Consider the following 57,671-nt stretch of genomic DNA (forward strand, 5'->3'; position numbering starts at 1 on the left):
ATCCTGCGCGAGACCATCCTCGGCCGCGAGCTGTTCGACTTCGCCTTCAAGGAATATGCCGAGCGCTGGAAGTTCAAGCGCCCGACCCCGGCCGACTTCTTCCGCACGATGGAAGATGCCTCCGGCACCGACCTGGACTGGTTCTGGCGCGGCTGGTTCTACACCACCGATGCGGTCGACATCAGCGTCGACGGCATCCTTGAATACACCGTCAGCACCAAGGATCCGGAAATCGAGAAGGCCTGGGCGCGCGCGCGCAAGCAGGAAGAGCCGATCTCGATCACCGACCAGCGCAACAAGGGCATGGAGCGCCGCGTCGACCGCTTCCCGGAGCTGAAGGACTTCTACAACGAGAACGACGACTTCACCGTCACCAACAAGGACCGCAACAAGTACAACGAGCTGATTAACGGCCTGGAGGACTGGGAAAAGGCCCTGCTCAAGGAAGGCAAGCACCTGTACCTGGTGGACTTCTCGAACAAGGGCGGCCTGGTGATGCCGCTGATCGTGGAGATCACGACCAAGAGCGGCAAGAAATACATCGAGCGCATTCCGGCCGAGGTATGGCGCTACTCGCCCAAGAAGATCACCAAGCTGTTCGTCACCGACGAGCCGATCGTGGGCCTGGTCCAGGACCCGTACTGGGAGACCGCCGACATTGACGTGAGCAACAACGCGTGGCCGGCGAAAGCGACCCCGTCGCGCCTGGAACTGTTCAAGTCCGAGCGTGAACCGGCGAACAACCTGATGCGTGACTTCAACACCAAGCTCGCGCCTGCGAAGACGTCCGACGCGAAGAAAGCCGAGTAATGATGATGTTTCGCCTGAAGCACTCCTTCAAGGCGCTGTGCGCCGCCGCCCTGCTCGTCGTCAGCGCGGCGGCGGATGCCCACCGCTTCCACATGGGGATCACCGAGGTCGCGTTCAATCCGCGCACCGGCAGCACGGAGATCGTCCACACCTACATGGCGCACGACATCGAGGCGCTCCTGATGAACCTGTACGGGCGCCAGTTCGACCTGGGCGATCCGGAAGACCAGGTCGTGCTGCGCAAGTATGTCGAGAGCCGCTTCGTCCTCAAGGGCCAGGACAAGGCGCGCCTGCCGGTGCGCTGGGTCGGCATGACCGCCGATTCGCAGAGCGTGGTCATCTACCAGGAACTGGAGAACGCACCGCTGTCGAAGACGGCCGCGATCCACCAGGGCGTGCTGATGGACTTCCTGCCCGACCAGGTCAACACCGTCAACCTCAACAACGCGGGCGCCATCCGCTCGCTGACTTTCACCCAGGCCGCCATGGAACAAGCAACACAGCAGCCGACGCAAGAGAAACAACCGTGATGTTTCGTCCCACCCATACCAAGATTGCCTGCGCCGTCGCGGCGCTGTTCCTGCATACCCCGGCCCTCGCCGACGACTTCGTCCTGCAGCGCGTCCTCGTCGAGGGCTCGCGCACCAGCCAGATCGGCATGACCGACTCGGCCAGCTCCGGCACCGTCGGCGCGAAGGACCTCGAGAACCGCACCGTGTACCGCCCCGGCGAACTGCTCGAGGCCACGCCCGGCCTGATCGCCAGCCAGCACAGCGGCGAGGGAAAAGCCAACCAGTTCTACCTGCGCGGCTTTAACCTGGACCACGGCACCGACCTCGCCACCTGGGTGGACGGCATGCCGGTCAACCAGCGCAGCCACGCGCACGGCCAGGGCTGGACCGACCTGAACTTCCTGATCCCGGAAATCGTCACCCGCCTCGACTACCGCAAGGGCCCCTATTCGGCCACGGACGGCGACTTCGCCTCGGCCGGCAAGGCTTCGATCGCCTACGCCAACCGCCTGGTGTCGCCGCTGGCTTCCGTGACGCTCGGCCAGGACGAGTACGCGCGCACGGTGCTGGCCGCATCGCCCGAACTGGCGGGCGGGAACCTGCTGTATGCGCTGGAACTGATGAAGAACGACGGCCCGTGGACGCGCCCGGACGGCTACCGCAAGATCAATGCGGTGCTGCGCTACAGCCGCGGCTACGCCAACAACGGCTGGACCGTCACCGCCATGCACTACCGCGGCCACTGGAACGCCACCGACCAGATCCCGCTGCGCGCCGTAAGGGGTGGCCAAAGCGGCGGCCAGATCGGGCGCTTCGACGCGATCGACCTGAGCGACGGCGGCGAAGCCCAGCGCAGCAGCCTCTCGGGCAGCTGGCGCCGCACCACCCAGGACACGGCCAGCAGCCTGAGCGCCTACGCGATCCGCAACCGGCTCGACCTGTATTCGAACTTCACCTATTTTCTCAACGACCCGGTCAACGGCGACCAGTTCGCCCAGCCGGACCGCCGCGTGACCACGGGCCTGGACGGCAGCCACACCTGGCATGCGTACAAGCAGGGCGAGATCGCGTCGGACATGACCGTGGGCTTCCAGCTCCAGAACGACAACATCTTCAACGGTCTGTACGACACCCGCGCGCGCCGGCGCATCGCGACCACGCGCGAAGACCACATCGTCGAGGGCAGCGCCGCCGTCTACCTGGAAAACGCCACGATGTGGAGCAAGGCCCTGCGCACGGTGGTCGGCGTGCGCGCCAATGCCTACCGCTTCCGCGTCGACGGCGACCGGCCGGAGAACGCCGGCCGCGCCCGCGATTCCCTCGTGACGCCGTCGCTGAGCGTGGCCTACGGTCCGTGGCAGCATACCGAGCTGTACTTCAACTATGGCCACGGCTTCCACAGCAACGATGCGCGCGGCACCGTGGCCACGGTCGATCCGAAGACCCTCGATCCGGTGGACTCTACGGCGGGCCTGGTACGCTCGCGCGGCGTGGAACTGGGCCTGCGCACGGTGGCAATCCCGAAGACGGAGACCACGGTGTCGGTGTACCGCCTCGACTTCGATTCCGAGCTGACCTACATCGGCGACGCCGGCAATACCGAGGCCGGCGACCCGAGCCGGCGCTACGGCGTCGAGCTGTCGAACAGCGTGCGCGCCAACAAGTGGCTGACCTTGAACTTCGACGCGGCCTATGCGCGGGCGCGTTCGCGCGGCGGCAACCCTGCCGAAGGTGTTACACATGCGCGCATCCCGGGCGCCGTCGAAGGCGTGGCCCAGCTCGGCTTGACGGTAGACCGCGCCGGCCCCTGGTCGGGCGCCCTGCGCCTGCGCTACTTCGGGCCGCGTCCGCTGATCGAGGACGACAGCGTGCGCTCGCGCGCCAGCCTGACGCTCAACGGCCGCGTGGCTTATCGGATCGGCAAGGACATGCGCATCGAGCTGGAAGGCTTCAACCTCACCAACCGGCGCGATTCGGCGATCGACTACTACTATGCTTCGCGCTTGCCGAACGAGGCGGAAGCTGTCGACGACATCCACTTCCACCCGATCGAGCCGCGCTCCTTCCGCCTCAGCTTCACGAAGAACTGGTAAGAACCGGGCTCAGGAATTGCCCATGGTCATGTCGGCAGCATGGAAACCTGCTACGCTAACCGGATGACCATACGTGACCTACCCTACACCGATCCGTCGCAGCTGGCGGACGCCGTGCGCAGCGAGGGCTATGCCCTCCTGCGCCCTTCCGACGTCGCGCGCCTGGCCGGCTGCACCCTCGACGAGCTGCAGTCGCTGGTGCCGAGCTGGGACCGGCTCGAGCTCGACAACTACCTCAAGGACGGCGGCCGCTACCGGCGGCGGCGCCACTCCTGCTTCATCGACGACAGCGACGACGCCGGCCACGCGCTGGTGCAGGTGCCGCACCGGCCGCACTGGCAGCCGGTCGAGTACAACGCCCTGCACGGCGGCATGCACCGCCTGTTCGCGCCGGTCGAGCTCGAGACGGTGAAGAATCCGGCCTGGGGCCGCCTGCTGCGCGCGCTGGGCGACGTGTGTTCCAGCGTACGCGGGCGCCAGACCTGGTACGTCGAAGCGCACCAGTTCCGCATCGATACCGCCGACGGCATCGGCCGCCCGACGCCGGAAGGCGCGCACCGCGACGGCGTGGACTTCGTCGCCGTGATCCTGATTCATCGTACCGGCATCAAGGGCGGGGAAACGCGGGTGTTCGAAGCCGACGGGCCGGCGGGCAAGCGTTTCACGATGCTGGAACCGTGGACCCTGCTGCTGCTCGACGATGCGGCCGTCATCCATGAATCGACGCCGATCCAGCCGCTGGGCGAGCATGGACACCGCGATACGCTGGTGCTGACCTGGCGCACAGGGTCTTTCCAGGGGGCTGATGTGGCCCAGACGGACTGAACACGCAAAAAAAGCGCCCGCGAACCTTGCGGCTGGCGGGCGATAATCCAATTTTCGGAGAAAACTGGAGGAGACAGTTCCAATATACCGCCGTTTTTTGTGCAGTGCAATACCGTAGAATTACGTAGTCAAATGCGAACAGGAAGCGTTTCCAAAAAAGGCAGCCCCGGCCGTTTTGTTGCGCCGCGCAATTTTCGCCTTCTAGTAACGCAAGAACTCCTGGTTCTGCAGCTGTTCTCGCAGGCGGACCGGATCTGCTGGCTGGCCGCGTGCCGCCGCCATGGCCACAGCGGAGGGCGTCGGCGCCGTCATCAAGACCGGCCCCGGCTGGGATACGCTCCCTTGTGCCGCCTCGATGGCACGCAGCGGCGGTGCCGATGAAGCGTACTCATGCGGTCGAACGGGTGCAAGCGCCAGTCGGCCACCCGCCAGGCGTTCGACGAACTCGGCGCGCTCCTTATCCGACAGCGGACCGCGCACGAAAGGCATCAGCGGCGCCACGTTCTCCACCACCAGGCCGGAGGCCCGGACTGCCGAGGACACGAAGCGGAGCGCGTCCTTCTCCTTGCCGTTCCACTGCGACCGCGCCAGGAACTCGGGGCTGGTCAACAGTCGGCGCAGCACGGCGCGCTGGTCTCCTCGTGTCGACTCCCACACCCGGGCTACCGACCGCTGCAGGTTTGCCGACGGAGCCGTCACGAAGTGCCGCACCAGCGCCTGCATCGCAGCCCCTTCTCCACCACGCTTGCCCAAGGCCGCGCCCAGACCGGCATAGCTGCCGAGCACATGCGGTCGCACTACCCGGCCTGCGGCATCCCCTTCCCTGAAATGCTGCAGCCAGAACCCCACCAGCACTTCTTCCAGCTGGCGCGGACTCGCAATGGCACGTAGAAGCGCTTCCTCGCCGTGCGCATCAGGTCCGGACAGCGCGCGCAGGCGCTCCTCCAGGCGCGGCGGCATGGGCGGCGGCGCCAGCTGGCTGTCGACGTAAGCCTGCACGCCCATTGCGCGCACCCGCGCCAGCTCGCCTGGCGACGGGCCGTAGCCCAGGCGGTTCAACAGGTGTTGCGCCAGCCCCTCGTCGATGGGGGTGGAGACCTGCGCACGGGCGGCGCCGGCCATCGCCAGGAGGAGCAGCGCGAGTGCCGCGCGACAAAACAATACGGTAAGGACTTGCATTCCAGCTTTATATACCCACACAGGGTCCGTTGCTCCGCCGTTTGGTAAATATTTGTAAGTACGCCAGGCCATGAATCACCCCGCATGGCATTGCAACTTTGCTACACTTGACAGCTTGAACCAAAGTCCATTGACGAAGATGCCTACCCTCCGCCGCCTGCCCCAGAATCTCCCCGTCCCGCTGCTTGCCATCGCTGGCGCAACGCTCTGCTTCGCCACGGCGCTGGCCTTGCCTCAGCGCGCCACTGCCAAGGACGAGAAGCCGGCCGCCCCGACACCGGCCCTGACCGTCACCACCGGCCAGCCCGCCACGACCAAGCTGCCGCTAGGGCTGACCGCCAACGGCAGCGTCGCCGCCTGGCAGGAAGCCATCATCGGGAGCGAGTCGAACGGCCTGCGCCTGAGTGAAGTGCGCGTGAACGTCGGGGACGTCGTCAAGAAGGGCGAAACGCTGGCCGTGTTCGCCAGCGAGACCGTGCGCGCCGACGTCGAGCAGGCGCGCGCCGCGCTGCAGGAAGCCCAGGCCAATGCCAGCGCCGCCAAGGCGGACGCCGACCGCGCACGCGCCCTGCGCAACTCCGGCGCGCTGAGCGAGCAGCAGGTCACCCAGCTCCTGACGGCCGAGCGTACCGCCCAGGCCCGCGTGAGCGCCAGCAGGGCGACGCTGGCCCAGCAGGAACTGCGCCTGCGCCAGGCCACCGTCGTCGCGCCCGACAGCGGCATCATCTCGAGCCGCAGCGCCACCGTCGGCGCCGTCACCGGCCCGGGCACCGAACTGTTCCGCATGATCCGCCAGGGCCGCCTCGAATGGCGCGCCGAAGTCACCTCGAATGACCTGGGCCGCCTCAAGCCGGGCATGCGCGCCGCCGTCCGTGCCGCCAGCGGCAGCGAGATCGTGGGCAAGGTGCGCACCGTGGCGCCGACCGTCGATCCGCAGACCCGCCTGGCCCTGGTCTATGTCGACCTGCCGCCGTCCCTGTCGGCCAATGCGCCGCTGAAGGCCGGCATGTTCGCCAGCGGCCGTTTCGAACTGGGCGCCTCCAGCGCCCTCACCGTGCCGCAGCAAGCGGTTGCCGTGCGCGACGGCTTCAGCTACGTGTTCCGCCTCAACGGGGACAGCCGCGTGAGCCAGCTGAAGGTCACCACCGGCCGCCGCCTCGGCGACCGCGTCGAGATCGTGGGCGGGCTGGCGGCCGGCACGCCGATCGTCGTCAGCGGGGCCGGCTTCCTGAACGACGGCGATCTGGTGCGCAATGTACCAACCCCGGCGCCAAGCCCGGTGCCGAACCCGGCCCCGGCGGCGCCGGCGAAGACGCAGCGCCAGACCGCGGCGCGCTGAGCGGAGCGAATATGAACTTTTCCGCTTTATCGATCCGCAACCCGATCCCGGCGATCATGCTGTTCGCCCTGCTCACGCTGGCAGGGCTGCTGGCCTTCAAGGCCAGCAAGATCCAGGATTTCCCGGACATCGAATTGCCCATCGTGACCGTGGCCGCCACGCTGGAAGGCGCGGCACCGGCCCAGCTCGAGACCGAGGTGGCGCGCAAGATCGAGGATTCGGTCGCCACCCTGCAGGGCGTCAAGAACATCTATACCCGGGTGCTCGACGGCGTCGCCACCATCACCGTCGAATTCATCCTCGAGAAGGACCTGTCCGACGCGGTCAACGACGTGCGCGACGCGGTGGCGCGGGTACGTGCCGACCTGCCGCCCGAGATGCGCGAGCCGAGCGTGACCAAGGCGGCCACCGCCGGCCGCGTGGTCGCCACCTTCACCGCCGAACCGAGCAAGACGGCCGGCAGCGCCATGGACCAGCAGGAACTGAGCTGGTTCGTCGATTACGACGTGGCCAAGCGCCTGCTCAGCGTGCCCGGCCTGGGTGCGGTCAAGCGGGTCGGCGGCGTGACCCGCGAAGTGCGGGTCGAGCTGATTGACGAGCGCATGGCCGCGCTGCGGGTATCGGCGCTGGACGTCTCGCGCCAGCTGCGCAACGTGCAGAGGGAAAGCCCCGGCGGCCGCGGCGACGTCAGCGGCGCCGAGCAATCGGTGCGCACCATCGCCACCGTGAAGTCGGCCCAGGAACTGGCGCAGATGGACATCCCGCTGCCGGACGGCCGCCATGTGAAGCTCGAGCAGGTCGCCACCGTCCTTGATACCGTGGCCGAGCCGCGCGCGCTGGCCGAGCAGGATGGGCGCAGGGTGGTCGGCTTCGAGGTCTTCCGTACCCGCGGGGCGGGCGAGGTGGATGTGGCCGAAGGCGCGCGCGCGGCCATCGCCCAGCTGCAGAAGGAGCACCCGAACGTGGTGCTGCGCGAGGTGATCGACAACTCGGAGCCGGTGCAGGAGAACTTCGACGCCTCGATGGAGATGCTGTACGAAGGCGCGGTGCTGGCGGTGCTGGTGGTGTGGTGGTTCCTGCGCGACTGGCGCGCGACCTTCGTGGCCGCGGCCGCCCTGCCGCTGTCGGTGATTCCCGCCTTCCTCGGCCAGTACCTGTTCGGCTATACGCTCAACATGGTGACGCTGCTCTCGCTGGCGCTCGTCATCGGCGTGCTGGTGGACGATGCGATCGTCGAGATCGAGAACATCTCGCGTCACCTGCGCATGGGCAAGACCCCGATGCAGGCGGCGCTGGAAGCGGCCGACGAGATCGGGATGGCGGTGATCGCCACCACCTTCGCCCTGGTCGCGGTGTTCCTGCCGACCGCCTTCATGGGCGGTATTCCGGGCAAATTCTTCAAGCAGTTCGGCTGGACCGCAGTGATCGCGATCCTGGCCTCGCTGGTCGTGGCCCGCCTGCTTACCCCGATGATGGCCGCCTACATCCTCAAGCCGGCCAAGCACCACGGCGAAGAGAAAGACGGCCCGCTGATGCGGCGCTACATGACCGCCATGCAGTGGTGCCTGCGCCACCGCCTGGCGACCTCGATCGGCGCTGCCGTGTTCTTCCTCTGCTCGATCGCCCTGGTGCCGCTGCTGCCGACCGGCTTCGTGCCGCCGGCGGACCGCTCTCAGACCCTGATCACCGTGGAGTTGCCGCCCGGTTCGACTCTCTCGGAAACGCACGCCGTGGCCGAGCAGGCTCGCGTGGCGGCGATGCAGGTAGCAGGCGTGAAGAGCATCTTCAGCTCGATCGGCGGCGGCTCCAGCGGCGATGCCTTCGCCCCCGGCGCAGCGGCGGAAGCGCGCCGCGCGGTGCTGACCGTGAGCACCGTCCACCGCGACGAGCGCGACGTCGGGCTGTCGGACATCGAGCGCGCGCTGCGCGTCAAGATGTCGCAGATTCCGGGCGCGCGCTTCAATGTCGGCGCCCCCGACACCGGCACCAAGCTACAGCTGGTGCTGCGCAGCGAGAACCCGGAGCTCTTGACCACGACGGCACGCCAGGCCGAGCGCGAATTGCGCACGCTGCAGGGCATCGGCAACGTCAGTTCCAGCGCCTCGCTGGTGCGACCCGAGATCATCGTGCGCCCGGACTTCGCGCGCGCCGCCGACCTGGGCGTGACCGCAGCCGCCATCGGCGAGACGGTGCGCGTGGCCACTGCGGGCGACTACGACATCGCGCTGGCGAAGATGAACCTGGACGAGCGCCAGGTGCCGATCCGCGTCAAGTTGCCGGACGCGGTGCGCGCCGACCTCGATGCGCTGGGCCGCCTGACCGTGCCCGGCTCGCGCGGGCCGGTGCTGCTGGCGAACGTCGCGACCATCACCATGGAAAGCGGCCCGGCCCAGATCGACCGCCTGAACCGCACCCGCAACGTGACCCTGGAAGTCGAGCTGCAGGGGCGCTCGCTGGGCCAGGTCAACAAGGAGGCGCGCGCCCTGCCGGTGTTCCAGAAGCTGCCGCCGGGTGTGCAGATCGCGGAACTGGGCGACGCCCAGGAAATGAACGCGCTATTCGCCAGTTTCGGCGTGGCGATGCTGATCGGCGTGCTGTGCATCTACGGCGTGCTGGTGCTGCTGTTCAACGACTTCATGCAGCCGGTGACCATCCTGGCCGCGCTGCCGCTGTCGATCGGCGGCGCCTTCGTGGCCCTGCTGCTCACGCAGAATGCGCTGTCGATGCCGACCATGATCGGCCTGATCATGCTGATGGGGATCGTGACCAAGAACTCGATCCTGCTGGTCGACTATGCGATCCTGGCGCGCGGAGCGGGCATGAACCGCTTCGATGCCCTGGTCGACGCCTGCCACAAGCGTTCGCGCCCGATCATCATGACCACCATCGCCATGGGCGCCGGCATGCTGCCGCTGGCGCTCGGCCTGTCGGGCGACCCGAGCTTCCGTTCTCCGATGGCGATCGCCGTGATCGGCGGCCTGATCACCTCGACGCTGCTGAGCTTGCTGGTGGTGCCTGCGGTGTTCACCTATGTGGACGACTTCGAGCACTTCATGAAGCGCCAGATGGGACGCATGCGGCGCAAGCCGGTAGCGGCGCCGGTGAAGGAGCCGGCCTCGGATCCGGTGAAGTGATCCTGCCTGAGCGTGGAGTGGAAACGGCGTGCCGCACAAGCACGCCGTTTTCGTTTCACGGGTGAGAACGGGCGGACATGTCGGCCGATCGTTCGTGTATGCTCGGCGGCCATGTTCATTACCTCAGGAATCGCCGAAGGATGTCCCCCATTCGTCCGCTCGCCGCCCTTGCCGCATGCTTCGCAGTGTCGTTCCCGGCCGCGGCCGACGACAGCCAGATCCCCATGCATGCGGAGCGCTTCGTGCGCGCCTTGCAGCAGCAGCGCTTCGATGACGCCGCTGCGATGTTCAAGCCTGGGGAAATGCAGGCCCGCAAGGCAACTTCGGCGCAATTGCAGCGCATCGCGACACGCATCGGCGGTTTCCCGACCATGCGCAACGCGCTGTCGCTGCCGGACGGCGCCACGCTCAAGTTCGCGTTGCCGTCGGATGCGCGCCGTTTTCTGCAGTCGAACAGGTTTCACCAGGTCGCGTACACGACGACCGCTGTCGACGGCCAGCCGGTGTTCTACGTACTGGCCCTTGACGGCGGCGTGGCGCCGCAGCGTGTCCTGTGGGTTGAAGTCCACCTTCCGACTCCGGACGCCGCCTCCAGGCAGCGCGCCGGGCAGGCCCTGGCCGATCTTCTGCGCTGACGCGTCGACGGATTACCCATTCATAAAAAAACCCGGCCAGGCCGAGGCCCGCCGGGTTTTTCATTGATGGCTTATGCCGATCAGTCGCGATAGTAGCGATATTCCTTACGCTCGGTGGTGTTGCTGCTGCCCAGCAGCTTGGCCAGCAGGAAGCCGACGCCGGCCGCGACCAGCAGGGCGGTGCCCGGGTTGGTCTTCACGTACTCGGTGCTCTTGGTCGAGTAGGTCTGGTAGGTTTCACCCAGCTGGCCCTTGCGCTGGCCCAGGCTCTCCGAGGCGCCGCTCAGCATGCCGGTCAGGCGGTCGACGCCTGCGTGTGCGGTGCTGACCAGGCGGTCGACCAGCGGCTGTGCGCTTTGTGCGAGCTGGTCGATCTTCTCGTGCGCCTTGTCAGGCGTGATGTTCGACATGGCGGCCTTGATGCCGCCCTGGCCGCCTTGCGACTGGTCGCCGCCCGACGACATGTCCGACGACTGTGCGCTGGCGCCGCTCATGCTGCCGCTGCTGCCCGAGCTGCTGCCGCTCGAGCCCAGGGCGCTGTTGCCGCCGGTCGAGCCGCTCATGCTGCCGCTGGTGCCGGCTGCGCTCGAACCCAGCGAGCTGCTCTGGCTGCCGGTGCTGCCGGTGCTGCCCAGGTTGCCCGAGCCCTGCGAGCCGCTCTGCATGCTGCCTGCGTTGCTGGTGCCGCCGACGACACCGCTGCTGCTGCCGGTAGCCGGCTTGGCGGTGCTCGGCGAGGCGTTGGCGCTGCCGAGGCTGCTCGACGAACCGCTCTGGCTGCTGCCCGAAGCGCTGCTGCCCTGGTTCAGGCCAGAAGTCTGGCTTTTACCGATGCTCGAACCTGCACCCTCGCGGCTTGCGTCGCTGCCTTTTCCCTCGGTAGGTTTCTGATTATCCATGATGTATCCCTCGTTAAAATGTAGACCAACGCGATTAGACCGATACCCGACTATCACCACATTCTTCCTCGATTCCGCCTCAAACGGCGCGAGGGACGACGATTGACTGCGCTATCTCAACGCAGAACTTTGTTTCTTGCCGTTGCTCCATTCCCATAACTCGGGACCTAAAACCAACGCAAAAGTTCCACCGTTAGCGTAAGCGTCCTCGTCGCTGCGTGAGCGGTCGCCTGTGGCGGTCCGAAAACGCGCGCAGTATCGGACACTGCGTCGCGATACAAAAAATACAACGGCCGTGCTTCCGGGACCGTGCGCTGACTAACAGAGCTGTGCCATCCACCGGAATGACGCCCCGGCGCGGCCCTGCCGCGGCGAATCCGCTTGCCATCCACCTCAGCTGCGCTATCATATGAATGATAATCATTCTCATTTACGAGCTGAAAGGAAACGACGCATGTGCGACAAACACGCTCCGCAGGCCGCCGAGGCATCGCAACAGGGATCGCGCCGCCGGCGCGTCTGGGAACTCGGCCAGGCCAGCCACTGCCCGCTGGTCGGCGTCGCCTTGCCGCTGAACGCCTTGCGCAAGCTGGTGGAACGGGTCACGGGCGGCAGGCTGCTGCACGACGACTACGATATCCACGTCGGCGCCGTCAGCGAATGCGCCCAGCGCAACCCGGTCTCCGAAGCGCTGCAGAAGGAACTGGAGCGGCGCTACGCCGCCGACGTCGCCCGCTTCCGCTGCGCCAGGACCACGGAGGAAGTCGGCGCACTGTGGACGCAGGCGGTCGATGCCGGCAACGTGGCGGGCGCGTTCTGGGCCGCCCTCACCCACCCGCGCTGCACGCCCGGGCTGGAGCAGCAGATGTGCCGCGACATCCACATGGTGCAGCACCAGGCCGGCGCCGGCGCGCGGGCCGACATCGACAAGTACAAGGCCGTAGCAAGCGAGAATGCCCGCCTGGTGCGCGAGCTGGCCCGGGCGCAGGGCCGCTGCCATGCGCTGCAGCAGGAAAAGACCGCGCAGGCCGAACGCTACGAACGACAGCTGATGGCCGGCCGCGCCGCGCTGGTCGCGAAGGACACCGACATCCACCAACTGCGGTCCGAGCTGGCCCGACTGCAGGCAGAGGTGCCCGAGCTCGAGACGCGCAAGCGGCTTGCAAATCGCGTGGCGCAGATGGAAGAACGGGAAGCGGCATTGCGGGCCCAGGTGGCGGCATTGAAGGCCGCACGCAATGCGGCCCCGGATACGCCGGCACCGCCGGCAAGCGCCGAAACACCTGCGGATGTGCCGCACATGTCCGTGGCGGTCCCGGTCCGGCTGGTGAACCGCAGCGTGCTGTGCGTGGGCGGGCGCAGCGGCAGCGTGCCGGTCTACCGCAACGTGATCGAGCAGGTCGGCGCGCAGTTCGCCCACCACGACGGCGGGCTGGAAGACAGCGCCGGCCAGCTGGACGCCAGCCTGGCGGCGGCCGACCTGGTGATCTGCCAGACCGGCTGCATCAGCCATCACGCCTACTGGCGGGTGAAGGATTACTGCAAGCGCACGGGCAAGCGCTGCATTTTCGTGGACAACCCGAGCGTGTCGAGCCTGGTGCGTGGGCTGCAGGAAGCGGCCCTTTGAATGCGTCGCATGCGCTAGGCGCGTTCATTCAATCGTGCGGCTTTCCCAAAAGTAAATTGATAAACTTCTAATCGTTAAGTTTTACAATTGACGTTAAAAGTTTGATGGCACAGCAACTCGTATCCGATCGCATCGCCATGCTCAGGTATCTCATGATCGTCGGCGTGGTCGTCCTGCATACCCCGCCTTATGTGCCCATCATCGAGACCGGCCCGGAGACCTTCGACTTCATCAAGGCTTTCTTCCAGCACGCCGCATTTCGCGCCACCGTGCCGGTGCTGGCGGGCATGTCCGGCTACCTGCTGTTTCGCTCCGGACTGGACCAGGATTGGACACGGTTGTTCAGGAAGAAGATGCGTACGATTGCCCTGCCCTTCCTCGTGTTCAACCTGCTCGTGCTGGCCGGGGCCTTCCTGGCCCAGCACCTGCTGGGTCTTCGCATGAGTTATCAGCTCTTGCCCTTCGATGCGCCGACCTGGCTCGATGCGGCCTTCGGCATGTCTGCATCGCCGATCAACTATCCGCTGAATTTCCTGCGCGACCTGATGGTCCTGATGGCACTCGCGCCCCTGCTGGGCTTCATCCTGCGCAGCCGGCCATGGATGGGATTCGCGGCAGTGCTCCTCATTTTCTTCAACAACCTCGATGGCGCGCTGGTCCTGCGCGACGTCATGCCGGTCATGTTCTACGTCGGCGGGCTGGCGGCGACGCGCAACTGGAACCTGCTGGCCCTGGACCGCTACGCCCTTCCCTGCCTGGGACTACTCGTCGTCCTGTGCATGTGCGTGGTTCACTTCCGGATCGGTAACACCACCTATTTCCGCTTCATCGCCCCCGTCCTCATCTGGTCCGCGGCTGCGCTGCTGCACGATACGCGGCCCGGGCGCTGGATGCAGTCCCAGAGCAAGGCCAGCTTCCTCATCTTCCTGGCCCATGCGCCCCTGCTGCTGGTGTCGTCGGTGGCCTACCAGACGCTCGCTGACGGCCTGCCTTACCCGCTCTACTGGTTCGCGATACCGGTAGCGATCGTCGCCATCCTGAGCCTGCTCCACCGCACGTTCATGCGCCTCTGCCCGCGCGCGTTCGCAGCGCTGATCGGGGCGAAGCCGCCGGATGTGGGCGCCACGGGGGCGTCGCCGGGCGTTCCCGCACGCGTCTCGCCCTGATCGGGGTATACAGACCAGACCCAAATGCAAAAAGGGCCACCCTGTGGGGTGGCCCTTTTCATTATCCTGGTGCCGCTGACCGGAATCGAACTGGTGACCTTCGCATTACGAATGCGCTGCTCTACCGACTGAGCTACAGCGGCTCTACGCGGGCAATCCCGACGAAGAGCCGTATTCTAGCAAACAACTCCGGAAACTTGCTAGTCCGGCTCGGCAATTTCAAGCGAACATTAGCAAAAAATTACTCCGCGTGATAACGGGTGACCAGTTCGACCTCGCTCTTCGACCCGAGGAACACCGGGACGCGCTGGTGCAGCTTGGTCGGCTGGATATCCATGATGCGCTGCGTGCCGTCGGTGGCGGCGCCGCCGGCTTGCTCGACGATCATGGCCATCGGGTTGGCTTCGTACATCAGGCGCAGCTTGCCCGGCGAAGACGGATCGCGCATGTCGGCCGGATACATGAAGATGCCGCCGCGGTTCAGGATGCGGTGCACGTCGGCCACCATCGAGGCGATCCAGCGCATGTTGAAGTCCTTGCCGCGCGGGCCGGTGGCGCCAAGCAGCATCTCGTCCACGTAGCGCTGCACCGGCGCATGCCAGTGGCGCTTGTTCGACATGTTGATCGCAAACTCCTTGGTGGCTTCCGGGATCTGGATGTCGCTCTGGGTCAGCACCCAGGAACCCATTTCACGGTCGAGAGTGAAGCACTGCACGCCGTTGCCGGTGGTGAGTACGAGCATGGTCTGGGGCCCGTAGACGGCGTAGCCGGCCGCCACCTGCTGGGTGCCCGGCTGCAGGAAGTCCTGCTCGGTCGGTTCCGTCATGCCTTCCGGCGCCTTCAGCACCGAGAAGATGGTGCCGATCGAGACGTTGACGTCGATGTTCGAGGAGCCGTCGAGCGGGTCGAACAGCAGCAGGAATTCGCCCTTCGGGTAGCGGCTCGGGATCTTGCGGATGGTTTCCATTTCTTCGGACGCCATCGCCGCCAGGTGGCCGCCCCACTCGTTCGCCTCCAGCAGGATCTCGTTCGAGATCACGTCGAGCTTCTTCTGCACTTCGCCCTGGATGTTCTCGGTCTCGGCGCTGCCCAGCACTTCGCCGAGGGCGCCCTTGCTGACCGAGTAGCTGATGCGCTTGCACGCGCGCGCCACGACCTCGATCAGGAGGCGCAGCTCGGCGTTGATGGTCTGGTGGAGACGTTGTTCCTCGACCAGGTACTGCGTCAGACTTACGCGTTTCATGAACTTCCTTTGGTTTGGTTTGGATTCGGTTCTTGTTTTTGTAGGGTGGGCGGGTCTCCCGCCCACGCGGTCAAGCCACGGTGGTGGGATTGCACGTGCGGCTCTTCATGCATTAACGGTCACCGCGTGGGCATTTGTAATTCCGGGCATTGCCCGAAATTACCCTGCCCACCCTACGAACATCAATTGGCAAGTGCTTTCGTGACGATCTCGCGCACGTCGTTCGAGAGCCGCTGCTGCCCCGCCACCTGCTGCAGCGCGGTCTTCATGTGCTGCTGCAGTTCCGGCGTGTAGCGGCGCCAGCGGTCCATGGCGCGGGCCAGGCGCGCGGCGACCTGCGGATTGAGCGCGTCGAGCAGCACGACGTGCTCGGCCCAGAACAGGTAGCCGCTGCCGTTCGGGGCATGGAATTCGACCGGATTGTTCATGCAGTAGGTCGCGACCAGGCTGCGCGCGCGGTTCGGGTTGCGCAGGTTGAAGGCCGGGTGGCGCATCAGCTCGCGGACTTTGGCGATGTCGGTGGTCGGCGCCGAGGCCTGCATCGCGAACCACTTGTCGACCACCAGCGCCTCGCCCTGGAATTCGTCGTAGAAGCGCGCCAGCTCGGCCTCGGCTTCCGGCGCCCGGGCATGGATCAGGGCATTCAGGGCACCGGCGCGGTCGGTCATGTTGTCGGCCTCGCGGCACTGGCGCAGTGCCAGCGCGACGGTCTCTTCGTCCGGTGCCGCGTTCAGGTAGGACAGCGCCAGGTTCTTGAGGGCGCGCTTGCCGGCGGACGCGGCATCCGGGCTGTAGGGGCCGGAGGTCTGGTTGGCTTCGTACTGGGCCAGCAGCTCGCCGCGCAGGCGCGCCCCGATATTGGCGCGCATGAACTGGCGCGCCATGTGCACGGCCAGCGGATCGACGCTGTCGAGCTGTTCGGCGATCATGGTTTCGGTCGGCAGCAGCAGGGCCTGTTCGCGGAAGGCCGGGTCGAGCGACTCGTCCGTCAGAATCTTGCGCATCGCCTCGATGAAGGTGTCGTCCAGGCTCAGGCGGGTGGAAACCGGCGCTTCGCCGGTGAGCTTGAGCAGGCGCCCCATCGCCAGGCGCTGCCCAGCTTCCCAGCGGTTGACCGGGTCGCTGTCGTAGCGGAACAGGTGCAGCAGCTCGGTGTCGCTGTAGCCGTGCTGCAGGACGACCGGCGCCGAGAAGTCGCGCAGGACCGAGGGCACCGGCTGTTCCTTCACGTTCGAGAAGACGAAGGTCTGCTGGCTTTCCGTCAGCTCGAGCACGGTGGTGGTGCCGCGTTCTTCACCATCGACGCTAAGGGGCATGTCCTTGCCCTCCCGGTCGAGCAGGCCGATCGCCACCGGGATGTGAAAAGGCTTCTTCTGCGGCTGGCCCGGCGTCGGCGGGCAGCTCTGGTGGAAGGTAATGCCATAGGTCTGGGCGCCCTCGTCGTAGCGCGCCTCGAAGCGCAGCACCGGGGTGCCGGCCTGGTCGTACCAGCGCTCGAACTGGGTCAGGTCGCGGCCGTTGGCGTCGGCCATCGCCAGGCGGAAGTCGTCGCAGGTGACGGCCTGGCCGTCATGGCGCTGGAAGTACAGGTCCATGCCCTTGCGGAAGCCGTCGCGGCCCAGCAGGGTCTGGTACATGCGCACCACTTCCGCGCCCTTCTCGTACACCGTGACGGTATAAAAATTGTTGATCTCGACGAAGGAGTCGGGACGCACCGGGTGCGCCATCGGGCCGGCGTCTTCCGGAAACTGGGCCTGGCGCAGGGTGCGCACCTGGTCGATGCGGGTGACGGCGCGGCCGCTCTCGGTGCCGATCATGTCGGCGGTGAATTCCTGGTCGCGGAAGACGGTCAAGCCCTCCTTGAGCGACAGCTGGAACCAATCGCGGCAGGTGACGCGGTTGCCGGTCCAGTTGTGGAAGTACTCGTGCGCCACCACCGCCTCGATGCCCTGGAAGTCGATGTCGGTCGCCACGCGCGGGTTGGCCAGCACGAACTTGGTGTTGAAGATGTTCAGGCCCTTGTTCTCCATCGCACCCATGTTGAAGTCGCTGGTGGCGACGATCATGAAGCGGTCGAGGTCGAGCTCGAGGCCGTAGCGCTCCTCGTCCCAGCGGATGCTGTGCTTGAGGGACTGCATCGCGTAGTCGGTCTTGTCGAGGTTGCCTTCTTCCACCCATACCTGCAGCAGGGCGTCACGGCCATCGGCGAGGCGGAAGGTTTCTTCCTGGCAGACCAGGCGCGCCGCGACCAGCGCGAACAGGTAGGAGGGCTTCTTGAACGGGTCTTCCCACTTGGCGTAGTGGCGGCCGTCGCCGAGTTCGCCCTCTTCCAGCAGGTTGCCGTTGGACAGCAGCACCGGGTAGCGTTCCTTGTCGGCCCGCAGCATGACGGTGTACTTGGCCATCACGTCCGGGCGGTCCGGGAAGTAGGTGATGCGGCGGAAGCCCTCGGCCTCGCACTGGGTGAAGAAGTTGCCGTTCGAGGTGTACAGGCCGCTCAGCGTGGTGTTCTGCTCGGGTATGCAAACGGTCTCGATCTCGAGGATGGCTTCCTCGGGCGCGTTCGGGATGGTGAGCATGGTGCCGTTGATCGCGTAGTCGCGGTCTTCCAGCAGGCGGCCGTTCAGGCGCAGCGCCACCAGTTCGATGTCTTCCCCGTAGAGCTCGATCTCGCGCTGGGCGCTGCCGGGGTTGCGGCGCACCGTCATCCGATTGGCGACAACGGTACGGGCAGGGTCGAGGTCGAAGCCAAGCTCAACAGTTTCCACCAGGTAGCTCGGCGGGGTATAGTCACTCCGGTAAATCGTCTGGGGCGTATCGGTGCGCATAGGAAGTCCGCAAAAGGCAGGTTGTGGGCAATGCTGAAGTGCTTATTTTACCAACAAGATTTCCTCACACCCGCTACGTTTCCCGTGTATCAGAATGTGGATGCAGTAACCGTGTGTAAATAATTTTCGGGAGTTGCTGAACAGAAGGTAATCTAGAGGATCGGAAAAGTCCGTATTCACGAGGGAGAAAGCAATGAAACGCCTGATGATCGCCGCCGGAGCGGCGTTCACGATGCTGCTGACCGGGTGCGCCACCACGATCCGCAGCGATGTCACCACCTTCCACCAGTGGCCGGCGCAGATCGAGGACAAGAGCTATGTGTTCGAAGCGCCGCCGGCAGCAGACGACACGCTGGAATACCGCGCCTACCAGGACCTGGTGCGTGGCCAGCTGGCGCGCCTGGGCTTCCGTGACGCCGTGGGCGGCAAGCCGGCCCTGACGGTATCGATGCGCTTCAGCACCACGGAAGTGCCGGTGCGCGTCATCGAGCCGATTACGCCGTTCTACCACCCGTTCGCCCATCCGTTCTACCGCCCGTACTACCATCCGGCGCGGCGCTTCGGCTACCGCGGCCTGCACCGTCCGTACTGGGGCGGCTTCTACAGCAGCCCGTTCTATGATCCGTTCTGGAGCCCGGCCTACCAGGTCTCGGTCGAGAACCGCTACCGCCGCGAGCTGCAGGTCGGGATCAAGTCGGCTGCCGATGGCAAGCGCTTGTTCGATGTCACCGTGCACAACACCAGCCGCCAGCTGTCGACGCCGGCGCTGATGCCGGCCCTGGTGCAGAGCGCCTTCGAAGGCTTTCCGGGGCCCTCGGGCGTGGCGCGACGGGTCGAGCTGAAGCAGCAGAACGGCTGAGTTTGGGCGCAATGAGGCCGCAATGAAGAACGGGGCCGTCGGCTCAATGCCTGTCAGTTAGGAAGGACTGTAGAGTGGGCGGGGTCATTTCGGGCAATGCCCGGAATGACCCCGCCCACCCTACGAAACCTGCCACATTAACTGAAGTATGCCTCCGAGCCGAACGTGATCGCCACGATCAGCACCAGCGCGAACGCCAGCACGATCAGGAGCCGCCCGAACTTCGGCGCCCCGCCGTCTTCCTTGTCGGTGTCCCTCATGGCAGCAACACCGTCGACCCGGTGGTGCGGCGCCCTTCCAGCGCCCGGTGCGCCTCGGCCGCGTCCGCCAGCTTGAAGCGCTGGTTGACCTCGATCTTCACCTTCCCGCTTTCCACCATCCCGAACAGGTCCGCCGCCATCGCCTCGAGCTCCGGGCGCGTCGCGGCATAGGCGAACAGCGTCGGCCGCGTGATGTACAGCGAGCCGCGCGAGGCCAGCTCGCTCAACGCGAAGGGCGGCACCGCACCCGAGGCATTGCCGAAGCTGACCATCAGGCCGCGCGGCTGCAGGCAGTCGAGCGATCGGAGGAAGGTGTCCTTGCCGACCGAGTCGTACACCACGGGCACTTTGGCGCCGTCGGTAATCTCCAGCACGCGCTGCACCACGTCCTCGGTGTTGTAGTTGATGACGTGGGCCGCGCCGTGGGAGCGCGCCAGTTCCGCCTTTTCCTCGGAGCCCACGGTGCCGATCAGGTTCACGCCGAGCGCCTTCGCCCACTGGCAAGCGATCAGCCCGACGCCGCCCGCCGCCGCGTGGAACAGGATGGTCTGCCCCGGCTGCAGCTGGTAGGTCTGGCGGAACAGGTACTGCACCGTCAGACCCTGCAGCATCATGGCGGCCCCCAGCTCGAACGGGATCGCATCGGGCAGGCGCACCAGGTGACTGGCCGGCATGACGCGCGCCTCGCTGTAGGCGCCTGCCGGGCCGCCGGCATAGGCGACGCGGTCGCCCGGCGCCACGTGCGTGACGCCCTCGCCCACCGCCTCGACCACGCCGGCGCCTTCCTGGCCCAGCCCGGACGGCAGCGCCATCTTGTACAGGCCGGTGCGGTAGTACGTATCGATGTAGTTCAGGCCGATCGCGTGGTGGCGTACGCGCGCCTCGCCCGGTCCCGGTTCGCCGACCTCGACATCCACGTAGTCGAGCACTTCAGGGCCGCCGGTGGCGGCGATACGGATTGCCTTGACCATCATGGCGCCTCCCTTCAGCCCTGCGCGCCTGCCTGCGACAGCTGCGACAGCACCAGCCGCGCGGTCGAGACATTGGTGGCGCAGGCAATGTTATGCACGTCGCAGGCGCGGACCAGTGCGTTGATGTCGGGTTCGTGCGGTTGCGGCGTCATCGGGTCGCGCAGGAAGATCACGCAGTCGATCTCGCCCTGCACCAGCTGGGCGCCGATCTGCAGGTCGCCGCCGACCGGGCCCGAATGCTTGCGCTCGACGGTGAGCCCGAGCTCATTCGCCAGGCGCCCGCCGGTGGTGCCGGTGGCCGAGAGCGTGCAGCCCTTGAGAAAGCCAAGGTATTCGCCCGCCAGGGTGATCATGTCGTCCTTTTTCTTGTCGTGCGCGATCAGAGCAATGCGTGGTTTTTTCAGTGTCGTCATTTTTTCAGCGAGAGCAGGTAGATCCCCACAAGCACGAGACCGGTGCCGGCCAGCTGCACGCTGGTGATCGGCTCGCCGAGGATCAGCGCGCCGAGGAACAGCGTCGACACCGGACCGATCATCCCGGCCTGCGAGGCAGTCGCGGCGCCGATGCGCTGGACCGCGGCCATGGTCATGAACACAGGGAAGATCGTACAGAATACCCCATTCACCAGCGAGAGCCAGTAAACCTCGGCCGGCTGCACCAGCATGCTTGCCGGGCGCAGCAGGAAGAACTGGGCGATGCAGGCCACGCTCGACACGCACATCGCGTAGGCCACCAGGCGCAGCGAGCCGATGCGCTTGACCATCTCGCCGGTGCCGAGCAGGTAAATAGCATAGGAAATGGCCGAGCCCAGCACCAGCAGCGAACCCAGCGTCACGCTCCCCGAGCCGCCCGCCAGGTCATGCACGAACACCAGCACGATGCCGCAATAGGCCAACCCCAGCGCCGCCCATTCCGTGGCGGCGATGCGGCGCTTGAAGATCACCACGTTCGCCAGCAACACGAAGGTCGGGGTCAGGAACAGGATCAGCCGCTCGAGGCCGACCGAGATGTGCTGCAGCCCGAGGAAGTCGAGGTAGCTCGACAGGTAGTAGCCAAGCAGGCCCAGCACGACGATGCGCCAGCGGTCCTGGTTCGACAGCGGCGGCTCGGTCCGCATCTTCCAGAGCGCCACGGCGGCAAACACCGGAAGCGAGAACAGCATTCTGAACGCGATCAACGTCACTGCATCGATGTGGTAGCGATACAGCAGTTTGGCGACGACAGCCTTCGTGGAAAACAGGACGGCGCCGGCGACGGCGATCGACAGGCCGGCGACGAGGGCCGCACGTGGTAAAGGAGCAGCAGGGTTGGCAGTGGCGCTTTTGTTCATCCGACGATTGTACGGGCGTTCTGCCGGGCTCGCTGAAGGCGACCGGAACCGCGGGCCAGAACGCGGCCGGCTCGGCGCTGTCGAACAGCACACATCAACCATACCGAGGAGAGACCAAATGACGAACTCGTCAAACCATGGCACTGGGCGGCACCTGGCGGGCACAAGCTTCGTGCACGCAGCTGCCCTGCAGTCGCACCGCGGGAGCACCCAATGAGCCTGGCCGGCATCGATGAACGCCTCGGCAGCCCGGTCGCGCTGGGCCTGGCCTGGATGGCCCTGCTCGCCTGTGCCTGCCTTGCCTGGCTCGCCTTCCAGAGCGGCGCGGTGCCGCAGCCCGTGCCCGGCACGCCCTCCCTGCCGCCGCCGGCGCCGCTGCGCGCCGCCGAAGTGCTGCTGCTGTTCACGATGTGGACGGGCCTGTGCGTAGCCCTGATGCTGCCGGCCGCCGCAGGTGCGCTGTTCGTCTACCTGCGCGTCGCGCGCTGCCGCGCAGGCGTGCGCTGGCCGCACCTGGCAACCACCCTGTTCGCCACCGGTTGCTTGCTGGCCTGGACCGGCTTTGCTGCGCTGCTCACCCTGCTGCACTGGACCCTGCACGACGCCGGCTGGCTCGACGCCAGCCTGGGGACGCCCCAGCCGGCCCTTGGCCTGGCGCTGGTTGCCGCCGGGGCCTGGCAGTGGACACCGGCCAAGCACGCCTGCCTGCAGCACTGCCGGGTACCGCTGGCCGGCGTGCTGGTCGGCTGGCGTGGCGGCGTGCTGGGCGCGCTGCGGCAGGGAGCGGAACACGGACGCATCTGCCTTGGCTGCTGCTGGCTGCTGGCACTCCTGCTGCTGGGCGGCGGACCGGGCAACCCGGCCATCGTCGCGCTGGCGGGGCTGCTGGTGCTGGCCGAACTGCGGCTGGAGGAAGGGCCGTTGGCCGGCGGCGTGGCCGGGGTGGCGATGGTGGCGGGCGGTACCTGGCTGTTGTTTCCGTGACAGTTTGCTCACGGCCTTGGGCGATTTTGCAAGAGGGGCCTATGCTAGAATGTCGGCCACTCTTGCATACAGGAAGTCCGAAAACTGCCAATGTAATGTGCAGCAGGTCTTCGGATTTCTCATACCGTCTAAGGAACATGGGAAATGGCTGGACACAGCAAATGGGCCAACATCAAGCATAAGAAAGCCGCCACCGACGCCAAGCGCGGCAAGATCTGGACGCGCCTGATCAAGGAAATCACCGTGGCCGCGCGCATGGGCGGGAGCGATATCGCTTCCAACCCGCGCCTGCGCCTCGCGGTCGAGAAGGCGGCCGACGCCAATATGCCGAAGGATAACGTCACCCGTGCGATCCAGCGCGGCGCCGGCGAACTCGAAGGCGCGAACTACGAAGAAATCCGCTACGAAGGCTACGGCATCGGCGGCGCGGCGATCATCGTCGACTGCCTGACCGACAACCGGGTGCGTACCGTGGCCGAAGTGCGCCACGCCTTCAACAAGTACGGCGGCAACATGGGCACCGAAGGCTCGGTAGCCTTCATGTTCAAGCACGTCGGCCAGTTCCAGTTCGCGCCGGGCGTGGACGAGGACAAGCTGATGGAGGCCGCGCTGGAAGCCGGCGCCGACGACGTGGTGGCCGATGAAGAAGGCGGCTTCGAAGTGCTGTGCGACCCCTATGCCTACGCGGGCGTGAAGGAAGCGTTGGAAAAGGCCGGCTTCAAGGCCGAAGTCTCGGAAGTCATCATGAAGCCGGACAACGAGACCGTGCTGGTCGGCGAAGATGCCGTCAAGATGCAGAAGATCCTCGATGCGCTGGAAAACCTGGATGACGTCCAGGATGTCTACACCAACGCTGTCATCGAAGAGTAAGACAGCAGCCTTAAGCTGTCGATGATGTGAAGACCGGCTGGCAGGCCAGCCGGAAATCCACAGCAAAAATCCATAGCAAAAATCCGTAGCAACCAAGTAGGAACGCGCCCGTATGAAAATCCTCGTAGTCGGCTCTGGCGGCCGTGAACACGCCCTGTCCTGGAAACTGGCCCAATCGGAGCGCGTCCAGACCGTCTTCGTCGCCCCGGGCAACGGCGGCACCGCGCTGGACGACCGCCTGGTGAACGTCGAGATCACCGACCCCGCGGCCTTGGCCGATTTCGTGGTGGCCGAAGGCGTCGCCCTGACCCTGGTGGGCCCGGAAGCGCCGCTGGCCGCCGGCATTGTCAACCTGTTCCGCGCCCGTGGCCTCAAGATCTTCGGGCCGACGAAAGAGGCGGCGCAGCTGGAAAGCTCGAAGGACTTCGCCAAGGCCTTCATGCAGCGCCACGGCATCCCGACCGCGAAGTACCAGAGCTTCTCGGATGCGGCCGCAGCGCACGCCTACGTGGATGCGAACGGCGCGCCGATCGTCATCAAGGCCGATGGCCTGGCCGCCGGCAAGGGCGTGGTGGTGGCGATGACGCTGGACGAGGCACATGCCGCGGTCGACCACATGTTGTCCGACAACGCCTTCGGCGACGCCGGCGCGCGCATCGTGATCGAGGAATTCCTGGCCGGCGAAGAAGCCAGCTTCATCGTCATGTGCGACGGCAAGAACGTGCTGGCGCTGGCGACCAGCCAGGACCACAAGCGCTTGAAGGATGCCGACGAAGGCCCGAATACCGGCGGCATGGGCGCCTACTCCCCTGCCCCGATCGTGACTCCGTCGATGCATGCGCGCGTGATGCGCGAGATCATCAACCCGACCATCCAGGGCATGGCGAAGGACGGCATCGTCTTCACCGGCTTCCTGTACGCCGGCCTGATGATCGACGCCGAAGGCAATCCGCGCACCCTGGAATTCAACTGCCGCATGGGCGACCCGGAAACCCAGCCGATCATGGCGCGCCTGAAGAGCGATTTCGCCACCGTGCTGGAGCATGCCTGCAACGGCACGCTGGATACGGTCGAACTGGAATGGGACCGCCGCACCGCGGTGGGCGTCGTCATGGCCGCCGCCGGCTACCCTGACAGCCCACGCAAGGGCGACATCATCGACGGCGTCCCGGCCGAGACGGCGGAATGCATCACCTTCCACGCGGGCACCCAGCTGGTGGGCGGAACGCTGCAGACCAGCGGCGGACGCGTGCTGTGCGTCGTGGGCCTCGGCGACAGCGTCAAGATGGCGCAGAAGCAGGCGTACGAGACCGTGGAGAAGATCCACTTCAACGGCGCGCAATACCGTCGCGACATCGGCTGGCGCGGTTTGAAATAAGATGTCAGGTACGCCTGTCAATCGGGGGAGCAATGCCAGTGGCATTGCTCCCCGAATTCCGTAGTACGCCACGCGCATCACAAGAATAAGTACACCGTCCCATGCAGGTGTACAATCTGCCCATTTTTCCCCGCCAACCCCGACCGCATGACCATCCCCGACCCATCCGCCATCAAAACCTGGCTGCTCGACCTCCAGTCCCGCATCGTCGGCGCCCTGGAAGAAGTCGACGGCAAACCCTTCCTGGTCGATACCTGGGAGCGCCCGGAAGGCGGTGGCGGCATCTCGCGCCTGATCGAGGACGGCAAGGTGTTCGAGCGCGGCGGCTGCAATTTCTCGCACGTGACCGGCGCCAGCCTGCCGCCGTCGGCCATGGCCGCGCGTCCGGAGCTGGCGGGCCGCGCCTGGGAAGCGATGGGCGTGTCGCTGGTGCTGCACCCGCGCAACCCCTACGCCCCGACCGTGCACATGAACGTGCGCTTCTTCGAAGCCACGGCCGAGGGCAAGGACCCGGTCTGGTGGTTCGGCGGCGGCATGGACCTGACGCCCTATTATGGCAACCAGGACGATGCCCGCCACTTCCACCAGGTTTGCCATGATGCACTGGCGCCCTACGGCGAAGACCTGCACCCGCGCTTCAAGAAGTGGTGCGACGAGTACTTCTATCTGAAGCACCGCAAGGAAGCGCGCGGCGTGGGAGGCATCTTCTTCGACGACTTCAACGAAACCGGCTTCGACCGGTCATTCGAGATGGTGCGCCGGGTCGGCGACGGCTTCCTCGATGCCTACCTGCCGATCGTGCAGGCGCGCAAGGACATGCCCTACGGCGAGCGCGAGCGCGACTTCCAGGCCTACCGCCGCGGACGCTATGTCGAGTTCAACCTCGTGTGGGACCGCGGCACCCTGTTCGGCCTGCAATCGGGCGGTCGTACCGAGGCGATCCTGATGTCGATGCCGCCGATCGTGAAATGGCGCTACGACTGGCACCCGGAACCGGGCAGCCCGGAGGCGGCGCTGTACACCGACTTCCTCGTCCACCGGAACTGGCTGGAAGAGAGCCCAGGTTCGTGATGCATTGCATTGCCCTGCTGGGTGGCAGCTTCGACCCGGTGCATCACGGTCACGTCGCACTGGCCGCGCTGTTTGCCGGACTCCTGCAGCCGGACCAGCTGCGCATCCTGCCTGCCCGGCCATGGCAGAAAAGCAGCCTGCAGGCCAGCGATTCCCAGCGCGTCGAGATGCTGGAGCTGGCTTTTGGTGGCCAGGCGTTCGACGTCACCATCGACCTGCAGGAGATCGAACGCGGCAGCGCAAGCTATACCGTCGAGACCCTGCGCGGCCTGCGCTCGGAGCTGGGCGACGCAGCCTCGATCGTCTTCGTCATGGGCGCCGACCAGCTGCAGAAGCTCGACACCTGGCGCGACTGGAAGGAATTGTTCGAGCTCGCGAACCTGGGCGTGGCGGCACGCCCGGGCTACGCACTGGACCAGGACAAACTGCCGCCGGCGGTGGCCTCGGCACTCGCAGGACGGCTGGCGACGCCTGCGGAGGTGCGCGACACGCCGCATGGCAAGGTATGCCTTGCACACACTTTAGCGGTAGATATTTCTGCTACTCAAGTCCGAAACGCCTTGCGCGCGGACGCGGACAATGGCAGCGACAAGGTCACGGACCTAGGCGCGCTCGTTCCGCCGCAAGTGCTAGACTATATTCAACAACACAACTTATATAAAACCTAATGGATATCAAGAAACTGCAAACCGTCGTCGTTGACGCCCTCGAAGACGTCAAGGGCCAGGAAATCGCCCTGTTCGACACGACGCACCTGACCAGCCTGTTCGACCGCATTGCCGTCGTCTCGGGCACCTCGAACCGCCAGACCAAGGCACTGGCTGCCTCGGTACGCGACAAGGTCAAGGCAGCAGGCGGCGATGTCGTGGGCCTCGAAGGCGAAGACACCGGCGAGTGGGTGCTGGTCGACCTGGGCGACATGATCGTCCACATCATGCAACCGGCCATCCGCCAGTACTACCGCCTGGAAGAAATCTGGGGCGAGAAACCGGTCAAGCTGGGTGCCGCCAAGCGCAAGTCGACGCCGGAAGCGGCAGAAGCCGCCGAGACCAAACCGAAGTCGAAGCACCTGGCCGCCAACAAGGACGAGCCGGAAGCCCAGCCGGTCAACGAGCGCAAGCCGGCCGCCAAGCGCGCCACCAAGACCGCCGCCGGTGCAACCGCCGCCAAGAAGCCGGCTGCCAAGAAGGTCCCGACCGGCAAGACCGTGAAAGTTGCGCCGAGCAAGAGCGAAGTCGCCGCCGTCGAAGCCACCAAGGCCAAGCCGCCGAAGCGTGCACCGAAAGCCAGCGCAGCCGCAGCCGACGCCGAGCCGGTAAAGAAAGTGATCCGCCGCGTAAAGAAGGCTGCCGAATAAGCTGCCACTGAGTTTTTTATGCAGCTGATCATTGCCGCGGTCGGTCACAAGATGCCGGCCTGGATCGAAACCGGGTTCGGCGAGTACACGAAGCGCATGCCGCCCGAACTGCGCATCGTACTCAAGGAAATCAAGCCGGTCGAGCGCTCCGGCAGTAAGACCGCCGCCACCGCGATGGCGCTCGAGCGCGAGCGCATCGAGGCCGTGCTGCCGAAGGGCGTGCGCATCATCGCGCTGGACGAGCGCGGCAAGGACCTGACCAGCATCAAGCTGTCCCAGATGCTGGAACACTGGCAGCAGGACGGGCGCGACACCGCTTTCCTGATCGGTGGCGCCGACGGGCTCGATCCCGAACTGAAGGCGCGCGCCGAAGGCATGATCCGCATCTCCAGCATGACGCTGCCGCACGGAATCGTGCGCGTCATGCTTGCGGAACAGTTGTACCGTGCCTGGTCGATCACGCAAAACCACCCGTACCATCGCGTCTAAGCGCTTCACCCCGCGCGCCCCATGAAACTCACCGACAAGAAAATCTATCTCGCTTCGAAGAGCCCGCGCAGGCGCGAACTGCTGCGCCAGGTCGGCGTGGAATTCGAACTGCTGATGCTGCGCAGCGACCCGGCGCGCGGCGTGGACGTCAGCGAGGACGTGCTGCCGGGCGAAGACCCGCACAGCTACGTGGCGCGCGTGGCCAAGGAAAAAGGCGCCTTCGCCTGGAACATCCTGCAGCAGCGCCGCCAGCCGCTGCGCCCCATCCTGACCGCCGACACCACCGTCACCATCGACGGCGAGATCCTCGGCAAGCCGGCCGACAACAAGGAAGCCGTGGCCATGCTCGAGCGCCTGTCCGGCCGCACCCACCAGGTGCTGACTTCGGTGGCGGTGCACGCCGAGCGCGTGGCGGAACAGATCACCCAGGTGTCGAACGTGCGCTTCGCCACCCTTACCCCGGCCCAGATCCAGGCCTATTGCGCCACGCCGGAACCCTACGACAAGGCCGGCGGCTACGGCATCCAGGGCCTGGCCGCGCTGTTCGTCGAGCATATCGAAGGCAGCCATTCGGGGATCATGGGCTTGCCGCTGTTCGAGACGGCGATCCTGCTGCGCAAGGCCGGCTACAAGCTCTGACCGCTTTTCATAGCGTGGGCGGGTCCTCCCGCCCACGCGGTGATAGTTATCACTTCATTTGCCGCACGGGCTGTTCCACCGTGATTTGAACGCGTGGGCAAGAGACTTGCCCACCCTACGTAAAACCGGCTCCCGGCCTCCCTGCCGTGCGCCGCCCGTGTATGATGTCGCTCTGAACAATATTGCACGGCCGGCCATGAACGAAGACATCCTCATCAACATCACCCCGCAGGAGACGCGCGTGGCGCTGATCCTGCAGGGCGCTGTGCAGGAACTGCACATCGAGCGCACCCTCACGCGCGGGTTGGCGGGGAACGTCTATCTCGGCAAGGTGGTGCGCGTCCTGCCGGGCATGCAGTCGGCCTTCATCGACATCGGCCTGGAACGCGCGGCCTTCCTGCACGTCGCAGACATCTGGGAAGCCCGCAACCATGAAGGTCCCAACGGCGCACTGGCCGCGCCCACCCCCATCGAGAAACTGCTGTTCGACGGCCAGGTGCTGACCGTGCAGGTCATCAAGGACCCGATCGGCACCAAGGGCGCGCGGCTGTCCACCCAGATCTCGATCGCCGGCCGCATGCTGGTCTACCTGCCGCAGGACCAGCATATCGGCATCTCGCAGAAGATCGAAAAGGAAGCCGACCGCGAGCACCTGCGCACCCGTCTGACGAACCTGCTGCCGAAGGAAGAGAAAGGCGGCTACATCGTGCGCACCCAGGCGGAGGAAGCCCTTGATGCCGACCTCGCCGCCGACGTCGATTACCTGCGCAAGACCTGGGCCGCCATCGTGCAGGGCGCGCGCACCCGGCCGCCCACCTCCCTGCTCTACCAGGACCTGAACCTGGCCCAGCGCGTGCTGCGCGACTTCGTGCACGACGAGACCGCGACCATCCAGGTGGATTCGCGCGAGAACTACAACATGCTGGTCGAGTTCGCGCAGGTCTACACCCCGAGCGTGCTGTCGCGCCTGACGCACTACACCGGCGAGCGCCCGCTGTTCGACCTCTACGGCGTCGAGGAAGAAATCCTGCGCGCACTGGGGCGCCGCGTCGACCTGAAGAGCGGCGGCTACCTGATCGTCGACCAGACCGAGGCGATGACCACCATCGACGTCAACACCGGCGGCTACGTCGGCGGACGCAACTTCGCCGACACGATCTTCAAGACCAACCTGGAAGCGGCCCACGCCATCGCGCGCCAGCTGCGCCTGCGCAACCTGGGCGGCATCATCATCCTCGATTTCATCGACATGGAGAACAACGAGCACCGCAACGCCGTGCTCGCGGAACTCAAGAAGACCCTGGCGCGCGACCGCACCAAGGTGTCGGTAAGCGGCTTCTCGGCCCTCGGCCTGGTCGAGATGACGCGCAAGCGCACGCGCGAATCGCTGGCCCACATCCTGTGCGAACCCTGCCCGGCCTGCGCCGGCAAGGGGCAAGTGAAGACCTCGCGCACGATCTGCTACGAGATCCTGCGCGAACTGCTGCGCGAAGCCAAGCAGTTCAACCCGCGCGAATTCCGCATCGTCGCCTCGCAGGAAGTGATCGACCTGTTCCTGGAAGAGGAGTCGCAGCACCTGGCCATGCTCGGTGACTTCATCGGCAAGCGCATCTCGCTGCAGGTGGAGAAGGGTTATCACCAGGAACAGTACGACGTGATCCTGATGTAGGAATCCGGGCGCGGACGATCCGCCTGTATGCCCTGTTTTTGCTGGCACGCTTGCCTGACGAGTGTGCACCAATGCCGTGCCGGTCGCTATAATCGGCATGTTTGCTTTATTCATCTGTTGTTTCGCTTGCTACAGCAGCGACCGTAGCGTCTCCGGCCCATGGATCATCTTCTATCCCCCAAACTACTTGCACTGAGAAGCATCGTCGAGGATGTGAGCACGCGCGTGATCGCGCCGAATGCCGACAAGGTCGACCGTGACTATCTGTGGCCGGCGCACTCGATGACGGCCATGGCGAAGGCGGGCTTGATGGGCTTGCAGGTGCCGGAGCATCTTGGCGGACACGGGCAGGGTTTGCTGGCATTGACCGTCGTCGCCGAGACGATCGGCAAGGCCTGCCCCTCCTCGGCGCTGTGCTTCGGCATGCACTGCGTCGGTACCGCCGTCATTGCGGCGAAAGCCACGGTGCACCAGCAGGAAAAATACCTGCGCGCGATCGCCCGGGGCGAGCACATCACCACGCTGGCCTTGTCGGAAAGCGGCACAGGCGCGCACTTCTACCTGCCGGAGACGACTCTGACGTCGAACGGGGAACACTACCTTGTCAACGGTACCAAGCAGTTCATCACCAACGGCGGCTTCGCCGATTCGTACGTGCTGTCCGCGGTGGCCGCCGGTGACATGGCACAGAAAGGCGACTTCAGCTGCGTCGTGGTCGACAACGGCACGCGCGGCATGGAATGGCTGCAGCCCTGGCGCGGCTTCGGCATGCACGGTAATTCGTCGCGCGGATTGCGGCTCCAGGACGCGCCCGTGCCTCGGTCCCAGCTGCTCGGCGAAGAGGGCGACCAGGTATGGTATGTGTTCGAGGTCGTCGCGCCATTTTTCCTGATGGCGATGGCCGGCACTTACCTCGGGATCGCGCAGGCCGCGCTGGAGGCAGCCGGTGAACACCTGCGCTCACGACGATTCAGCCACTCCGGCGACGCCTTGCGCGACGTCGAAACCCTCCAGACGCGCTACGCGGAGATGTGGATCAGCGTCGAAAAGACCCGCAGCCTGGTGTACGAGGCTGCACGCCGCGGCGACATGGGCGACCCGGAGGCGCTCCCCTTCATCCTGGCGTGCAAGGCCGATGCCGGGGACACCGCCGTCAAGCTGGCCAACGATGCGATGACGATGTGCGGCGGCATGGCCTATGGCGAGAACAGCCGCGTGAGCCAGATGCTGCGCGACGCGCGTGCCAGCCACGTCATGTCGCCGACCACGGACATCCTCAAGATCTGGACCGGCCGGGCCCTGCTGGGCCTTCCGCTCCTGTGAACGCACCGTGAATCGTCCAATCCTGCTGGTCAGCGGCGCCCCCGCTCCTGCGCACCTGTTCCAGCTCCGCGAGCGCCTCCTGGCGGCCGGCTTCCATCTCGAGTCGACCGCGTCCGCGCAAGCCGTCGAGCTCGTGCGCGAGAAGGCAGGGCTGGGCCAGGCGCCCGACGTCATCCTGGTCGATGCGGCTGTCGGCCGTGTCGGCATGCTGGCGCGCATGCTGCGCGGGGTGTACCCCGCCGGTCACCTGATGTTTTTGTGCAGCAACGAACAGGTTCCTGCATTGCGCCTGGAACTGCAGCGAACGCCCATGATCGGGTCGTACTGGTCGATCGCCGCCGTCGACGACCCGGCACTGGAGCGGCTGATCGCCGAGGCGGCGCATGGCACGCAGCGGCGGCTGAAACTGCGCACGACCCTGGACAAGGCGAACACCTTGCTCCAGGCGCCTCGCCCGGCGGATGGCCTCGAATACCGGCGTCTGCTGATGTCCCAGCGCTATCTCGAGAGCTTCCTGTCCCAGAGCAGCGACGCCGTCGTCGCGCTCGACCACCGCGCCACCGTGCTGTATGCGAATGCCAGCGCTGCCAGCCTCTTCGCCATCCATGCTGCGGACATGCCAGGGCTACAGGCATCCGCGCTGCCCTGCTGGACGCCGGCATTCGGAGAATACCTGGACCGGATCGCCAGGGGCGAGCGATTCCACACCGCCGAATGCGATTGCGACATCGGCGAGCGCCGTCTTCCCATCGAAGTCGTGTTCTCGCGCGTCGCCGATGAGACCGGTGGATTCCTCGGCACCACACTCGTCATCCGGGATATTTCCGCCCGACGCATTGCGCAAGACCAGCTCATCGCCCACCAGACGAGGCTGGAGGAACTGGTCAACGAACGTACCGAAGCGCTGCGCACCGCCGAGGTGGCGCTGCGCCAGTCGCAAAAACTGGAAGCGATCGGAAAGCTGACCGGCGGCGTGGCACATGATTTCAATAACATCCTGCAAGTCATTGGCAGCAATCTCGAAATGTTGCAGGCGGAAGCACGTGACAACCCTGTCACGCTCGCACGGCTGCAAAAGGCGATCGCCTCGGTCGACCGCGGCGCGAAGCTGTCGTCGCAGCTCCTGTCCTTCGCACGACGCCAGCCCTTGCAGCCGGTGCCGACGAACCTGGGCCGGATCGTGCGCGACATGGATGACCTGCTCAGGCGCGTCCTGGGCGAATCGATCGAGGTCGAAACCATCGTCGGGGGCGGACTGTGGACAGCCATGGTCGACCGTAACCAGCTCGAGAACGTCATCCTGAACCTGGCCATCAATGCGCGCGATGCCATGCAGTCCGAAGGACGCCTGACCATCGAACTGGGCAATGCAATGCTCGACGACGCCTATGTCGAGGCACTCACCGATGTGCCGGCGGGACAATACGTGATGCTGGCCGTATCGGATACGGGTTCGGGGATGTCGCCCGAGACGATGGAACGGGCATTCGAGCCCTTCTTCACGACAAAACCGGAAGGCGAAGGCACCGGGCTCGGCCTGAGCATGGTGTATGGTTTCGTCAAGCAGAGCGGCGGTCATATCCGCATCTACAGCGAGCTCGGGCATGGGACGACATTCAAGATCTACCTGCCCCGGGTCCATGCAAGCGAAGCGCTCATCGAGGATGTCCGGCGCATCCCTGCCAGCGGCGGGAGCGAAACGATCCTGGTCGTCGAAGATGACCTCGCGCTACAGGGCACGGTGGTCGAGATGCTGAGCGGACTCGGATACAAGACGCTGAAAGCCAATGACGGCGAAAGTGCCCTGACGATCCTGAAAAGTGGCATCCACATCGACCTGCTGTTCACCGATGTCGTCATGCCAGGCAACGTGAAAAGCCCCGAACTCGCGCGCCAGGCAAAGGAAATCCAGCCTGGCATCGACGTATTGTTCACATCGGGGTACACCCAGAATGCGATCGTCCATGGCGGGCGCCTGGACCCGGGCGTGGAGCTCATCAGCAAACCCTACCGGCGCGACGATCTCGCGCGCAAGATCGGCCATTTGCTGGCGAATAAGCGGCAAGCGCTCAATCTCCTGACCGCCCTGGACAAGCGGGAAGTTCGATCCGAAGAAGCATCCGCCGCCCTGCCGCGCCGCATCCTCGTGGTCGAGGACAATCCCGATGCGCTCGACATGCTCTGCGAGCTACTCAAGATGCTTGGACAGGATCCCCAGGGAGCGGGCGATGGCGAAGAAGCGATTGGCCTGCTGGCCGAACAGGAATTCGACGTCTTGCTGACCGACATCGGTCTGCCGGGCATGTCGGGGATCGACCTGGCCGTCCAGGCCAAACATCGCCAACCCGCCCTCAAGATCGTATTTGCTTCAGGATATGGTGCAGTCGACGATCTCGACTTTGAAACGGTCTCCCTCCCGAAACCCTATGACCTGGCAGATTTGCAGCGTGTGCTCGGCCTCGGTGACAAGCTGGCATAGGAACCAGGTGCATCGCGTTTCCGGTGCCGGGCCAGGCTTTCTTTTGTGAAACAACTTGCCGCGAGTGACATCGGCCTGTCCGGGCGCATGAAGCCTGATGTCATCGCAATGTCACAATCGCGCGTCCACCCAGCCTGAGGCCGGTATGATGGGCTCGACTAGAGCATCTCGAGGACATCCGATGGAAACCGAACTTAAACTGAAGCTGGCTGCAGCAGACGTGGTGCGCATGCGCGAGCATCCCCTGCTGGCCGAGCTGTCGACCGCCGAACCGCGCGAGCACGACCTCACCGACACCTATTACGACACCCCGACGCTCGACCTCTGGCGCGCCGGCCTGACCCTGCGCGTGCGGCGCGACGGCGATGCCTGGATCCAGACCGTCAAGACGGCCAGCACGGGATCACCGGTGCTGCACGAGCGCGGCGAATGGGAGTCGCCCCTCGCGGGCGAACAGCCCGACCCGGCCGAGATCGCGCGCCAGGTCAAGCCGCAGCGCCTGCGCGACATCCTGCTCGATCCCGACATCACCGGCCAGCTGCAGCCGGTCTTCACCAACACGACCCATCGCACCACCTGGGACATCGCCCTGCCCGGCGGCCAACTGGTCGAATGTGCACTGGACAGCGGCAGCATCGACGCCAACGGCAATGGCCGCAGCGCGCAGATCGGCGAGCTGGAGCTGGAACTCAAGCGCGGCAACCCCACCCGGCTGTTCGAGCTGGCGCTGCAGCTGCACCAGGACATCCCGCTCGAGGTCGCCAACGACAGCAAGGCGGCACGCGGCTATGCCCTGCTGCAGGACAAGGCTCCGGCCCCGGTCAAGGCCACGCCGGTACGCCTGGTCCGCAAGATGCGCATGGAAGACGCGCTGCAGTGCATGGGACTGAACTGCATGGCGCAGATCGAATCCAACGTCCCCGGCGTGCTGGTGCAGAGCGCGGAAAGCCTGCACCAGATGCGCGTCGGCCTGCGCCGCCTGCGGGCGCTGCTCGACATGTTCCGCGACCTGGCGCCGCTGCCGCCCGAGCTCGAGGACGGTCTCGACTGGCTGTCCGGCGAGCTGGGCGCCACGCGCGACTGGGACGTGCTGGCCGACACCACGCTCCCCGCCATCAGCGGCATCGCTACCCACGCCCTGCAGGCGGCGGCAAGGGAACAGGCCCGTGTGCTGCACAAGAACATGCTGCCCACGCTGCACTCGCCGCGCTACACCCAACTGATGTTGCAGATGAACGGCTGGCTGCGCGGCCGCCAGTGGCGCCCCGCTTCCGGACTGCCGAAGGACGACCCGCTAACCCAGCCTGCCCTGGACGGCCTGGTGCCGCTCATCCGCAAGGCCTCGAGGCGCCTGCGCAAGCGCATCGATGCGCTCGACGAGCACGATGCGCCGGCCCGGCACCGTGTGCGTATCGCGGCAAAGAAGGCGCGCTATGCGGCCGAATTCTTCCGTGACCTGCTGCCCAAAAAAGAGGTCAAGGCCTATATCGGGTGCTTATCAAGCGTGCAGGACCGGCTCGGCCACCTGAACGACCTGGCGGTGGCGGGCAGGCTGCTGCCGGTGCTCGAGAACAGCGGGCATGCGCACGACGCTGCCTATGCGCGCGGCTGGGTTGGCGGGACTGCGTGCGCCGCCACCCATGGCCTGCGCGACGCGCTCAAGAAAGTGGCCCGCATGAAGCTTGCGTAAGCCGCTTGCGTAATCATGTCGCGCGCGGTCCCGGCCGGCCGGGGTGTAGCATGGGGGCCATGAACTCACCTGTCCCCATCCGCATCGACGTCTGGAGCGATTACGTCTGCCCGTTCTGCTACCTCGAACTGCCGCCGATCCGGCGCCTTCAGGAGCAGTACGCCGGGCAAGTCGCGGTGATGTGGCGCGCCTTCGAGCTGCGCCCGGATCCGAAGCCGACACTCGACCCGGACGGCGACTACCTGCACACGACCTGGAACCGCTCGGTGTATCCGATGGCGGCCGAGCGCGGCATGACCTTGCGGCTGCCGCCGGTGCAGCCGCGCAGCCGGCTGGCTTTCGAAGCGGTTGCGCATGCGCGCGAACAGGGACGTTTCGACGCCATGCACGAGGCACTGTTCCGTGCCTTCTTCGAAAACGGCCGCGATATCGGCGATCCCGATGTGCTCGCGGATATCGCCGTCGACAGCGGTGTCGAACGCCAGGGCCTGCTCGATGCCCTGGAGAGCGGCCGCCATACCGCCGCGGTGTACGCCGACCAGCAGCTGGCGTACTCGCTCGGCGTCGCCGGCGTGCCGATCATGGTCTTCCGGCCGGCAGGCGCCGGCTGGGAGCAGGCTTTCGGGGTGCGCGGCGCGGTGCCCTACGAGACGATGGAAGCCGCGCTCAGGCAGGTCCTTGGCGAATCAGCGCGCTGATGGGAAAAATAGCTGCTCGCCTTCCGGCTTGAATGCCGCGATCCTCGCCTGCCCTTCCAGGGAGGTGATCCAGTCGATCAGCTGCTTCGCGCCCTTGTAGTTCACGCCCTTGTGCCTGGCCGGGTTGACTGCGATGATCCCGTAGGGGTTGAACATGCGCTTGTCGCCCTCGACCAGCACGGCCAGGCCGGTCCTGGCGCGGTAGGCGCCATAGGTGGCGCGGTCGGTCAGCGTATAGGCGCGCATCTCGGCCGCCATGTTCAGCACCTCGCCCATGCCGAGGCCCGCCGACACGTAGTTGCTCCCCGCCGGCTTCGTTCCCGCCTGCTGCCAGTAACCCCTCTCCATCACGTCGGTGCCGGAATTGTCGCCGCGCGAGATGAACTTGCTGCTGCTCGCGGCGATCTTCTGGAAAGCCACGATCACGTCCTTGCCGCCCTTGACGCGCGCCGGGTCATTGGTCGGGCCGACGACAATGAAGTCGTTGTACATCACGTCGCGCCGGTCCACGCCCCATCCCTCGGCCACGAACTTGTCTTCCAGCGTGCGCGCATGCACCAGGGTGACGTCGACGTCGCCGTTCTTGCCCAGTTCGAGCGCCTTGCCGGTGCCGACCGAGATCACGTGCACCTTCGTCCCCGTTTTCGCCTCGAAAGCCGGCAACAGCACCTTGAGCAGGCCGGAATTCTCGGTGCTGGTGGTGGTGGACAGGCGGATCGTGCCCTGTGCCTGCGCCAGCGGCGTAGTCAGGACGACACTCAACAGCAGGGTCGTGAACGGTCGGCGTTGCATGCGGCTCTCCTTATCTCCTGGATGTCATCGGTATTCGAGGCGGCCGTCGCGCAGCTTCAGGCGATGGATGCCGGGCAGGCCGATCAGGTCGCGGTCGTGGCAGGCCATCACCACGCTGCTGCCTGCATCCAGCATGGTGGGAATCAGGGCCATGACCTGCTCGCGTGCGGGACCGTCGAGGTTGGCCGTGGGTTCGTCGAGCAGCAGCAGGCGCGGCTGCAGGACTCTGGCCCGAGCCAGGGCCACGCGCTGCTTTTCGCCGCCGGACAGGCGGGCCGGATCGGTGTCGCGCAGGTGGGCCACGCCGGCCCATGCCATCGCTTCCTCGACCGCGGGCGCCACGCTGCGGCGGCTGTCGCCGCGCGCCAGCAGGCCGTAGGCGATGTTGTGGGCGACGCTGGTCGAGAACATGATCGGGTGCTGGTGCACGAAGACGATGGCGCGGCGCAGCGCCGGTGGATACGGATGCAGTGGCATGTGCCGGCCGTCGAATTGGACGGTGCAGGCATCGCAGCGTTCCAGGCCGGCGAGCGTGCGCAGCAGGGTCGACTTGCCGGCCCCGTTCACACCGGTCAGCACGTAGGCCGTGGCGGAATCGATCGACAGCGTATCGATCTCGAACAGCGTGCGTTCGCCGTGGCGCTTGCGCAGGCCATGCAAGCTGATCAAGGTACTCACCAGCGTCCTCCCGCCGTATGGGCCTCGCCCTGCAGCAGCACCAGCGCACCGTTCATCAGGAGCGCCAGCGACACCAGCACGATGCCCAGCGCGATCCCTTGCGCGAACTCCCCCTTGCTGGTTTCCAGCGCGATGGCGGTGGTGATGGTGCGCGTCTGCCCTTCGATGTTGCCGCCCACCATCAGCGCGCAGCCGACTTCCGAGATCACACGCCCGAAGCCGCTGATGACGGCCGCCATCACGCCGTAGCGCGCTTCGTGCAGCACGGTCAGCATCACGCGCAGGCGCGAGGCCCCGTGGGCAACCGCGGTCTCGGCATAGCGCGGATCGGCCGCCTGCACCGCCGCCAGCGTAAAGGCCAGCAGTACCGGCAGGCCGATCACCATCTGGCCGAGGATCACGCCCTCCTGGGTGAACAGCCACGCCAGGCCGCCCATCGGCCCGCGCCGCGACAGCAGCAGGTAAAGAAGCAGGCCGATCAGCACGGTGGGCAGCGACAGCGCGGCCTGGGCCAGCCAGATCGCGATGCGCCGTCCCGGGAAACGGTGCATGGCGATGACGTAGCCGAGGAAGACCGCCGGCGGGGCCGCCAGCAGCAGCCCCAGGATGCTGGTCTTGAGCGAGACCCAGACGATGCGCCACAGCGCCTCGTCGCCGCTGAACAGCAGCGCGAAGGCGTGCATCGTTGCGTCCAGCAGGGACATCAGGCCGGCCGTGGGCTATGGAAGGGAGCGTTCAGAGCTTCGAGCAGATCGGGCTCGTACACGAGGCGCTCGTGCCCGGCCAGCAGCAGGAAGTGCTTGCCCGAGCAGCGCGCCAGCAGCGACATGCCGACCTGCTGCGCCACCATATGGCCCATCTGGGTGGTGCCGGAACGCGACAGCAGGAAGGGGATGCCCATCTGGGCGCCCTTGATGACCATTTCGGAGGTCAGGCGCCCGGTCGTGTAGAACACCTTGTCCCCGCCCTCCACTCCGTCGAGCCACATCAGGCCGGCGATGGCGTCCACCGCGTTGTGGCGGCCGACGTCCTCCACAAAATACAGCAGTTCGCCCTGGTGCGAGAACAGCGCGCAGCCGTGCACCGAGCCGGCCTGCTTGTACACCGACTGCTGGGTGCGAATCAGCTCGACGATGCGGTACACGACCGACTGCGGCAGGCGCGCATCCTGCGGCAGCGTGATCCTGTCGACCTCGTCCATCAGGCCGCCGAACACCGAGCCCTGTCCGCAGCCGGTGGTGACGACCTTCTTCGCGGTGCGTTCCTCGACGTCCGCGATGCCATGGCGGGTAACGACCGCCACCGCATCGACCGCCCAGTCGACCTGGATCGAGACGATGTCTTCGAGCGAGCGCACCAGGCGCTGGTTGCGCAGGTAACCGAGCGTCAGTGCCTCGGGTGCTCCGCCCAGGGTCATCAGGGTGACGATTTCCCGCTTGTCCACGTAGACCGTCAACGGGCGCTCGGCGGGAATCGCGATCGAGGAGCGGCGGCCGCGCTCGTCCATCGCCGTGACCTCCTGCGTCAGGCTGGCATGCGCCTCGGACAGGGCGGGGCGGTAGCGCTCGGTGGCGGGGAATAAATCGGGGCAATTCATGTTGCCAATTGTGCCACGCCTGACAAAACCAGGCCGCCACCGTAGGAGCCCTGCGGTGCCACGGTCCCGCCCGGTGTCACCCGTACGGCGCAATACTTGAATTCCGGGATCTTGCCGAACGGATCGAGCGCCGGGTTGGTCAGGCGGTTGATCGCCGCTTCGTAATAACAGAAGGGCACGAACACGGCCCCCGGCGGCGAACTGTCGTCGGCACGCGCATACAAGACCACTTCGCCGCGCCGCGAGGCAATGGTGATCGGCTCGCCCGGCCGCACTTTCATGCGCGCCAGGTCTTGCGGGTGCACCAGCGCCACCGGATCGGGCTCGAGCGCGTCCAGCACCGCGGTGCGGCGGGTCATGCTGCCGGTATGCCAGTGCTCGAGCTGGCGGCCGGTGATGAGCACCATCGGGTAATCGGCGTCCGGCCGCTCGTCCGCGGGGATGAGGTCGGCCGGGACGAAACGGGCGCGGCCACCCTCGCGCGGGAAGCGGTCTTCGAAGACCACCGGCTGGCCCGGGTCGCCTTCGAGGCGGCAGGGATAGGTCACCGCGCCATCCTGCTGCAGGCGCTCCCAGGTGATGCCGGCAATGCTCGGCATCAGGCGGCGCATTTCGTCGAAGACCTCGGCCACGCTCTCGTATTGCGCGCCGTACTCCCATCCTAGGCCGAGGTGGCGTGCCATCTCCTGGATGATCCACAGGTCCTGGCGCGCCTCGCCCGGCGGGTCGATCGCCTGCCGGCCCAGCTGCACCAGGCGGTCGGTGTTGGTGAAGCTGCCGGTCTTTTCCGGGAAGGCGCTGGCCGGCAGCACGACGTCGGCCAGGTAGGCGGTCTCGGTCAGGAAGATGTCCTGCACCACCAGGTGGTCGAGTGCGGCCAGCGCGGCGCGGGCATGGTTGGCGTCGGGGTCGGACATGGCCGGGTTCTCGCCCAGGATATACATACCTTTCACCCTGCCCTGCCCGATCGCATCCATGACCTCGACCACGGTCAGGCCCGGCTGCGGGTCGAGCGTGGCACCCCAGGCTGCCTCGAACCGGGCGCGGACCGCGGCATTGTCCACGCGCCCGTAATCCGGCAGCATCATCGGGATCAGGCCGGCGTCGGACGCGCCCTGCACGTTGTTCTGGCCGCGCAGCGGATGCAGGCCGGTGCCGGGGCGCCCGATCTGGCCCGTCATCAAGGCCAGCGCGATCAGGCAGCGCGCATTGTCGGTGCCATGCACGTGCTGCGACACACCCATGCCCCAGAGGATCATCGAGGCTTTCGACGTCGCATACAGCCGCGCCACGTAGCGGATGGTGTCGGCATCGATGCCGCAGACCGGGGCCATCGCCTCCGGGCTGTAGTTCGCGACGTTCTCTGCCAGGTCTTCATAGCCAACCGTGCGGCTCGCGATGAAGTCATGATCGACCAGGTCCTCGGTGACGATCACGTGCATCATCGCGTTGAGCAGGGCCACGTCGGTATCCGGCTTGAACTGGAGGAAGCGGTGCGCGTGGCGCGCCAGCTCCGGACGGCGCGGGTCGCACACGATCAGGCGGGTGCCGGCCTTTGCCGCGTTCTTCATCCAGGTCGCTGCCACCGGATGGTTGACGGTCGGGTTGGCGCCGATTATCAGCACCACCTCGGCCTTGGTCACGTCCATCACCGGGTTCGACACGGCGCCCGAGCCGATCCCTTCCAGCAGCGCCGCCACCGAGGACGCGTGGCACAGCCGGGTGCAGTGGTCGACGTTGTTGCTGCCAAAGCCGGTGCGCACCAGCTTCTGGAACAGGTAGGCTTCCTCGTTGCTGCACTTGGCCGACCCGAAGCCGGCCAGGGCGCGGCCACCGTCCTGGTTGCGGATGCGCGCCAGCGTGCCGGCGGCAAGCGCCAGCGCTTCTTCCCAGCTCGCTTCGCGGAAGACCTCCATCACACGCGACGGGTCCATCGGCGCTTCCGGGTCTTTCGGCATGCCCTCGCGCCGGATCAGCGGCGTCGTGAGGCGCTGCGGATGGTGGGCGTAGTCGAAACCGAAGCGGCCCTTGACGCACAGGCGTTCGTGGTTGGCCGGGCCGTCGCGTCCCTTCACCTCGACGATGCGCTTGTCCTTCACCTTGTAGCTCAGCTGGCAGCCGACGCCGCAGTAGGGGCAGACCGAATCGACCACCTTGTCGGGCTGGACCAGTGCTGCCGCATTTGGTGCCAGTGCCGGCGCCAGCGCCCCGGTCGGGCAGGCCTGCACGCATTCGCCGCAGGAGACGCAGGTGGAGGCGCCGAGCGCATCGTCCTGGTCGAACACGATCTTCGCGCTTTCGCCGCGCCAGGCCAGCCCGATCACGTCGTTGACCTGCTCGTCGCGGCACGCACGCAGGCAGCGCGTGCACTGGATGCAGGCATCCAGGTTGACGGCGATGGCCGGATGCGACAAATCCTGCGCCGGCTGCTCCCGGCGCGGGAAACGGGCCTCGGTCACGCCCAGTTGCCGCGCCCATCGGCTCACTTCGTTGTCCGGCACGTAGCCGGGCTTGCCACCGGGGTCGCCGATATCGGAGAGCAGCAGTTCCAGCACCATCTTCTGCGCCGCGACCGCGCGCGGGCTGGCCGTATCGACCTTCATGCCGGAGGACGGATAACGGCAGCACGAGGGCGCCAGCACCCGCTCGCCGGCGATCTCCACCATGCAGGATCGGCAGTTGCCCACGGGCGCCAATCCTGGCTTGTGGCACAGGCGCGGCACCGCAATGCCTTCGCGCTCGGCAACCTCGATCAGGGTTTCCTGCGGCGAGGCCTCGACCTCGCGGCCGTTCAATTCGAAGCGCACGGTAGGCAGCCGGATATCCTTCGCGTTCATGCGCCCTCCAGTTCATGCGGAAAGTAGCGGATCACGCAGTCGAAGGGATTCGGCGCCGCTTGTCCCAGGCCGCAAATCGAGGCGTCGCGCATCACCTGCGACAGCTCGCCCAGCAGGGGCGTATCCCAGCGCGGCCGTTCCATCAGGGCCAGCGCCTTGGCGGTGCCGCTGCGGCAGGGCGTGCACTGGCCGCAGGATTCGTACTTGAAGAAGGCCAGCAGCTTGCGCGCCGTGGCCACCGCGCTGTCGTGCTGCGACAGCACGATCACCGCCGCCGAGCCGATGAAGCAGCCGTAGGGCTGCAGGGTGTCGAAGTCGAGCGGGATCGCATTCATCGAGGCCGGCAGGATGCCGCCCGAAGCGCCACCCGGCAGGTAGGCATAGAGGGTATGCCCTTCCTGCATGCCGCCGCAGTATTCGTCGATCAGTTCCTGCACCGTGATGCCGCTCGGTGCCAGCTTGACGCCGGGCTCGCGCACGCGTCCGGACACCGAGAACGAGCGCAGTCCCTGCCGTCCGTTGCGGCCCTGATTCGAAAACCAGGCCGCGCCATTCTCGAGGATGCTGCGCACCCAGTACAGGGTTTCGAAGTTGTGGACCAGGGTCGGCCGGTTGAACAGCCCCTGCTCCGCCACGTAGGGCGGGCGCAGGCGCGGCATGCCGCGCTTGCCTTCGATCGATTCGATCATGGCCGACTCTTCGCCGCAAAGGTAGGCGCCGGCGCCGCGCCGCAAGAATACCTGGGGCAGTCCCTCCCCGGGCGGCGCCGCGAACAGGCGTTTCAGCTCAAGGTCGAGAATGGCGCGGCAGCCGTGGTACTCGTCGCGCAGGTAGATGTAGACGGCCTCGACGCCGGTCGCCCAGGCCGCCACCAGCATGCCTTCGAGGAAGCGGTGTGGATCGCGCTCGAGGTAGAACCTGTCCTTGAAGGTGCCGGGCTCGCCTTCGTCGAGGTTCACGGCCATCAGGCGCGGGCCGGGCTGCTCGCGCACGAGGCGCCACTTGCGCCCGGCCGGGAAACCCGCGCCGCCCAGGCCGCGCAGGCCCGAAGTGTCCATCTCGCGGATGACTTCCTCGACATCGCGCCGCGCCGCCATGCAGTCGGCCAGCAGGCGGTAGCCGCCCTGTTCGCGATAGCCGTCGTAGGTCAGGTAGGACTCCGGTTCATGCCTGACCTGGCCGGCCGCGACTTTCGCCAGGACGGCTTCCGGCGTCGCATGCGGCACAGGATGCTGGCCGACCACGGCTGCAGGCGCCTGCTCGCAGCGGCCGATGCAGGGCGTCGGCACCACGCGCACGTCGGCACCGAGCAGTGCCGGCAGCCGTTCAAGCAACTGAGCGCTTCCTGCCATCGCGCAGGACAGGCCGTCGCACACGCGCACCGTCAGCGCGGGCGGGACCGCCTCGCCGTCGCGCAGCACGTCGAAATGGTGGTAGAAGGTGGCGACCTCGAAGACTTCGGCCTGGGCCATGCGCAGTTCCTGCGCCAGCGCGGCCAGGTGGGCGGCCGGCAGCGCCTTCAACCGGTCCTGCAGCAGATGCAGGCATTCGATGAGCAAGTCGCGGCGGCGCGGCATGTTGCCAAGTAGCGCCTGCACCTCGCGCAGGGCTTGCGGATCGACCTGGCGGCCCTTGGGCGCCTCGCGCTTGCGCTGGCGGCTGGCTCCCCCGCTGCTGCCAATGGGGGCGATCGGAATGATGGGGTGGTTCATGTGACAGCCCTGTTGAGGTCCGAATCTGTTGCCCGGTCTGCGGCCGGTTGCAATTAGTATAACCCCGCGAGCGCGTGGCGGGCCGCTTGCCTGGCGTGCGCGGCAAGGGTATAAAGCCGCCCATGATCGATCCCGCCACCCTTCCCTCCCGCATCTCCGACATCCTCCACTGCGGCGCCCGGCGCGCCCCTGATGCGCCCGCGCTCGCCGAAGGCGACCGTGCCTGGACCTACGCCGAACTGGAGCGCGAAACCTGCCGCTATGCCGGCCTTTTGCGGGAACTGGGCGTGCGCCCCGGCGACCGGGTCATGCTGGTGAGCGAAAACTGTATGGCCCAGGTGGCCCTGCTGTTTGCCATCGCCAGCCTGGACGCCTGGGGCGTGAACGTCAACGCGCGCCTGAGCGAAGGCGAGCTGGGCGCGATCCGCGCGCACAGCACGCCGCGCCGGATCCTCTACACCACGGCGGCATCACCGGATGCGCTGGCCCATGCCCGGCGCGACGGCGCCACGGTAGTCGGCGAGGTGATGGCCGGGCCGCTCGACCCGGCCACCGTTCCGGAACCGGTACGCCCCGACGACGCCCAGGTCGCCGCGCTGGTCTACACCACCGGCACCACCGGCCAGCCCAAGGGCGTCATGCTGACCCATGCGAACCTGCTGTTCGTCGCCGCCACCTCGAGCACCCTGCGCGGCTTGCAGCCCTCCGACCATGCCAGCGGCGTGCTGCCCATCTCGCACGTCTATGGCCTCGCCTCGGTCATGCTCGGCACCCTGTACGCCGGCGCCTGCCTGCACCTGGCGCCGCGTTTTTCCGCCGAGGCGCTGCTGGCGCAAATCCGTGCAGGCAAGCTCACCATCGTGCAGGGCGTGCCGGCCATGTATGCGCGCCTGCTGGCGCTGTCCAGGGGTGAGCAGATCACGTCGCGCCTGCGCTTCTGCTACGCCGGCGGCTCGCCGCTCGACCCGGCGCTCAAGCGCGAGGTCGAGCAGGTATTCGGGCTGCCCCTGCACAACGGCTACGGCCTCACCGAGAGCGGCCCGACCGTGTCCCAGACCCGCCTGGACGCCCCGCGCGGCGATACCTCGGTGGGCCATCCGATCCCCGGGGTCGAGGTGCGCATCGTGGGCGCGACGGGCGAGCTCTGGGTGCGCGGGCCGAACGTGATGGCGGGCTACTACCGCGACCCGGTGCAAACCGGCGCCGCCTTGCGTCCCGGCGGCTGGCTGGCCACGGGCGACCTCGCGACGCAGGACGAGGACGGTGCGCTGTTCATCGCCGGGCGCGTGAAGGAGCTCATCATCCGCGCGGGTTTCAATGTCTATCCGCTGGAAGTCGAAACGGCGCTCAACAGCCACCCGGCCGTCGTGCAGTCGGCGGTGGTTGGCCGGCCGGTTGGCGGCGGCGAGGAGGAGGTGGTGGCCTTCGTGGAAGCCACGGGAGCGCTTGCCGAGGCGGCGCTGCAGGACTGGCTGCGGGCGCGGCTGGCTCCCTACAAACGGCCGTCGCGCATCGTGTTCATGGATGCGCTGCCGGCCGCGCCGAGTGGGAAGATACTGAAAAGCAGGCTTTTGTAGGGTGGGCGGTTTCCCCGCCCACGCGGTCAAGGCCCGCCAGAACCACTGCACCGTATCAATCGCTAGCTATCACCGCGTGGGCGGGAGACCCGCCCACCCTACAACTACGAAACTCATCGGCGCCGCTTCTTCCAGTTGTACTCCGGCCCCGTCACGTCCACGCCCGGATGGCCGACCAGGTCAGGATGCTCCGACGCCATCGTGATGAAGCGCACGCCCTCCCCCTCGCGCTGGCGCTTGCGCAGCGCCTCGATGTGCTGCATCGCATCCACCATGGCCGTCGTCTCGAACAGCTTCTGGTGCGGCGTGCATTTGTCGGCCTCGACGATTGTCCAGTACACCATATACATCATCACCTCCCGTATGGATGCATTGTCTCCGGTCCGCCCCCTGTGCGGCGCACCGGTCGCCGCCATGTTTTGATTCCCACAGAAATTTCTAGTTAGCAGAAGTTAGGCTCTGAAAAAAGGAACATGCGCGCAAATGTAGGACTGGTCCGAAAAATCCTTTTTATGTGGGCTATTTCACACAACCCGTCGCAGCTGCCAATTAGTCTGGAGCCTGTCTTCACAAAATAGCGGGTCAGAACATGAACACACCGATGAATCACCAGCCGGACCACACCTCTGAACTCGAGCTCTGGGGAGGGCTCGAATGCACGGTCAACCGTGTGCGCGACAACTATTTCAGCCAGATGGAGCGCAACGGCCACGCAGAGCGCCTGCAGGACATCGACCGTTTTGCTTCCCTGGGTATCAAGGCCATCCGCTATCCGGTGCTGTGGGAGCGCACCGCGCCCGATGGCGTCGAGTCTGCCGACTGGTCATGGTCCGACGAACGCCTGCCGGCCCTGCAGCAACTGGGCGTCACGCCCATTGTCGGCCTCCTCCACCATGGCAGCGGACCACGCGACACCAGCCTGGTCGATCCCGCCTTCCCCGAAAAGCTCGCCGAGTACGCCGGCGCGGTAGCGCGTCGCTACCCCTGGGCCGAGTACTACACCCCGGTCAACGAACCCTTGACCACGGCGCGCTTTTCCGGCCTGGCAGGCGTCTGGTACCCGCACGGCATGGACGAAACCACCTTCGTGCGCGCCCTGATCAACGAGTGCCGCGCCACCGTGCTGGCGATGCGTGCGATCCGCGAAGTCAATCCCGGAGCCAAGCTGGTGGCGACCGACGACCTGTCGAAGACCTACGGCACGCCGGAGATGCAGGAGCTGGTCGGCTTCTTCAACGAGCGCCGCTGGCTGGGCTGGGACCTGATGTGCGGGAAAGTCGACCAGAACCACGCGCTGTGGGACTACCTGCTCGAGTCGGACGCGACCGCGGAAGAGCTGCTCTGGTTCCGCGACAATCCCTGCCCGCCCGACATCATCGGCGTCAACTACTACGCCACCAGCGAGCGCTGGCTCGACCATCGTCCGGAGCGCTATCCGGAAAACCGCTGCCACACCTACCGCGGCATCCGCCACGCCGACATCGAAACGCCGCGCGCGCTGGCCACGCCGACGCCGGGCATCGCGCCGCTGCTGATGGAAACCTGGGAACGCTACGGCCTGCCGATCGCCATCACCGAAGCGCACATCGACGCCAACCGTGAAGACCAGATGCGCTGGCTGCTCGAGATCTGGAATGCGGCGCGCAGCGCACGCCAGCAGGGCGCCGACGTGCGCGCGGTGACGGTCTGGGCCCTGCTCGGCTCCTACGACTGGAACTGCCTGGTCACCGAATGCCGCGGCTACTACGAGCCCGGTCCGTTCGACGTGCGCGGCGGCGAGCCGCGCCCGACGGCGGTCGCCACCCTGATGCGCGAGCTGTCCAGCGGACGCCCGCTGTCCAACCCGGTGCTGCAGGGCGAAGGCTGGTGGCGCCGCCCCGACCGCTTCCTGTGCAAGCCGGTGGCGACCAGCACCGCGGTGGCCGACATCGCGATCCGCAGCCAGTTCAAGTCAAACGTGGTGCAGCCGATCCTGATCACCGGCGCCACCGGCACCCTGGGTTCGGCCTACGCCCGCATTTGCAAGAACCGCAACCTGGCCTTCCACGTGCTCACGCGCCAGGAAATGGACATCACCGATCCGGCTTCGGTCGAAGCGGCCATCCAGCGCTACAAGCCGTGGGCGATCATCAATGCGGGCGGCTACGTCCGCGTGGACGAGGCCGAGGGCGATCTTGAACGCTGCATGCGCGAGAACACGCTGGGGCCGACCATCCTGGCGCTGGCCTGCATCCGCCACCAGCTGCGCTTCATGACCTTCTCGACCGACCTGGTGTTCGACGGCACCAAGGGCACGCCGTATGTCGAGTCGGATGTCCTCAATCCGCTCGGCGTCTACGGCCGCAGCAAGGCGGAAGCCGAGCAGCGCGTGCTGGACGCCGACCCGCAGGCCCTGGTGATCCGCACCAGCGCCTTCTTCGGGCCATGGGACCAGCACAACTTCGTCACGCTGGCGCTCAATGCGCTCGAAGCCGGGCAGCCCTTCCAGGCCGCCGGCGACATGGTGGTGTCGCCGACCTACGTGCCGGACCTGGTCAACGTGTCGCTCGACCTGCTGATCGACCGCGAGCGCGGGGTCTGGCACCTGACCAATGCCGAGGCCTTGAGCTGGGCCGAGCTGGCCAAGCGCGCCTGCGAAGCGGCAGGGGTGGATGACGCCAAGCTGGAAGTGGTATCGAGCGAGAGCTGCGGCCACGTGGCGCGCCGGCCGGAGTACAGTGCGCTGTCGAGCGAGCGCGCGCTGATGCTGCCGTCGCTGGACGATGCCCTGCGCCGGTACGTGGAAGCGATGCAGGACCGCGCGCACGGCCGCGATGCGGAGATGCCGGGGGAAGCGGCGCATTACGCAAGCTGATTCGCCGCGCTTGGTTTTCGTAGGGTGGGCGGCTTTGCCGCCCACGCGTTCAAATCCGGTTTGAACAGACGTTGCAGCAATTCATAGACTGGTTGAACGCGTGGGCAGGAAACCTGCCCACCCTACGATAATCACGTCTCATCCGCCGCTACGAACTGCAGGCGGTACAGGTTGGCGTACATCCCGTTCGCATCGAGCAGCTCCGCATGGGTCCCCTGCTCGGCGATGCGTCCCTGCTCCATCACCACGATCCGGTCGGCCCGCTCGATGGTCGAGAGCCGGTGCGCGATCACGATGGTGGTGCGTCCCGCCATCAGGGTCTCCAGCGCCGCCTGCACCGCGCGCTCGGACTCGTTGTCGAGCGCCGAGGTGGCTTCGTCGAGGATCAGGATCGGCGCATCCTTGTAGATCGCGCGTGCGATCGCCACGCGTTGGCGCTGGCCGCCCGACAGGCGCATGCCGTTCTCGCCGATGCGCGTCTCCACGCCGTCTTCCAGCTTGGCCACCACGTCGGTCAGGTGCGCGGCCTTGACCGCCGCCGCCAGGCGTTCGTAGTCGATCCTATCCGCGCCGTAGGCGATGTTGGCCGCCAGCGTGTCGTCGAACAGCACCACGTTCTGGCTCACCATCGCCAGCTGCGCGCGCAGGCTGGGTAAACGGATGTCCTGGTAGGGCACGCCGTCCAGCAGCACACAGCCTTCTTGCGGATCGTAGAAACGGGTCACAAGGTTAACGAAAGTCGACTTGCCGCCGCCCGACACGCCAACCAGCGCTACCGTCTGGCCCGGCTGCACGTCCAGCGTCACGCCGGCAAGCGCCAGGCTGCCCGCGTTCGGATAACGGAACGAGACATTCTCCAGCCGCAGGTGGCCCCGGGCCCGGCCCAGTTCCTGCGTGCCAGTGTCGCTCTCGGCAGGTGAGTCGATCAGGCCGAACACGGTCTCGGCCGCCGCGATCCCGCGCTGCATCGGGCCGTTCACCTCGGCCAGCGACTTGAGTGGCGTAAGCAGCATCAGCATCATGGTCACGAACTGGACGAACTCGCCCTGGGTCATGTCGGCCTGGATCGCCAGCACCACCACCAGCGACAGCGCCATCGAGGTGGCGATCTGGGTCACCGGCGTGGTGGCGGCGAAGGCCACCGTCATGCGCTGCGAGAAGCCGCGCAGGGCTTCGCTGCGGGCATGGAAGCGCGCGCGCTCGTAGCGCTCGCCCGAGAACACGCGGATCACCTGGTGCCCGCGCGTGGCCTCTTCCACCACCTGGGTCAGCTCGGCCGTCACGCGCAGGTTCTCGCGGTTCAGGCGGCGCAGGCGGCCGGTGGTGGTGCGCACGATCACGGCGGTCAGCGGGATCACGACGATGGCCACCAGGGTCAGCTGCCAGTTCAGGTAGAGCAGCGTGGCGAGCAGGCCGATCACGACCAGGGTGTCGCGCACGCAGGCCACGAACACCGACTGCAGCATGTCCACCACCTGGCGCACCTCGTTCACCACGACATTGATGATCTTGCCGGTCGACTCTTCATGGAAGCGCGCCACCGGCAGCCTGAGCACGCGGTCGAACACCATTGCGCGCAGGTCGTTCAGCACGCGGCTGGTGACCCAGTTGTTCAGGTAGGCGGTCGAGAAGGTGCCGATGCCGCGCAGGATGAAGATCGAGACCAGCACCCCGGGGATCCACCACATGCTGAACGGTACCTTCTCCTCGAAGCCGAGGTCGATCAGGAGCTGCAGGGCCTTGCCCAGCAGCGGCTGGGTGGCGGCGGTGAGCGCCATCGACAGCAGCGCCAGCCAGGCGCGCGTCTGGTAGGGCTTGACGACCGCCAGCAGGCGTTTGACGATGACCTTGTTTTCCAATTTATTGTCCACTTTGTGTTTCCATACCGGCCTGTGCGTCGGCCTTCGCGTCGTCTTGTGCAATGAGGCAGAAGCCCATGAGCAGGGCCACCATGAGCACGTAGAACATGGCGCCCTTCAGGGACCAGAAGATGACTTCGGTAAGGCCGAAGCCGAAATAGCCGAGCACCACCAGCATGCCGGCCAGCGCCGGTGCAAATCCGGGCGCGTACTGGTGGTCGATCCGTGTCCCTCCGCTGCGCGAATTGCGCCCGGCCGCGCGCGCGAAGAAGGCGAATGGCATCGCCAGGATGCCGATGTACGCGAGCAGGCCGAACACCCCGCCGGTGGCCTGTGCCTGCAGGATATCGTTGTGCAGGTGGTGGGCGAATTCGAGGATCGCGTCCTGGACCTTGCCCTGCTGGGCCAGCTCGTGCAGTTCGGCGCGCACGCTGGCGGGGTCGCGCCCGAACCATGGCTCTTCCGCGATGATGTGGCGGGCGCCCTTCCACAGCTCCAGGCGGACGCCGACATTGGAAAAGGCGCTGCCGCCATCCAGCCAGGTCCGGACGTCGTCCATGCCCTGGTCCACCCGCTCCTGCACGCCGAAGGCAGGAATGAAGAAGGTGGAGGCGAACAGCGCGAAACTGCCGCCCAGGAGCAGGCGCACGCCCCGGCTTTGCAGCCGGCGCGCGTAGGCCAGGAACAGGATGGCCGCCAGCCCCAGCGCGATCCAGCCGCCGCGCGTGCCGCTGATGACCGTCGCGCCCAAGCCAGCCAGGGCGCCGAGCGCAGGAAAAATCGCCTTGCGGTTACTGTGGCGGTAGTCGATGGCGGCCGCCAGCGCCACCAGCGCCAGGCACAGCGCGATGTCGCCGAAGGTGATCGAGTTGAGCCAGCCACCCGGACGGTAGATGTCGAGCACGAAGCGTTGCCAGGCGATGAAGGGCAAGGCAGCGAGCGCGCCGCCGATCACGCCCCACCACAGACAGGTGCGCGAGGGGCGCGCCAGCACCACCAGCATGAGGGCGCTGAAGCCGAGGAACATGCGCAGGGGCTTGTCGAGGTAGCGCCACTCGGTCTCGGGACGCGCCAGCACGAAGGCCAGCGACAGCAGGAGGTAATAGGCGAAGGCCGCCACCACCCAGCGGATCTCGCGCCAGTGCAGCGCCACCGCCGCCCAGGCCTTGCGCGGCACGCACAGGACGGTGAGCACGAAGATGATGCTGCTGAAGCCGATGCCGAACGGGGTAATGAGGCTGAGGAAAGGGAACAGGAAAATCAGGAAGCCGATCCAACGCTGCATCGGCATCCCGATTTTCGTCTGATTATTGTTCATTCATGTTCTTGTGGGATACTCTTGCCAACCTTGAGCGCGTGTTTTATCGGACTTCCATGCAGCAAACCCCGACCATCTCTGTCGTGATCACCACATACAACCGCCCGGACGCACTCGAAGCGGTCGTGGAAGCCTGTTTCATGCAGGATGACAAGAATTTTGAAATCATTATCGCTGATGACGGCTCCACTGCCAACACGCGGGACACCGTCACGGCCCTGGCCGCCCGCTCGCCCGTGCCGCTCAAACACGTGTGGCAGCCGGACGAAGGCTTTCGCGCCGCCATGGCCCGCAACCGCGGCACGCTGGCGGCAACCGGTAACTATATCATCTTCCTGGACGGCGACTGCGTGCCGCAGCGCGACTTCATTGCGCGTCACCGGCTTCTTGCGCGGCCGGGCTTCCTCGTCTCGGGCAGCCGTATCCTCCTGAGCCAGGCGCTGACCGAACGCGTCCTGCGCGAGCACATCGACGTCGCCGGCCTCGGCGTCCTCGAGCGCCTGCGCTGCCGCCTGCGCGGCGACATGAACAAGGTGCTGCAGACGATGCTGCGCTGGCCCGACATCGGCCGCGTGCGGCGCCGCTTCAGCTGGCGCCGCATCAAGAGCTGCAACCTGGCCGTCTGGCGCGCGGACCTGGAGAAAGTCAACGGCTTCGACGAGAGTTTCGTGGGCTGGGGCCACGAAGACGCCGACCTGGTCCTGCGCCTGTTCCATGCCGGCGTGCTGCGCAAGGACGGCGCCCTGGCCACCGAGGTGCTGCACCTGTGGCACCGGGAAGCGGAACGCGACGAGGAATCGAGCAACCGCAACGTGGTCCTCCAGCGGGCTGCCGACAGAACCACCCAGGCGGTGCGCGGACTGCGCGAGCATGCGGGCGAGGCGCCTTCTTCCATCCCGGGGTGACAGGCGGCGTGGGCGCCCGCGGCGAGCCGAACCGGAGCTCAGGCGGACATGCCTTTTTGCAGCAGTTCGGCCACCAGGCCGTTCAACTCGACGCCGCGCTCCTTGCTCAGGTCCTGGAGCTGCTTGACCAGGTCGCCGTTGAGCTTGACGGCAAACGGTACCAGCCCCAGCGCGCGCTCCCGCTCACGCTGCTCGCGGCGGTCGGGTGCGGGCGCCTTGGCTGACGCAGCGGCACCGAAGGCGGCTCCTTTCACGCTCATCTGGTTCATCAATTTCTTCGCGTCGCTCTTGGCCAGGTCGGTCTTTTTCATCGCATGCCCTCTGTTGTCAAAGCTGGATTCTACGCGTCTCAGGCAGGGAAGATAAAGCGCGAGCTCACCGGGTCTCCCCGTCAGAAGAGCCCTTGAGGCCTTATGCAGGACGATTTGCTCCACGGGACTCAGCGTGCAATGATCGATCCTTGTGCCATGCTCGGAAAGGAAGCCAACGTGCGTCAACTGTATGCATTTCTCGCCGCATCGCTCTTGTCGGGTGCAGCCGCTGCACAGGCTTACCGGCCCGATTTCGATCCCAGCAGACTGAAAGGCCCGGCTGCCGGGCCGGCCAACGAGGTGATGGTGCTCGGGACGTCCCACTTGTCGCAGCTGCCGAACAGCTTCGATCCCGCCCACCTGCGCCCCATCGAGGACCGGCTGGCGCGCTGGCGTCCGGACGGCATCGCGGTCGAGGCCTTGTCGGGCATGCAGTGCGACCATATGCGCCGCTACCCGGCGCGCTACGCGGAGACGATCGACACCTATTGCTGGGACCCGGCGCCTGCGCACGCTTCGACCGGCCTGGACGTGCCCGCGGCGACCGCGCAGGCCGGACAGATGCTGGCTGCATGGCCCGCGAACCCGTCCGCCAGCCAGCGGCGGCGCCTGGCGGCCCTGTTCCTCGCGGGTGGCGAGCGGACGTCGGCACTCGTCCAGTGGCTGCGCCTGCCGCAGGCAGAACGGTCCGCCGGCGACGGCCTTGACGCCACGCTGGTCGCATTCCTGGACGAGCTGAAGGAGGCGCGCAACGAACGCTACCTGCTCGCCGCGCGCCTGGCAGCGCGCCTTGGCCACGAACAGGTGTATCCGATGGACGACCACACGGCCGACCGTCCGACAGCGGACAGGAAAGCCGCCGGGGACGCCTTGTCGAGAGCCTGGGACAATCCGGCGCTGAAGCGGCGCCTGGGTGCGATCAAGGCATTGGAGGAGAAAGTGGGCAGCGCGCAAGGCGTGCTGGCCCTGTATCGTGCCGACAATGCGCGGGGAGCGACGAAGCTTGCTTTCGACAGCGATTTCGGCGCGGCGCTCGAGGAGCCGTCGCCACGGCGCTTCGGACGCCGGTATGTGGGCTATTGGGAGACGCGCAACCTGCGCATGGCGGGCAACATTCGCGACGTGCTGGCGGAGCGGCCCGGGATGCGCATGCTGGTGATCGTCGGGGCTTCGCACAAGGGCTACCTGGAGGCCTACCTGCACCAGATGCATGATGTGCGGATCGTGGATGCGGCGCCCTTGTTACGGTGAGGATGCCGGCCCCTTGTAGGGTCCGCCTCGTCTGCGCACAGGGGAGTCGACCGCGTGGGCGGCGTTCACGCTGCCGGCCGAGCACATGGCCGGGTGGAGCTGCCCACCCTACGGATCAGTACTCCACCGCCACATCCTTCGCTCCCAGCGTCAGCTCCAGCTGCTGCTTGAGCGTATCCGACGGCGCCACCCGCCAGTCGTCGCCCAGCTGCAGCACGGCTTCGACGCCCTGCGGCTTGATGCGCAGGCTGACCGGCAGGCCGTCCTGCTGGCGGTAGGGCTGCAGGACCTCGGCCAGCTTGGCCGGATTCAGGTCGCAGGACACGTCCATTTCCAGCTTGAAGCCGTACTGGATGCGCGCCGCCGCGATGTCGTAGACCTTCTCCGCGGTGATGCGCAGGCCGCCGTTGAAGCGGTCTTCGGAGACCTTGCCGACCACCAGCAGGAACTCGTCTTCCTTGAAGATGTTCTTGTTCGCTTCCAGCAGCTCGCTGTAGATCGTCACCTCGACCACGCCGGTCTTGTCGTCCAGCGACACGATCAGGATCTTGCCGCGCTGGGTCATCTGGGTGCGCACGCCGGTGATCACGCCGCACAGCATGCGCGGGTCGCGCGAAGGCTCCAGGTCCTTCAGCTTGGTCTTGGCGAAGCGCCGCACCTCGGCCGCATACGAGTCGAACATGTGGCCCGACAGGTAGTAGCCGAGCGCGATCTTCTCTTCGGCCAGCTTCTGGCGGTCGGTCCAGGGCGTCGCCTTGACGTACTCGGGCGGGGCCACCAGGTCGGAATCAATGCCGCCGAACAGGCTGACCTGGTTGGCGGCGGCGGCGGCCTGGCCGGCCGCTTCCATCGCGAAGCCGACCGAGGCCAGCAGCACGGCGCGGTCCACGCCGAAGCAGTCCATGGCGCCGGCGCGGATCAGGCTCTCGATGGTGCGGCGGTTGATCTGCTTGCGGTCCACGCGCATGCAGAAGTCGAACAGGTCCTTGAACTTGCCGCCTTCCGTACGCGCCGCGATGATCGCCTCGATCGCACCCTGCCCCGCGCCCTTCACGCCACCCAGGCCGTAGCGGATGTTCGAGACCTGCTTGCCGGTGACGGAACGCGGCTGGCCTTCCGGCGTGAAGCGGAAGTGGGACTCGTTGACGTCCGGCGGCAGGATGGTCAGCTTGCAGACGTCGATCGCGTCCTCGACCAGGATCTTGATCTTCTCGGTGTCTTCCATCGCCAGCGACATGTTGGCTGCCATGAACGCGGCGGTATGGTGCACCTTGAGGTAAGCCGTGTGATAGGACAGCAGCGCATAGGCGGCCGCGTGCGACTTGTTGAAGCCGTAGCCCGCGAACTTCTCCATCAGGTCGAAGATCTCGTCGGCCTTTTCCTGCGACAGACCGTCCTTGGCGGCGCCGGCGCGGAAGATCGCGCGGTGCTCGGCCATTTCCTCGGCTTTCTTCTTGCCCATCGCGCGGCGCAGCATGTCCGCGCCGCCCAGCGAGTAGCCGCCGACGATCTGCGCCATCTGCATCACCTGCTCCTGGTAGACCATGATGCCGTAGGTCTCGGACAGAATGGATTCGGTACGCGGGTCCGGATAGTCGAACTTCTCGCCGTGCTTGCGTTTGCAGAAGTCGGGAATCAGGTCCATCGGGCCCGGACGGTAGAGCGCCACCAGCGCGATGATGTCCTCGAAGCGGTCGGGACGCGCATCCTTCAGCATGCCCTGCATGCCGCGCGATTCAAGCTGGAAGATCGCGACAGTCTTGGCGTCGGACAGCAGCTTGTACGAAGGCCGGTCGTTGAGCGGCAGGGTCTCGAGGGTGAAGTCGGCGTCGGCCGGATCGAGCGCGCGGATGTAGTTTACCGCACGGTCGAGGATGGTGAGCGTGGTCAGGCCCAGGAAGTCGAACTTCACCAGGCCGACGGCTTCCACATCGTCCTTGTCGTACTGCGAGACGACGCCGGCGTCGCCGCCCTGGGTGTACAGCGGGCAGAAGTCGGTGAGCTTGCCGGGCGCGATCAGCACGCCGCCGGCGTGCATGCCGATGCCGCGGGTGATGCCCTCGACCTGCTGGGCGAGATCCAGCAGCTGCTTGACCTCTTCCTCGTTCTCGAGCCGCTCCTTGAGCAGCGGTTCTTCTTCGATCGCCTCGGCGATCGAGACCGGCTTGCCCGGCTTGAACGGGATCAGCTTGGAGATGCCGTCGCAGAAGTTGTAGCCGAAGTCGAGCACGCGGCCGACGTCGCGGATCGCGCCTTTCGCGGCCATGGTGCCGAAGGTGGCGATCTGCGAGACCGCGTCGCGCCCGTACAGGTCCTTCACGTGCTGGATGACGAGTTCGCGCTTTTCCTGGCAGAAGTCGATGTCGAAGTCGGGCATCGAGACGCGTTCCGGGTTCAGGAAGCGTTCGAACAGCAGGTTGTACTTCAGTGGGTCGAGGTCGGTGATCTTGAGCGCATACGCCACCAGCGAGCCCGCACCCGAGCCGCGGCCCGGGCCGATCGGCACGCCGTTGTTCTTGCCCCACTGGATGAATTCCGCCACGATCAGGAAGTAGCCCGGGAACTTCATCTTGATGATGGTCTGGTTCTCGAACTCGAGGCGCGCCTCGTAGCGCGGGCGCTCCTTCTCGCGCACTTCCGGATCGGGGTAGAGCTGCACCAGGCGCTCTTCCAGGCCCTTCTTGGTCTCGGAGACCAGGAAGTCGTCGATGGTCATGCCATCCGGGGTCGGGAAATCCGGCAGCTGGGGCTTGCCCAGCGTCAGGGTGACGTTGCAGCGCTTGGCGATCTCCACCGAATTGGCGAGCGCGCCCGGCAGGTCGGCGAACAGTTCCGCCATCTCGGCCTGGGTCTTGAAGCACATCTCTTCGTTGAAGCGGCGTACGCGCTTGGCGTTGGCCAGCATCTCGCCCTCGGCGATGCAGACGCGCGCTTCGTGGGCGATGAATTCGTCCTTGTTCAGGAACTGCACCGGGTGGGTCGCCACCACCGGCAGGCCGAGGCGCGAGGCCAGCGCCACCGAATGGCGCACGCCCTGCTCCTGGTTGGGCTGGCCGGCGCGCTGGATCTCGATGTAGAAGTGGCCCGGGAAGATGCGCGCCCAGCGTTCGGCGGCACGTTCGGCGCGCTCGATGTCGCCGTTGTCGATGGCCTGGCCGACGTCGCCGAAGCAGGCGCCCGACAGCACGATCAGGGCATTGGCCTGGTCGACGTCCGGCTCCAGGGTCGACCTGGAGGTGGCCAGCGCCTCCAGCCACTCGACGCGGATCTCGGCACGGCCCTTGTACTGGTTGGTGAGCCAGGCCTTGGACAGCAGGTCGCACAGCTGCAGGTAGCCGGTGCGGTTCTTGGCCAGGATCAGCAGGCGCGAGGGCTTGTCGCGGTTCTCGTCGTTGGTGATCCAGGCATCCACGCCGACGATCGGCTTGATCCCCTTCCCCCGCGCCGCCTTGTAGAAGCGCACCAGGCAGAACATGTTGGCCAGGTCGGTCACGGCCAGCGCCGGCTGCTGGTCCTTCGCGGCTGCCCCGACGATGTCGTCGATGCGCACGAGGCCGTCGACGATCGAGTATTCGGAGTGGACGCGAAGATGCGTAAACGTCGGGGTAAAGGTCGGGGAAGTC

45 protein-coding genes, 1 tRNA gene and 1 pseudogene (1 of these 47 running past the window's edge) are annotated in these 57,671 nt (G+C 66.3%); 27 read left to right on the forward strand and 20 right to left on the reverse strand.

The annotated features are described in order from the left end of the window. The 4 genes and pseudogenes from MA09_RS02980 to MA09_RS02995 all read left to right on the forward strand — a co-directional run. Positions 1 to 810: pseudogene (locus tag MA09_RS02980) on the forward strand (aminopeptidase); the annotation flags it as partial. Further along, the gene (locus tag MA09_RS02985) at positions 810 to 1,340 is read left to right on the forward strand and encodes a DUF6702 family protein (RefSeq protein ID WP_307182924.1); all 531 of its coding nucleotides are present in this window, start codon (positions 810 to 812) and stop codon (positions 1,338 to 1,340) included. The pseudogene MA09_RS02980 and the gene MA09_RS02985, both read left to right, overlap by 1 nt. Next, entirely contained in the window at positions 1,340 to 3,415 is a 2,076-nt protein-coding gene (locus MA09_RS02990) for a TonB-dependent receptor (RefSeq protein ID WP_036245373.1), read from the forward strand. Before MA09_RS02985 ends, MA09_RS02990 begins: the two co-directional genes overlap by 1 nt. 63 nt (positions 3,416 to 3,478) lie before the next feature. Next, positions 3,479 to 4,240 (forward strand): 2OG-Fe dioxygenase family protein, encoded by a 762-nt coding sequence (locus tag MA09_RS02995; protein ID WP_036245375.1) that lies wholly within the window; start codon positions 3,479 to 3,481, stop codon positions 4,238 to 4,240. Between the two features lie 201 nt (positions 4,241 to 4,441). Here MA09_RS02995 and MA09_RS03000 read toward each other — a convergent pair whose 3' ends face one another. Then, positions 4,442 to 5,419, reverse strand: a complete 978-nt coding sequence (locus MA09_RS03000) for a DUF1800 family protein (RefSeq protein ID WP_161783189.1) — start codon at positions 5,417 to 5,419, stop codon at positions 4,442 to 4,444. Positions 5,420 to 5,558: 139 nt separating this feature from the next. Here MA09_RS03000 and MA09_RS03005 point away from each other — a divergent pair, with 139 nt between their 5' ends. From MA09_RS03005 to MA09_RS03015, 3 genes are all read left to right on the forward strand, one after another. Continuing rightward, the gene (locus MA09_RS03005; RefSeq protein WP_036245496.1) at positions 5,559 to 6,758 is read left to right on the forward strand and encodes an efflux RND transporter periplasmic adaptor subunit; all 1,200 of its coding nucleotides are present in this window, start codon (positions 5,559 to 5,561) and stop codon (positions 6,756 to 6,758) included. An 11-nt stretch (positions 6,759 to 6,769) separates the two neighbouring features. After that, a complete protein-coding gene (locus MA09_RS03010) occupies positions 6,770 to 9,892 on the forward strand; it encodes an efflux RND transporter permease subunit (protein ID WP_036245381.1) in 3,123 nt (1,040 codons plus the stop codon). Between the two features lie 140 nt (positions 9,893 to 10,032). Further along, positions 10,033 to 10,527, forward strand: coding sequence for a hypothetical protein (locus MA09_RS03015; protein WP_036245383.1), 495 nt, complete (start codon positions 10,033 to 10,035; stop codon positions 10,525 to 10,527). 80 nt (positions 10,528 to 10,607) lie between these two features. On the opposite strand, the gene MA09_RS03020 is transcribed toward MA09_RS03015, so the two are convergent. After that, the gene (locus MA09_RS03020; protein ID WP_036245384.1) at positions 10,608 to 11,426 is read right to left on the reverse strand and encodes a YqjD family protein; all 819 of its coding nucleotides are present in this window, start codon (positions 11,424 to 11,426) and stop codon (positions 10,608 to 10,610) included. Positions 11,427 to 11,880: 454 nt separating this feature from the next. Between MA09_RS03020 and MA09_RS03025 the strand changes: the two genes are divergently transcribed. Then, positions 11,881 to 13,053: a DUF2325 domain-containing protein gene (locus MA09_RS03025; protein WP_036245385.1), complete on the forward strand. Its 1,173-nt coding sequence runs from the start codon at positions 11,881 to 11,883 to the stop codon at positions 13,051 to 13,053. Between the two features lie 104 nt (positions 13,054 to 13,157). Beyond that, positions 13,158 to 14,219 (forward strand): acyltransferase, encoded by a 1,062-nt coding sequence (locus MA09_RS03030; RefSeq protein WP_081897389.1) that lies wholly within the window; start codon positions 13,158 to 13,160, stop codon positions 14,217 to 14,219. A gap of 67 nt (positions 14,220 to 14,286) precedes the next feature. On the opposite strand, the gene MA09_RS03035 is transcribed toward MA09_RS03030, so the two are convergent. The 3 genes from MA09_RS03035 to pepN all read right to left on the reverse strand — a co-directional run bounded on the left by MA09_RS03035 (position 14,287) and on the right by pepN (position 18,290). Then, positions 14,287 to 14,362: transfer RNA gene (locus MA09_RS03035), tRNA-Thr, on the reverse strand. Between the two features lie 98 nt (positions 14,363 to 14,460). Next, on the reverse strand, positions 14,461 to 15,462 hold the full coding sequence (locus MA09_RS03040) for a class 1 fructose-bisphosphatase (protein WP_036245387.1): 1,002 nt from the start codon (positions 15,460 to 15,462) through the stop codon (positions 14,461 to 14,463). 182 nt (positions 15,463 to 15,644) lie between these two features. Beyond that, positions 15,645 to 18,290 (reverse strand): aminopeptidase N, encoded by a 2,646-nt coding sequence (pepN, locus tag MA09_RS03045; RefSeq protein ID WP_036245388.1) that lies wholly within the window; start codon positions 18,288 to 18,290, stop codon positions 15,645 to 15,647. Between the two features lie 193 nt (positions 18,291 to 18,483). On the opposite strand from pepN, the gene MA09_RS03050 reads away from it, so the two are divergent. Continuing rightward, a complete protein-coding gene (locus MA09_RS03050) occupies positions 18,484 to 19,149 on the forward strand; it encodes a DUF4136 domain-containing protein (RefSeq protein WP_036245389.1) in 666 nt (221 codons plus the stop codon). A gap of 137 nt (positions 19,150 to 19,286) precedes the next feature. Here the strand turns inward: MA09_RS03050 and MA09_RS25455 are convergent, their stop codons facing one another. Genes MA09_RS25455 through MA09_RS03065 form a run of 4 tightly spaced genes read right to left on the reverse strand, consistent with a single transcriptional unit; the run spans position 19,287 to position 21,710 of the window. Beyond that, complete coding sequence (locus MA09_RS25455; RefSeq protein WP_267872569.1) at positions 19,287 to 19,409, reverse strand: hypothetical protein; 123 nt, start codon at positions 19,407 to 19,409, stop codon at positions 19,287 to 19,289. After that, a complete protein-coding gene (locus MA09_RS03055) occupies positions 19,406 to 20,380 on the reverse strand; it encodes a quinone oxidoreductase (protein WP_036245497.1) in 975 nt (324 codons plus the stop codon). Before MA09_RS03055 ends, MA09_RS25455 begins: the two co-directional genes overlap by 4 nt. Before the next feature lie 14 nt (positions 20,381 to 20,394). After that, positions 20,395 to 20,793 (reverse strand): methylglyoxal synthase, encoded by a 399-nt coding sequence (locus tag MA09_RS03060; protein ID WP_036245390.1) that lies wholly within the window; start codon positions 20,791 to 20,793, stop codon positions 20,395 to 20,397. Continuing rightward, on the reverse strand, positions 20,790 to 21,710 hold the full coding sequence (locus MA09_RS03065; protein ID WP_036245393.1) for a DMT family transporter: 921 nt from the start codon (positions 21,708 to 21,710) through the stop codon (positions 20,790 to 20,792). Before MA09_RS03065 ends, MA09_RS03060 begins: the two co-directional genes overlap by 4 nt. 213 nt (positions 21,711 to 21,923) lie before the next feature. Here MA09_RS03065 and MA09_RS03070 point away from each other — a divergent pair, with 213 nt between their 5' ends. From MA09_RS03070 to MA09_RS03130, 13 genes are all read left to right on the forward strand, one after another. After that, positions 21,924 to 22,694 (forward strand): DUF2182 domain-containing protein, encoded by a 771-nt coding sequence (locus MA09_RS03070; protein WP_051933117.1) that lies wholly within the window; start codon positions 21,924 to 21,926, stop codon positions 22,692 to 22,694. A gap of 144 nt (positions 22,695 to 22,838) precedes the next feature. Beyond that, on the forward strand, positions 22,839 to 23,564 hold the full coding sequence (locus MA09_RS03075) for a YebC/PmpR family DNA-binding transcriptional regulator (RefSeq protein WP_036245399.1): 726 nt from the start codon (positions 22,839 to 22,841) through the stop codon (positions 23,562 to 23,564). 112 nt (positions 23,565 to 23,676) lie between these two features. Then, a complete protein-coding gene (gene purD, locus MA09_RS03080) occupies positions 23,677 to 24,942 on the forward strand; it encodes a phosphoribosylamine--glycine ligase (protein ID WP_036245401.1) in 1,266 nt (421 codons plus the stop codon). A 147-nt stretch (positions 24,943 to 25,089) separates the two neighbouring features. Beyond that, on the forward strand, positions 25,090 to 26,013 hold the full coding sequence (gene hemF / locus MA09_RS03085; protein WP_036245402.1) for an oxygen-dependent coproporphyrinogen oxidase: 924 nt from the start codon (positions 25,090 to 25,092) through the stop codon (positions 26,011 to 26,013). After that, positions 26,010 to 26,681, forward strand: coding sequence for a nicotinate (nicotinamide) nucleotide adenylyltransferase (gene nadD, locus MA09_RS03090; protein WP_152594539.1), 672 nt, complete (start codon positions 26,010 to 26,012; stop codon positions 26,679 to 26,681). The genes hemF and nadD overlap by 4 nt, the downstream gene beginning before the upstream one ends. Beyond that, positions 26,681 to 27,370, forward strand: coding sequence for a ribosome silencing factor (rsfS, locus tag MA09_RS03095; RefSeq protein WP_036245404.1), 690 nt, complete (start codon positions 26,681 to 26,683; stop codon positions 27,368 to 27,370). Before nadD ends, rsfS begins: the two co-directional genes overlap by 1 nt. An 18-nt stretch (positions 27,371 to 27,388) precedes the next feature. Then, on the forward strand, positions 27,389 to 27,859 hold the full coding sequence (rlmH, locus tag MA09_RS03100) for a 23S rRNA (pseudouridine(1915)-N(3))-methyltransferase RlmH (protein WP_036245407.1): 471 nt from the start codon (positions 27,389 to 27,391) through the stop codon (positions 27,857 to 27,859). A gap of 21 nt (positions 27,860 to 27,880) precedes the next feature. Continuing rightward, positions 27,881 to 28,498 (forward strand): nucleoside triphosphate pyrophosphatase, encoded by a 618-nt coding sequence (locus tag MA09_RS03105; protein WP_036245413.1) that lies wholly within the window; start codon positions 27,881 to 27,883, stop codon positions 28,496 to 28,498. Positions 28,499 to 28,694: 196 nt separating this feature from the next. Next, positions 28,695 to 30,167 (forward strand): ribonuclease G, encoded by a 1,473-nt coding sequence (rng, locus tag MA09_RS03110; RefSeq protein WP_036245414.1) that lies wholly within the window; start codon positions 28,695 to 28,697, stop codon positions 30,165 to 30,167. Positions 30,168 to 30,326: 159 nt separating this feature from the next. Continuing rightward, positions 30,327 to 31,490, forward strand: a complete 1,164-nt coding sequence (locus MA09_RS03115) for an acyl-CoA dehydrogenase family protein (RefSeq protein WP_036245415.1) — start codon at positions 30,327 to 30,329, stop codon at positions 31,488 to 31,490. 7 nt (positions 31,491 to 31,497) lie between these two features. Next, complete coding sequence (locus MA09_RS03120; protein ID WP_051933118.1) at positions 31,498 to 33,969, forward strand: response regulator; 2,472 nt, start codon at positions 31,498 to 31,500, stop codon at positions 33,967 to 33,969. 181 nt (positions 33,970 to 34,150) lie between these two features. Next, positions 34,151 to 35,659, forward strand: coding sequence for a CYTH and CHAD domain-containing protein (locus tag MA09_RS03125; protein WP_051933119.1), 1,509 nt, complete (start codon positions 34,151 to 34,153; stop codon positions 35,657 to 35,659). A 59-nt stretch (positions 35,660 to 35,718) separates the two neighbouring features. Beyond that, positions 35,719 to 36,357 carry a DsbA family protein gene (locus tag MA09_RS03130; RefSeq protein ID WP_036245501.1) on the forward strand — a complete coding sequence of 213 codons (639 nt, stop codon included), beginning with the start codon at positions 35,719 to 35,721 and terminating at the stop codon, positions 36,355 to 36,357. Here MA09_RS03130 and MA09_RS03135 read toward each other — a convergent pair. Genes MA09_RS03135 through MA09_RS03160 form a run of 6 tightly spaced genes read right to left on the reverse strand, consistent with a single transcriptional unit; the run spans position 36,346 to position 43,973 of the window. After that, positions 36,346 to 37,149, reverse strand: a complete 804-nt coding sequence (locus tag MA09_RS03135) for a substrate-binding domain-containing protein (RefSeq protein ID WP_036245416.1) — start codon at positions 37,147 to 37,149, stop codon at positions 36,346 to 36,348. The two genes, MA09_RS03130 and MA09_RS03135, sit on opposite strands and share 12 nt — an antisense overlap. Before the next feature lie 24 nt (positions 37,150 to 37,173). Then, positions 37,174 to 37,827, reverse strand: coding sequence for an energy-coupling factor ABC transporter ATP-binding protein (locus MA09_RS03140; protein ID WP_036245418.1), 654 nt, complete (start codon positions 37,825 to 37,827; stop codon positions 37,174 to 37,176). Next, complete coding sequence (locus MA09_RS03145; protein ID WP_036245419.1) at positions 37,824 to 38,531, reverse strand: ABC transporter permease; 708 nt, start codon at positions 38,529 to 38,531, stop codon at positions 37,824 to 37,826. The genes MA09_RS03140 and MA09_RS03145 overlap by 4 nt, the downstream gene beginning before the upstream one ends. Beyond that, positions 38,531 to 39,424 (reverse strand): formate dehydrogenase accessory sulfurtransferase FdhD, encoded by an 894-nt coding sequence (locus MA09_RS03150; RefSeq protein ID WP_051933120.1) that lies wholly within the window; start codon positions 39,422 to 39,424, stop codon positions 38,531 to 38,533. The genes MA09_RS03145 and MA09_RS03150 overlap by 1 nt, the downstream gene beginning before the upstream one ends. Then, on the reverse strand, positions 39,421 to 42,261 hold the full coding sequence (gene fdhF / locus MA09_RS03155) for a formate dehydrogenase subunit alpha (protein ID WP_036245423.1): 2,841 nt from the start codon (positions 42,259 to 42,261) through the stop codon (positions 39,421 to 39,423). Before fdhF ends, MA09_RS03150 begins: the two co-directional genes overlap by 4 nt. Beyond that, positions 42,258 to 43,973: an NAD(P)H-dependent oxidoreductase subunit E gene (locus MA09_RS03160; protein ID WP_036245425.1), complete on the reverse strand. Its 1,716-nt coding sequence runs from the start codon at positions 43,971 to 43,973 to the stop codon at positions 42,258 to 42,260. The genes fdhF and MA09_RS03160 overlap by 4 nt, the downstream gene beginning before the upstream one ends. Before the next feature lie 122 nt (positions 43,974 to 44,095). Between MA09_RS03160 and MA09_RS03165 the strand changes: the two genes are divergently transcribed. Further along, entirely contained in the window at positions 44,096 to 45,550 is a 1,455-nt protein-coding gene (locus tag MA09_RS03165) for a class I adenylate-forming enzyme family protein (protein ID WP_036245427.1), read from the forward strand. A gap of 113 nt (positions 45,551 to 45,663) precedes the next feature. Here MA09_RS03165 and MA09_RS03170 read toward each other — a convergent pair whose 3' ends face one another. Next, positions 45,664 to 45,894, reverse strand: a complete 231-nt coding sequence (locus MA09_RS03170) for a hypothetical protein (protein WP_229440534.1) — start codon at positions 45,892 to 45,894, stop codon at positions 45,664 to 45,666. 245 nt (positions 45,895 to 46,139) lie between these two features. Here MA09_RS03170 and MA09_RS03175 point away from each other — a divergent pair, with 245 nt between their 5' ends. Next, positions 46,140 to 48,404: a family 1 glycosylhydrolase gene (locus MA09_RS03175; protein ID WP_200883023.1), complete on the forward strand. Its 2,265-nt coding sequence runs from the start codon at positions 46,140 to 46,142 to the stop codon at positions 48,402 to 48,404. Positions 48,405 to 48,535: 131 nt separating this feature from the next. Here the strand turns inward: MA09_RS03175 and msbA are convergent, their stop codons facing one another. Both msbA and MA09_RS03185 read right to left on the reverse strand, forming a co-directional pair. Then, positions 48,536 to 50,275: a lipid A export permease/ATP-binding protein MsbA gene (gene msbA, locus MA09_RS03180; RefSeq protein ID WP_267872570.1), complete on the reverse strand. Its 1,740-nt coding sequence runs from the start codon at positions 50,273 to 50,275 to the stop codon at positions 48,536 to 48,538. Continuing rightward, entirely contained in the window at positions 50,265 to 51,581 is a 1,317-nt protein-coding gene (locus MA09_RS03185) for an O-antigen ligase (protein WP_036245436.1), read from the reverse strand. The genes msbA and MA09_RS03185 overlap by 11 nt, the downstream gene beginning before the upstream one ends. 56 nt (positions 51,582 to 51,637) lie before the next feature. Between MA09_RS03185 and MA09_RS03190 the strand changes: the two genes are divergently transcribed. After that, entirely contained in the window at positions 51,638 to 52,486 is an 849-nt protein-coding gene (locus MA09_RS03190) for a glycosyltransferase family 2 protein (RefSeq protein ID WP_036245442.1), read from the forward strand. A 38-nt stretch (positions 52,487 to 52,524) separates the two neighbouring features. On the opposite strand, the gene MA09_RS03195 is transcribed toward MA09_RS03190, so the two are convergent. Next, positions 52,525 to 52,797 (reverse strand): hypothetical protein, encoded by a 273-nt coding sequence (locus MA09_RS03195; protein ID WP_036245443.1) that lies wholly within the window; start codon positions 52,795 to 52,797, stop codon positions 52,525 to 52,527. A gap of 177 nt (positions 52,798 to 52,974) precedes the next feature. Between MA09_RS03195 and MA09_RS03200 the strand changes: the two genes are divergently transcribed. Then, entirely contained in the window at positions 52,975 to 54,048 is a 1,074-nt protein-coding gene (locus tag MA09_RS03200) for a DUF5694 domain-containing protein (RefSeq protein ID WP_229440535.1), read from the forward strand. Positions 54,049 to 54,163: 115 nt separating this feature from the next. Here MA09_RS03200 and dnaE read toward each other — a convergent pair whose 3' ends face one another. Further along, on the reverse strand, positions 54,164 to 57,671 hold the 3' portion of the coding sequence (gene dnaE, locus MA09_RS03205; RefSeq protein WP_036245445.1) for a DNA polymerase III subunit alpha. It continues 2 nt past the right edge of the window; 3,508 of the gene's 3,510 nt are visible here — the last part of the coding sequence; its start codon straddles the right edge of the window (only 1 of its three bases is visible, at position 57,671); it ends in the stop codon at positions 54,164 to 54,166.

The organism is Massilia sp. BSC265, assembly GCF_000740675.1.
Lineage (GTDB): Bacteria > Pseudomonadota > Gammaproteobacteria > Burkholderiales > Burkholderiaceae_D > Telluria.

Excerpts from the sequence above, each read along its gene's own strand:
- MA09_RS03075 (WP_036245399.1), top strand. The coding sequence starts at position 22,839 with ATGGCTGGACACAGCAAATGGGCCAACATCAAGCATAAGAAAGCCGCC.
- rsfS (WP_036245404.1), top strand. The coding sequence starts at position 26,681 with ATGGATATCAAGAAACTGCAAACCGTCGTCGTTGACGCCCTCGAAGAC.
- MA09_RS03105 (WP_036245413.1), top strand. The coding sequence starts at position 27,881 with ATGAAACTCACCGACAAGAAAATCTATCTCGCTTCGAAGAGCCCGCGC.
- MA09_RS02990 (WP_036245373.1), top strand. The coding sequence starts at position 1,340 with ATGTTTCGTCCCACCCATACCAAGATTGCCTGCGCCGTCGCGGCGCTG.
- MA09_RS03015 (WP_036245383.1), top strand. The coding sequence starts at position 10,033 with ATGTCCCCCATTCGTCCGCTCGCCGCCCTTGCCGCATGCTTCGCAGTG.
- MA09_RS03145 (WP_036245419.1), bottom strand. The coding sequence starts at position 38,531 with ATGTCCCTGCTGGACGCAACGATGCACGCCTTCGCGCTGCTGTTCAGC.
- rlmH (WP_036245407.1), top strand. The coding sequence starts at position 27,389 with ATGCAGCTGATCATTGCCGCGGTCGGTCACAAGATGCCGGCCTGGATC.
- MA09_RS03125 (WP_051933119.1), top strand. The coding sequence starts at position 34,151 with ATGGAAACCGAACTTAAACTGAAGCTGGCTGCAGCAGACGTGGTGCGC.
- MA09_RS03165 (WP_036245427.1), top strand. The coding sequence starts at position 44,096 with ATGATCGATCCCGCCACCCTTCCCTCCCGCATCTCCGACATCCTCCAC.
- pepN (WP_036245388.1), bottom strand. The coding sequence starts at position 18,290 with ATGCGCACCGATACGCCCCAGACGATTTACCGGAGTGACTATACCCCG.
- MA09_RS03175 (WP_200883023.1), top strand. The coding sequence starts at position 46,140 with ATGAACACACCGATGAATCACCAGCCGGACCACACCTCTGAACTCGAG.
- hemF (WP_036245402.1), top strand. The coding sequence starts at position 25,090 with ATGACCATCCCCGACCCATCCGCCATCAAAACCTGGCTGCTCGACCTC.
- MA09_RS25455 (WP_267872569.1), bottom strand. The coding sequence starts at position 19,409 with ATGAGGGACACCGACAAGGAAGACGGCGGGGCGCCGAAGTTCGGGCGG.
- MA09_RS03195 (WP_036245443.1), bottom strand. The coding sequence starts at position 52,797 with ATGAAAAAGACCGACCTGGCCAAGAGCGACGCGAAGAAATTGATGAAC.
- MA09_RS03040 (WP_036245387.1), bottom strand. The coding sequence starts at position 15,462 with ATGAAACGCGTAAGTCTGACGCAGTACCTGGTCGAGGAACAACGTCTC.
- MA09_RS03030 (WP_081897389.1), top strand. The coding sequence starts at position 13,158 with ATGGCACAGCAACTCGTATCCGATCGCATCGCCATGCTCAGGTATCTC.
- MA09_RS03130 (WP_036245501.1), top strand. The coding sequence starts at position 35,719 with ATGAACTCACCTGTCCCCATCCGCATCGACGTCTGGAGCGATTACGTC.
- MA09_RS03170 (WP_229440534.1), bottom strand. The coding sequence starts at position 45,894 with ATGGTGTACTGGACAATCGTCGAGGCCGACAAATGCACGCCGCACCAG.
- MA09_RS03020 (WP_036245384.1), bottom strand. The coding sequence starts at position 11,426 with ATGGATAATCAGAAACCTACCGAGGGAAAAGGCAGCGACGCAAGCCGC.
- MA09_RS03010 (WP_036245381.1), top strand. The coding sequence starts at position 6,770 with ATGAACTTTTCCGCTTTATCGATCCGCAACCCGATCCCGGCGATCATG.
- MA09_RS02985 (WP_307182924.1), top strand. The coding sequence starts at position 810 with ATGATGATGTTTCGCCTGAAGCACTCCTTCAAGGCGCTGTGCGCCGCC.
- MA09_RS03190 (WP_036245442.1), top strand. The coding sequence starts at position 51,638 with ATGCAGCAAACCCCGACCATCTCTGTCGTGATCACCACATACAACCGC.
- purD (WP_036245401.1), top strand. The coding sequence starts at position 23,677 with ATGAAAATCCTCGTAGTCGGCTCTGGCGGCCGTGAACACGCCCTGTCC.
- MA09_RS03115 (WP_036245415.1), top strand. The coding sequence starts at position 30,327 with ATGGATCATCTTCTATCCCCCAAACTACTTGCACTGAGAAGCATCGTC.
- MA09_RS03060 (WP_036245390.1), bottom strand. The coding sequence starts at position 20,793 with ATGACGACACTGAAAAAACCACGCATTGCTCTGATCGCGCACGACAAG.
- MA09_RS03185 (WP_036245436.1), bottom strand. The coding sequence starts at position 51,581 with ATGAACAATAATCAGACGAAAATCGGGATGCCGATGCAGCGTTGGATC.
- MA09_RS03025 (WP_036245385.1), top strand. The coding sequence starts at position 11,881 with ATGTGCGACAAACACGCTCCGCAGGCCGCCGAGGCATCGCAACAGGGA.
- MA09_RS03135 (WP_036245416.1), bottom strand. The coding sequence starts at position 37,149 with ATGCAACGCCGACCGTTCACGACCCTGCTGTTGAGTGTCGTCCTGACT.
- MA09_RS03055 (WP_036245497.1), bottom strand. The coding sequence starts at position 20,380 with ATGGTCAAGGCAATCCGTATCGCCGCCACCGGCGGCCCTGAAGTGCTC.
- MA09_RS03070 (WP_051933117.1), top strand. The coding sequence starts at position 21,924 with ATGAGCCTGGCCGGCATCGATGAACGCCTCGGCAGCCCGGTCGCGCTG.
- MA09_RS03000 (WP_161783189.1), bottom strand. The coding sequence starts at position 5,419 with ATGCAAGTCCTTACCGTATTGTTTTGTCGCGCGGCACTCGCGCTGCTC.
- rng (WP_036245414.1), top strand. The coding sequence starts at position 28,695 with ATGAACGAAGACATCCTCATCAACATCACCCCGCAGGAGACGCGCGTG.
- MA09_RS03150 (WP_051933120.1), bottom strand. The coding sequence starts at position 39,424 with ATGAATTGCCCCGATTTATTCCCCGCCACCGAGCGCTACCGCCCCGCC.
- MA09_RS03065 (WP_036245393.1), bottom strand. The coding sequence starts at position 21,710 with ATGAACAAAAGCGCCACTGCCAACCCTGCTGCTCCTTTACCACGTGCG.
- fdhF (WP_036245423.1), bottom strand. The coding sequence starts at position 42,261 with ATGAACGCGAAGGATATCCGGCTGCCTACCGTGCGCTTCGAATTGAAC.
- MA09_RS03050 (WP_036245389.1), top strand. The coding sequence starts at position 18,484 with ATGAAACGCCTGATGATCGCCGCCGGAGCGGCGTTCACGATGCTGCTG.
- MA09_RS03005 (WP_036245496.1), top strand. The coding sequence starts at position 5,559 with ATGCCTACCCTCCGCCGCCTGCCCCAGAATCTCCCCGTCCCGCTGCTT.
- MA09_RS02995 (WP_036245375.1), top strand. The coding sequence starts at position 3,479 with ATGACCATACGTGACCTACCCTACACCGATCCGTCGCAGCTGGCGGAC.
- MA09_RS03160 (WP_036245425.1), bottom strand. The coding sequence starts at position 43,973 with ATGAACCACCCCATCATTCCGATCGCCCCCATTGGCAGCAGCGGGGGA.